Raw genomic sequence first — 57671 nt, 5'->3', positions numbered from 1 at the left:
GTTTTCGTAACTGTCACCCTATTGCTTGCTTTCCAACGGGGAAAATTGGTTGATTACATCGGCAAAGTAATGACACCACTATTGGTGCTATTGCTGGCAGTCCTCGCCGTCTCGGCCTTTGTCTCGCCAATAAGCCCGATGACCGTGCCGAACGCTGACTACCAACATCAGGCTGTAACCCAGGGCCTTATCCAGGGTTACATGACCATGGATGCTATCGCTGCCGTTGGTTTTGGATGGGTGATCATCAAGACTATTCAAGACAAGGGGGTCACCTCAACTAACGGCTTATTTGCCAGCACGGTGAAGGTTACGCTGATCTATGCAGCACTGATGTCAGCTTGCTACCTGGCAATGGCTTATGTCGGTGCCACTTCATCTGCCGTTGCCAGCGACGCTACCAACGGTGGTGAGATCCTTACTCGCTATGTGGCAAACCTATTCGGTCTACAGGGCCAGCTCCTACTCGCGATCATCATTGTGATGGCATGCTTGACCACTACCGTAGGCCTGACAAATGCTTGTGCTGAGTATTACCAGCAAACATTCAATACTCCTTTTACTACCACTGCAACTATCGTGTGCGTACTGACAGGCTTGCTTGCCAACTTCGGCCTTGATCAAATCCTAACGATCAGCCTGCCAGTCATCTTGGTACTTTGCCCAGTGGCGATAGCGCTAGTTATCACTGCTTTAATGGTGAAAAAATCGCCATACCAGCGTTATATCTTCGTCGCGACAGTGTCTGTCACATTGGCCTTCGGCACCATAGATACCTTGCATATCCTCGGTTTGATCCCTGCTAAGTGGGAAGCTATGCTGGTTGAATACATGCCGCTCTACACTGCCCATGCAAGCTGGTTCCTACCTTGTTTGACGACACTACTTTTCAGCATCTTGGCGAATGCATCGCTTTCACAGCGAAGAAAAGAAACGGTTTCAATGTCTGCGAAATAGTGGCGATAATCGTTAAATAAGAGCCTAAAATAACAAAACCGCCTCTTTAACTTTGAGGGGCGGTTTTAATCAATCGGCCATTTCCGCTTCGATTAAAAAAGGCTCAAATTGACGAAACGAAAACCCAACAGCAAACAAAAACATTAGGTATAAGCCCTCCAATCAGAATAAATAGAAACCGATCAGCATTACACCCAGTCGTATATACACCCACTGACCAGTGTTGTGACTTTTTTTACTTTTACTGTTTACAGCTCAAAAAAATGCTTATATGTTGTATACCCAAGTAACATCACGTTGCTACGACCAATTTTTGTTTTTGCACTAGGAGAGCTCAATGCTCAATCTAATCCATCACAACGCTGCTCAAAACGTTCTGGCTAATGCCAAGCGTGCGGTTGTGCGTGCAACACAATCTGTCGTCTCTGTCGTCGTCCTAGTCATCGTTATCTAGGCTGGCGGCTATTTCCGTCAGCCAGGCTGACGGAGAATCGACATATCTTTATATCTATCTTCCCAGCCCCTGACGGTCCCAAGAATTAAAAGCAAACACAGGGTTCGTCCAATGAAAACTAACGATACACTTGCCATCGGACTGATGACCTTCGCCATGTTTCTCGGCGCGGGTAACATTATTTTTCCGCCTTTTCTCGGCTTGGAAGCCGGTACCCACTTACTGCCTGCCATGGCAGGATTTCTGATCACAGCCGTCGGCCTACCCGCTTTAACCCTGATAGTTTTCGGACGCTTGAGCGATAGCAAACAACTAACCAACCCATTACCCAACTGGCTGGCTACCTTGATTTGGGTCGCCCTATTAACAGCTGTTGGTCCAGCATTCAGCATGCCGCGCGCCGTCACCGTTGCTTATGAGATGGGTATTAATCCTTTTGTCGATAGCGACCAGCTACCACTTTTTTCTCTTATCTTTTGTAGCTTAACTCTGCTTCTGGCTTTTCATCCGGGGAAACTGGTTGATTACATAGGAAAAGTAATGACGCCCTTGCTAATCATCATGCTTTGCACGCTGGCTGTTACCGCTATTATCAATCCCTTATCTGCGCCACTTGCACCTCAAGGTGAGTATATCAACTTCGCCTTCACACAAGGCTTGGTACAAGGCTATATGACTATGGATGCCATTGCGGCAGTCGGCTTTGGCTGGGTGATCATCAAAGCGATTAACAGCAAGGGAGTAACCGGCAAAAAAGCGGTAGGTAAAGCGACATTCAAAGTGGCTCTGATTTATATTGTTCTGATGGGCGCGTGCTATTTGGCTATGGGTTATGTTGGTGCGACATCCAGTCCAATTGCCCACGCGGCAACCAATGGCGGTGAACTACTGAGCCTGTATGTCGCCCACCATTTTGGTGATTACGGGCAACTACTATTGGCAGCAATTATTATCATGGCCTGCCTGACAACCACAGTCGGCTTAACCAACGCTTGCACCGAGTATTACCAACAAACCTTCGGCGTACCTTTCCGTCGTACAGCCTCGATTGTTGTTGTGCTAACCGGCTTTATCGCCAATGTGGGCCTCGACCAAATTTTAGCCCTGAGCCTTCCTGCTATCTTGGTACTCTGCCCAGTCGCTATCGCCTTGATCCTCTGTGCATTGTTCTACCCAGGGCAGCAAAAGTACCGCAACACCTACATTGCCGCCATCACAATTGCTTTATTCTTCGGTTCAATAGATGCTGCAAGTATCCTTGATGCCGTACCAGCGGCACTCGATGAGAGTTTTAAGCAGTGGCTGCCGCTATACTCTGCGAACGCCAGTTGGCTGTTGCCTTGTGCGCTGGTTTTGCTCTCAAGAAGAGTCCTGCTTTTTAATACACCACAACAACCAGAAAGTAGTAAGGCATAAATAAAAAAGGGAAAATACAGCCATGTATTTTCCCTTTCTATTACCCGTGCCAAATTTGCCCGAGTTACTCTCTCATACGCTGCTGTCGCCGGATCGTTACCCAGATAATCGAACCAAATAATGCCAGCAGCAAAAAAGGCCCACCCCACAATAAGTAGGTTTGAGGGTTCAAGCGGGGCTTATACAACACAAAATCACCAAAGCGCGACGTCATGTATTCAATGATGACTTCATTACTTTGCCCGGCATTGACCATCTGATAGACCTTGAGGCGTAGATCTTTCGCTACCGGTGAGTTAGATTCGATCAGGTTCTGGTTCTGGCATTGTGGGCAACGCAACTGGCGTGACAACTGAATCGCGCGACGTTGCTCAGCTAAAGAGCGAAATTGAAACGTCTCAACCGATTCAACCAATTCAGTATCTGCAGCAACAAAAATCTGTTCGCTTTGTGCCATAGCAGGTACACCAGCAGCAAACACACAAATAATGGCAGCCAGCATAAACTGTTTATACCAATTAAATACACTCCTACCCATTTGCTTGATCTTCCTGTTGCAGCATCTTGATCACTGGCACGAATTCCCGTTGCCAGACATTTTCATCCAAGGCCCCTAAATAGCGATAGCGGATAGTACCCGTGCTGTCGATTAAATAACTTTCCGGCGTGCCATATACACCGAGATCCAAGGCAAACGCCCCCTTGGGATCATACAGCACGGCTTGGTAGGGATTACCACTTTGGTTCAGTTCCCGCATTGCCGCTTGGCGATTGTCACGGTAATTGAGCCCGACGATAGAAACCTCATGTTGCTGAGCCAGTTGCAACAAGAAGGCATGTTCGCTTTTGCACACGGCGCACCAGGAGGCCCAGACATTAAGCAGCTGCAACTTACCCGTGAATAGGCTTTCATCCGCAGCGCCCGATGTATCTAACCGCTGCAGGCTGAATGTTGGCAGCGGTTTGTTCTCAAGCTTTGGAGCATGACCGTCTTGGGTGAACACCATCGACAAACTGATGATTGCCAGAATCACAACAACGACACCTAACGGAAGATAACGGCTATTTTTTCTCATCTTTTTACACTATTTCTCTCTAACCACTATTTCCAAAGCACAATAGTTTCTATCTTCTTGGGTTGCTGCAGCTTGTGCGACACCCGTTTGCTCGCCAAACTAACCACAGCAATTACTCCGCCAATCATCATCAAGATACTTCCCAGCCATAACCAGCGGACATAGGGCTTATACTGGATCCTCACGGCATAATCTGTACTGTTCAGTTTTTCCCCTAAGGTGATATAAATATCACCATGCCAGAACCATGCAATCCCCGGCTCACTCATATTCATAGTGCGAACCGTATAATGACGGCGTTCGGGGCGGATAGTGGCAATAAAGGCATCATCTTTGGTTACCGTGATTTGTGCTTGTTCAGCAGTATAATTCGGGCCGACCAACAAATCAGTCTGCTGATAAGTAAAGTGATATTCACCAAGGGAAACGGCATCTCCCGGCCCCATCTTGCTGCTGATCTCTTCATCATAAAAGCTCACCAAGGTCGCCCCGATGATGGTTGCAGATACACCAATGTGGGCAATCACCATGGCCGCTTGCTTCCATACAATGCCACTCATCCCTTTCGCCCTGCGGGCAAGGATACGCATGTACATTGCTTGCAAGGCACAAAGCGCTATCCAGATTGCGGTGATAAAGGCTAGGCAAACGGTAATGTTTACCCCACGCTCGAACATTACAGACAGCGCCACACCCAACACAATAGAAACCGACATTGGCGCCAGAGAGCGGGTTATTACATCTTCTAGGCCAACCTTGTGCCAGCGGATCACCACACCCAACCCCATAAATAGGAACAAGACAAAGCTCATCGGTACAAACATGGCGTTGAAATACGGCGCGCCAACCGAGATATTACCCAAGCCCAGCGCTTGGAACACCAATGGGTAGAAGGTGCCGAGTAGTACCGTTAGCATGGATACTACAAATAAACTGTTCCCCACCATGAACATGGCTTCTTTCGATAGGAAGCCAAACTTAGCGGCAACAAAATAACGGCCAGAGCGGACAGCAAACAGTGACAAGGCAACAATAAGGATCAAGGCCAGCATCGCCAGCAGCGTCACTCCCCGGGTCGGGTCAACCGCAAAGGCGTGAACAGATGTCAGTACACCAGAGCGTACAATAAAGGTGCCCAGCAAACTCAGGGAAAAAGTGAAGATCGCCAGCAACAAACTCCAGCCCGATAACGCCTTGCGATATTCGGTGATCATCAAAGAGTGGATCAGCGCGGTTCCCGTCAGCCATGGCATCAGCGAAGCGTTCTCCACTGGGTCCCAGAACCACCAGCCCCCCCAACCAAGCTCGTAATATGCCCACCAAGACCCCAGAGCAATTCCACCGGTTAGGAATACCCAAGCAGCCAGCGTCCAAGGACGACTCCATTTCGCCCATTCCCCTTTGCCATGTTCGCCAGTTAAAGCAGCGATGGCAAATGCAAAACTCACGGCAAAACCAACATAGCCCAAGTACAGCATTGGTGGATGGAAAATCAGCCCGACATCCTGCAGCATCGGGTTTAAGTCTCGACCTTCCAGTGGGGTTGGGAACAGGCGTTCAAACGGGTTCGATGTCAGCAACACAAACAAGCTGAACAACAGAACTAACCCTGACAGGGTAATAAGTACCCTTGCGATAAACGCCTCATCGAGCTTGCGGCACACCCACGCTACAAGTGCAGTCCACAGGGTTAAGGAGAACAACCAAAATAAAAAGGAGCCTTCATGCCCGCCCCATACTGCAGCGAGCTTGAAGAAAATGGGTAATTGGGTATTGGAATGATGGGCAACATAGGCAACCGAAAAATCATCCAGTGCGAAACACGCCCCGAGCAAAATAATCGAGATACCGATAAAACTAAAGGCGCCATAACTTAATGGCCAAGCATAGCGAGTAAGGTATGAATCCTTTTTGACCAATCCGACAACCGGGACAGTAGCACCGAGCAAGGCGAATACCATACCGAGGATTAACGAAAAATGTCCGACTTCAGGGAGCATCTATATTCCTTGTTACTAAATCGCCACAGCGCAAACTGTGGCGATTCCATCTTTGTTACATCGACCTATAAGGTCGTCATTTGACCAGCATACAGCACAAACGTACGCAACATTAGTACACCGATCAAACTTAGGGTCGTCACCAGCATAATAAAGGCTTTGTTGTGTTTAACGCCTGAAGGACTCACGGCATTGAGGCCCAATGGCACCAACATCCCCATGCCAATCACCCCATACCAGAACCAACTGGCCCAGAAACCACCGCCGACTGCCGCAACAGCTGCGACCTGGCTTTGGCCGCCACCGAAGTACAAACCGGTAAAGAAAGCGAAAATCACAAACAACTCGAACATCACTACCGGACGTTCGAACTTGTGCACCCAGCTGACACTGGCACTTTTCGCTGATTCTTTGAAGAACACCACACCGAACAGCAAGCAGGCTGCTGCACCTGACGACAAGCTGGAGAACAGGAACAGGATCGGTAATACCGGGTTATTCAGCATTGGGTAGGTTTGCAACGCCGACAGTAGGAAACCGGTATAGGCAGCCAGTACCAAAGCCAGGAAGCCAAGGAACAATTCGATACTGTTTTCGAAGCGGTCCAATACCTTCAACACCTTGCCGACAATTGGCAGTTTTCCACCCAGTAATTCCAGCAGTTCGTTCTTGTAGATAATGGCAATCCAAGCAAACAGAACCACCATATAAACCTGGAACAACACAACACCCATCGACATCACCGAAGTCGGGTTGTAGAAGATCATGATTTTCCAGAATGACCACGGTTTGGTCAGGTGGAAGACCAGAATCAACAGCCCCACGATAATCCCGAACGGCGCCAGAATCGCCGTCGCTTTAATAATACCGTTGCTGGCCGGGTAGCCTTCGATCACTTTACGCTTGAGGTAGATGGCAATCATTACCGCACCGGCTGACATCCCAGCGAGGAACAAGTAGACCGCAATGATCCAGTCCCAGACCAGTGAGTCAAAATAAAAGGCATCTGCAAATGTCGTACTCATCCTTTTATCTCCCCTTTTCCATGTGGCACCTTGTACATCTTAGGTGCGGTGCCGAGTTCGACTTTTTGGCGGTAAACCGGCTTTTGGGTGATCAACTGGCTGATTTCACTATTTGGATCATTCAAATCACCAAATGTAAGTGCCTTGGTTGGACATGACTCAACACAAGCAGGTTGTTTGCCTTCCTTGAGGTTGGTTTCACGGCAGAAGTCGCACTTATCCGCAGACTTAGTTTCAGGATGGAAGAAACGCACCTGGTAAGGACAAGCCGCTAGGCAGTATCCACAGCCCACACACTTGAAGTTGTCGACGGCCACAATACCGGTTTCATCGTCCTTGAAGGCCGCCCCAGTCGGGCAGACATGGACACAAGGTGCGTTATCACAATGCTGACAAGAGATACGGGTAAATTGATAGTCAACATCTGGGTACTCACCCTGTGGTTCACTGCGGACGATTTCCAGCCGTGATACCCCTTCAGGCACATTATTGACTTCGCGGCAGGCATCGGTACAGGCGGTACAGCCGATACACAGTGTTTCGTCATGGACCATGCCATAGCGCTTCACACCATCTTCCATGGTCGCTGCCAAGGTCTTGCGACCACCGACGAGGTTAGAGGCTGCCACCCCTGTAGTGAAGATAACTGCCCCGGCACCGGCCAGGAAGTTACGTCTTGAACACGTCATAAACTCTCCCCTACTTTTTTGCTTTTGTCTGATCTGAATGGCAGTCGACGCAAAGCTTGATTCTTGGCTTTCTCTCGATACCTTTCATCGGATCAGATGTTGGGTGGATGTTATGGCAAGAAGCACATGAGAGATCCAAAGCGTGGACATCGTGGGTCCAGTTCGCTTCACGTAAATTCTCAGGCTCATGACAGTTCACACAAGTTTCGTTCTGCTGGGTTATCCAGGCAACATCAGCCGCAGGCTTTTCAGTGCCGGCAACAGACTGGGCTGGAGCAAACTTGGTCACCTCTTTTGCGCCATTGCGATGGTCTTTGCCTACATTACTGTGGCAATCCACGCAGGTCACATCGCGGTTAGTATGCGGATTAATGGCGGCACTATGTGCGCCCTTGAGAACGTCTTTTTCATCCTTGTGGCACTGGGTACAGGCGTAATCCCGGTCACGGATGAATTCAACGACATGTCTGCCGGACTCCGAAGTGGTTACAGAAGGATTGGCTGCTGTGGCTTCTGTGCTTTGGGAGTCTGCGGCAACATTGATTGAGAAACCCCAAATACACATAGCGACAAACAATGTCAGCATGCTATTCAGGGCTACTTTATGATTGCCCATTTTTCACCTTTTCATCTTCCACAATTACTTTTTTATTAAAATCAAAAAGTAACCGGTGCTGATAATACAAATCAGGCACAAAAGTGCCCCTTGATTTCTGCAATTAATAATCCATTGCACTTGAAATCAATTCTTATTTGCATCATTTTTAAGCCACAACGCTCAACAAGCTTATTAAACTATATTTCAAGATGTGAAAATATGCGACAAATAACAAATAACGTATAAGTGGTATTGAACATGAACTTTTACTGATTTAGATCAATCCCAAAACATACCATAACGTGTTGTTTTAAAATGATATTACAGCGTAAAACCAACACCATCCCAAAGGGTTATGTAAATACCCACAAAGGGGTATATAGGTAAATTATTAATCTACCTCGCGTTATTCACTTTTGCCTTTTGATCCAAGACAAAAAAGAAAACGCTTTTATCTCGGTTTTTCTCCTTTCTGATATTCTTATTTAGAACTCTAATTCTGTTTGCATCGAAAAGCCGCATTCACAACGCTTGGCTCTATTTACAACAAGAATTATGGAGTGCACATCGTGAGTAATAAATGGACGAGAAATACTGCCGCTGTTGCAGCATTACTGTCTGCAATATTTCTTTCTGGCAATGCGTTGGCAAACGAAGAGCAACCTGCTGAAAAAGAAAGAATTGAGGCGCGAAACGAAGCTTTTGCAGCGGCCCATGCAGACCAGTACAAATCGTGGGAAGCAACCAAAGAAAGCGATCATATCGAAGATGCCCTAGAAGGTGACCCGAACATGGTTATCCTTTGGGCAGGCTATGGCTTTGCCAAAGACTACAACAAAGCCCGTGGTCACTACTACGCCCTAACCGATGTACGTGAAACCCTACGTACTGGTGGTCCACAGGATGCCAACTCGGGTCCAATGCCGATGGCATGTTGGAGCTGTAAGAGCCCTGACGTTGCCCGTGTCATTGACGAGCGCGGCGAAGATGGTTATTTCGAAGGCAAGTGGGCACGCTTGGGTTCTGAAATCAGCAACACCATCGGTTGTGCCGACTGCCACAACACCAACAGCGAAGACTTCAAACAAGGCAAGCCAGCCTTGGCTTTGTCGCGCCCATACGCAGCCCGTGCGATGGAAGCCATCGACAAGAAATTTGAGGATGGTTCTCGCCTAGACCAGCAAGCGCAAGTTTGTGGTCAGTGCCACGTTGAATACTACTTCCAGAAGCAAAGCCACAACTCAGTTAAGTTCCCATGGGATATGGGAACTGGCGTTGATGAGATGGAAGTGTACTTCGACAATATCGGCTTCAGTGATTGGACCCACGGTCTGTCTAAAGCACCGATGATCAAAGCGCAGCATCCAGAGTACGAAACATGGCGCGATGGTATCCACGGCAAGAACAACGTGACCTGTATTGACTGTCACATGCCGAAAGTACAGAACGAAGACGGTGTTGTCTTTACTGATCACAAGATCGGTAACCCATTCGACCGCTTCGAAGACACTTGTGCTAACTGCCACACCCAAGATAAAGAAACACTACAGGGCATTGTTTCTACCCGTAAAGCTCAGGTGCTAGAGATGAAACTTCGTGCCGAGAAGCAAATCGTTGCTGCTCACTTCGAAGCGAAAGCCGCTTGGGATGCTGGCGCGACTGAAGAAGAGATGAAGCCAATCCTGACCGATATCCGCCACGCACAATGGCGTTGGGACTACGCCATTGCTTCTCACGGTGTTCACATGCACGCCCCAGAAGTTGCCCTACGTGTACTAGGTACCGCGCTTGATAAAGCGGCTGATGCCCGTGCTAAAGTGGTTCGCCTACTCGCGACCAAAGGCATTACTGACCCAGTTGAAATTCCTGATATCTCAACCAAGCTGAAAGCCCAGCAAGCTCTTGGCATGGATATGGATGCAATGAACCAGGAAAAAGAAGACTTCCTAAATACTGTTGTACCTAAGTGGGAAGAAGAAGCCAAAGTTCGTGAAGCGAGCTACGACGAGAAATAACTAACCTGCGTTAGTTATCCCATTGAACAATGCCCCGGTGAATATCGGGGCGTTTTTTTACTTATCTGCTAAAAGTTCAAACCGCTCTATCAGGAAATCCAAGAACAGGCGGATCCGCTTAGGCTGATATTGCCTGCTCATATAAATGACATTCAAATCTGCACCAGCAGAGGATGTGGATGCATTGAAATTCTTCATGTAACCATTGAGCAGCGTAACAAGTCGGCGCTGGTTAATATCTTCCTGTACATCCAAGATAGATTTAAGTGCAATGCCTGCTCCCTCCAATGCCCATTGACGGATTACCTCGCCATCATCGGAACAACGCTTGGGCAGCACAGTAATAACATTATGCTTCTCGCTATCCTGGAAATGCCACGTTTTTAGCTCTTCGTTGCTGCGCACCATGGCTAGACAATCATGATTAGCCAAATCTTGCGGGCTGATGGGGGTTCCTTTTTTTGCCAAGTACTCAGGAGATGCACACAACACACGCCGACTGGCAGCCAATTTACGCGATATAAGGTTGCTGTCAGCCAACTCACCGTAGCGGATCACAATATCCAACCCGGACTCAGCTAAGTTCGACAAGTTATCGTTCAAGTAAAGGTATGGAGTGACATCGGGGTATTGCTCAGCAAACGCTGACACAATAGGTGAAATATACTGTTTACCAATGTCACGTGGTGCGGAAATTTTCAATGTGCCACGCACTTCCGTCAAACCTGTTTGAAGCAAGTTTTCCGTTTCTTTCACGCTATCGAGGATCTCCAAACATGCCTGATGGTACATCGCACCCGAGTCGGTCAGAGAGAGGTGGCGAGTGCTTCGGTTCAGTAGCTTGACACCATAACGCTCCTCTAGGGATTGCAGCCTTGCAGTCACTGTTGCCGGTGACAAGCCCAACTCCCTACCCGCTGCTGCCAACCCTTGGTTTTTGACAATACTGACAAACAGCATCATGTCGGAAAATTTATCCACGCTTTCTTTCCTAAGTCTTATCCAACCGCAATTATTCAGCTCATACGAATAATGAATTCGAATTATAGCCAATTATCAACTTTCACCAAATCAATATACTGGCTTCATCAAAACAATATTGGGACAGCCACTATGAAAACAGACAAAACCGTATATGTGATTATCGGCGGAGCATCGGGCATCGGTGCTGAACTTGCCAAGCAACTTGAACAGGAAAATGCTGTCATCCACGTCGCCAGTCGCAGAACAGGACTCGATATCAGTGATGAAAAATCCGTCTATCGGTATTTCGAATCTATCGGTGCTATTGACCACCTTGTTGTCACCGCAGGCTCCTTTGCCCCAGCGGGAAAAGCCATAGACGTCGACGCCGCAGAGGCCAAGGCGGCCTTCGACACTAAATTCTGGGGAAGCATTTTGGCGGTCAAACATGCTGCCCGTTACATCAAGCAAGGCGGATCGATAACCCTTACCTCGGGCATGCTGTCACGAAAAGTCGTAGCCAATACCTACGTCAAAACTGCTATCAATGCTGCATTGGAAGCTGTCACGAAGGTATTAGCCAAGGAGTTAGCGCCAATTAGAGTCAATACCGTCAGCCCGGGCCTAACCCAGACAGAAGCCTATAGCGGGATGCGTGACGAGGACAGGGCTGCCATGTACCAACGCAGCCAAGCTAGCCTGCCAGTGGGTAAAGTCGGCCAAGCCAGAGACATAGCCATGACTTATAAACTATTGATAAATAACACTTATATGACAGGTACTGTTGTCGATGTCGACGGCGGGGCGCTGCTAGGCTAGCGTCCAGGGGAAACCGCCCTATCCCATTGCTACTTTTGGTGCCTAGGCTGCAAAGTTCCACAAAAAACAAACACAAGAGCACCTTGAGTTCACTTATACCCACGAAATTTAAGAGCAACCAACTATGAATAAAGAAAAAATGCCGCTGCAGGTATGGATTTTGACGCTTGCAGCATTCGCTATCGGAACCGCTGAATTTGTTATCGCAGGAATACTTCCACAGGTCGCCAACTCGTTATCAATCAGCGAAGGGCAGGCCGGTTACCTGATCAGCGCCTATGCCTTAGCTATTGTATTCGGGGGGCCGATTCTAACCATTTATCTCGCCCGCTTTAACAAGAAGACCGTGCTGGCTGGGCTAATGGTGCTGTTCATAGCCGGTAACCTACTGTCTGCTTTTGCTCCCAACTATCTGGTACTCATGGTCAGCCGGGTCATCACCGGCTTGGTCCAAGGTCCTTTCTACGGTATCGGCGCCGTTGTCGCGACTAACTTGGTTTCAGAGAAAATGGCAGGCAGGGCTGTTGGTCAGATGTTCGCGGGCCTTACTCTCGCCAACGTACTCGGTGTACCCGGCGGTACCTGGATTGGCCTGCAATTTGGCTGGCACAGCACTTTTCTGACCGTCTCGGCCTTTGGCCTAGTTGCCCTTCTTTTCATCGCAACTTTCATTCAGGCTTCGGGACACGGAGAAGCGAAAGATGTAAAAGCCCAGTTGATGGCATTCAAAAACCCTATGTTGCTCATCAGTCTTGCCATCACGGTCTTTGCTTGGTCTGGTTTTATGACGCTATACGGCTACTTGGCCCCTATCGCGATGCACATCACCGGCTTTCCTGAAAACTCTGTCACTTGGATTCTCGTCATCGTCGGTATTGGCTTGATTATTGGCAATACCCTTGGCGGCCGTTCTTCAGATAAAAACTTACAGAAAGCCTCCATGTTCTGGGCACTGGCAATGATTGCCTCGCTAATCTTGGTTGGTCTGGCTATCGAGAGCAAAGTGATGTTCATCGCCGCCGCTTTTGTTTTCGGTATCACTTCTTTTGCCAACGTACCTGCGATGCAATTGAGGGTGATGAACCATGGCGGCGAAGGCCAAGAACTCGCTGCCACCGCAAATATCTCGGCATTCAACCTTGCCAATGCCTTTGGCGGCTTCCTTGGGGGCATGGTACTCGATAGCCAGTTGGGCGCTGCGATGATCCCCTACACAGCTATCGTAATCCCGCTGCTCGGATTGCTGTTCATTGCAGGAGCCAACCGCAGGGAAAACCAGCGGGCCTCTTTGACACCGAACTTGGGTCGCTAGCAAAACCCTTTCACCAATGAATTAAAAACCAATACTCCAGAATACATCAGTTGATATGCAGTCAGGCTCGATCTCGCCGAACTCTGGCTGCAATAACGAGGACACCACAATGAAACTATATATCTATGAACATTGCCCTTTTAGCGCCCGAGTTCGCTACGTCGCTGGCATGCTAAACATCCCACTAGATATCATCATCTTGGATTATGACGATGATAAAACCCCAACCGACATCATTGGCAGCAAGCAGGTCCCTATTTTAGTTAAAGACAATGGTTATACCCTGTCTGAAAGCCTCGATATTATTCACCATTTCCTAGAACTTGCTGACTCAACCGAGACACATCTGCCATCTGAACAAATTCTGAACTGGCAACGCCTAGCTTTCTTGCCACTGCAAAAAGTCGGCTATCCACGCTGGTCGAACATGGGCCTTATTGAATTCGTAAACGAATCAGCCCAAAAGGCCTGGCGTGCAAAAAAAGAAACAGAAGCACTTAACTTCGACACCTTGATTGCCGACACCCCGTCGATTGCAAAAGAAGTCGAATCACTGATTCTACAAGCGGGAAAGGTACTCAACCTGCCTTCCGATAATCAAATCAATTTGGTTGATCAAGCCATCATGTTTTCCATTCTCAGGGGCTTCTTTAGTACAGAAGAGATCCAGTGGGATGAGACTGTCAAAGAATGGATGGAATCTGCCAGCCAGAAAACTAACGTCATGCTACTGAAATAAGGGGCCACTAATGAGCAAGCTATTCGAACAAGCACAACTGAAACAACTGGCCCTTCAAAACCGTGTAGTCATGGCCCCCATGACCCGCGCACGCTCCAGCCAGCCGGGAAATGTCCCCAATCAAATGATGGCAACCTACTACCAACAGCGGGCAAGTGCCGGGTTGATCATTTCAGAGGCAACACAAATTTCTGATGACGCACAAGGTTACTCTTTCACTCCAGGCGTTTATGCTGACAAGCAGGTAGATGGCTGGAAAACCGTGACCCATGCCGTTAAATCACAAGGGGCAGCTATGTTTTGCCAACTTTGGCATGTAGGCCGTGTTTCCCATCCGGTCTTTCAAAATGGTGACAAGCCTATGGCTCCATCGGCCCTAGCCCCAGTCGACACTCAGGTCTGGATCGCCGATGAGCAAGGTAATGGCAACATGGTTGACTGTATTGAACCTCGCGCCATGACCCAAGCTGATATTGACAGAGTAATTCATGATTTCGCCTACTCGGCCAAACGAGCTGTAGAGGCTGGCTTCGATGGCGTTGAGATCCACGGCGGCAACGGATACCTCATCGATCAGTTCCTGCGCACAAACTCCAACCACCGTACCGACAACTATGGCGGCTCGCGTGAAAACCGGCTTCGTTTTTTACTGGAAGTAGTTGATGCAGTCAGCGCACAGATAGGTGCAGATAAAGTTGGTGTACGACTTGCCCCGTTCATTACCTTCAAAGACATGAACTGCCCTGACATTGTGCCCACTATCCTTGAGGCTTCAAAGCAATTTCAAGCCCGGGATATTGCTTACTTGCATTTATCAGAGGCAGATTGGGACGACGCCCCTGTCATCCCGGAGAGCTTCCGCAAAGAACTTCGTCAGTATTTTACCAATACGATTATCGTCGCCGGCAGGTATACCCAAGAGCGTGCCGATGAGATTTTGGATAAAGGTTTTGCTGATCTCATTGCTTTTGGCAGGCCATTTGTCGCCAATCCGGATTTGGTATCACGCATGGAAAACCAACAGCAGCTTTCAGAACTTGATGGCACAACCTTATTTGGTGGTGGTGCCCACGGTTACACAGACTACGCACCGTTGAATAAGTAATAATACCTACCACAACGCCCTGCTCATAAAGCGGGGCGTTGTGGTTCAAGCGGCAAAAAGTCTGGTTCCAGCCTTACTTACTGTTAGCAGTCACTTCGAAGTGAGGCCCGAACCGGTCATCAAACGAAACCTTTATTATCCTGCCGTTGCGGTAAGGTATCATTACTGTATTGTCTGTGTCATTGTGACTCTCAACCTCAATGTTATCGACCAATACTGGGATATCGTTGCCATTGAGCAAGGGAATGACCAGTGATATCACGGTAAAAGTCTCCCCTGCCTGAAGTGGCTGATAAGCACTGAACCACTCCCTGTTCTCCGGGTCAAAGGCGTTGTTCACCAGAGAAATCTCACTGCCTTGCGGGGTAGATGCAAAAACAACTAATGTATCACTGCCCTCTTTTTCGCCCAGCGGAAGTGCGTATGGTAGCATCCGCTGCTGACCGCGTAACAAGACCCAGTTATCGCCTGAGGCCGTCTTGAACTGCGGCAGCACCTGATAAATCACCCCGCCTTTGTGGTTCCCCCAGTAACTCGCTGTAGTAGAGATTGTATCTGACACCACCGCAATCCCATTATTTAATAGTATTACCTGACGCTTAGCTCCCACGCCATTGTACTGATATTGCTGGTAGTCAACGTATCCGTAGGCAGCATCTTGGGCTATACCCATCGCGTCGAAGCTATCGATGACATAACCATGGGAAGGCTGGTAACCCATCACTTCGACAAAGCGATCATTATTACCCGGTGCAGAAACTTCTTTGGACGGGTATGGCGCGCTCGGGTACGGGTAAGCGCCGGGATTGATGTAAATCCCGTTATTCTTATTCGCTTCCGACCAGCGTTTTAGCCTAGTTACGGTGTGGGCACCGTTAAAGATATATGTATCAAGGCCGGAGCGGTGGTCAACAGCCGCCTTATGTTGGGTGTAGCTTAAATCCATCAATAGATAAGGTGCACGGGGATGGTGTCCCGTCGATATCACCAGCTTATCTTGTACGTCAACAAAATCAGTATCTCCCCGTCCCAATAGCAACCCGTCGTATTCGCAACAAGAGGTGATTCTCTGTGTGGCACGGGAGGTAATATCAATATCAGCAGGCTTGGCCAGTAACACATCCAATGCATCTACCCCCAACGGCCACAAATCAGCTTCAAACGATTTGGCGGCTATCGCACCGTGCTGTTGCAGGTAAAAGGCTTCATATTTTCTGGCGACATATAGATAGAACGGGTTTTGCCATAGGCGATAGCCCATCTTGAGATCCCAAGGGAGGCTTCCCCCTGCCGACACACGGATTTGCTCGCTGGCGGTGGTCTCCATTGACTTTCCCCATTTCGCCGACTGCCCGCTGCTCATCACCGTACGGGCCATGCGATCCATCATTCTCAACAGGTGTTCTGAATTAACAACATCACTTTCCAGGCCATGGCGCAGGGCAATATTCAAAATAATATGGAAACCGGTATTGGCATCATAATGGGGTGAATTGTCACCATCGTAGGACATCTGGGTAACGTTCTCCCAAAAGGCCTCGAAGGCTTGTTTTACCTTGGGAAAGCGAGGGCTATCTTGATAGAGCAGGCTGATCGTTGATGCCACATCCATGGCAAAAATCTCTTTGTTATACCCCGTCGTGTAATAGGCATTGTCGTAGTAAGGAGCAGTCCCTTCAATATACGCAGAAATAAATGCCTGAAGGTTTTGCCTGAAAAGGTTTGCTTGCGGTGTATCAGCATCAAAGGCATCAAGCGCATACAGTCCCCACGCATAGTCCATATAATACCTGATGGGTGTAACCTGCTTTAAATCATTGATTTTATATTCGCTGTCAATGATTACCTGCTCGGCATGCAACCTCGCCTTCTCCCCCTCTTGCTGAAACCGCCTGACGACCTCATCTCGCCACTCTGGGAAGTAAACCTCTTCGGTCGATAACATTACCAATGTGCGCAAAGCACTTTTCGCATCGCCTTGTGCATTAATTTTGGTAATAAACTCCTCAATGAGCATTTGGCTATTACCCGCCGCATTTTGCTGTTCCAGATTGGCAAAATAATCGTCGTATACAGCCTGTAACTCTCTTTCCCTAGCAGTAATTTCATTATCGCTTTCAAGATGGGGTACATAGTCCAGAGGATAAACATGGCTTCCCAACGACAGTGAACCCTGACTTGAGTTCGCCAGCAGATCCAAGTCATTGCCATCACCATCCTTGCCGACTTCCTGATCGTCAAGTTTGTGGTTCAAGCTGAATACAAAACGATCAAGGGCAAAACCTTTCTCCCGATCTCGTATTTTAAAGCTAAGCGCCTTTCCTACATCCTCTTGGGTAACGACAAAGTGATTATTGATGCCGTACCAGAAGAACTTCCCTTCTGATGGGTTCGTCACAGGGTGTGACTCGAACTCACTGTCCTGCGGCATACGCGTCCCCAACATTTTATCTGGCTCCGCATCAAAGGCAGCGGCAGCATAAAAAGAATCTTCACCGCCGTAAGAGTCTGGTCCGCCACGTTCAAACAGCGAACTGCGGAAATACATTTTGTAAGTACCGGGAGTATTGAATATCAACTTATATTCAACTGTCGAACGCTGTTCTTTGGTGTCAAACCGCATATCAGCCAATAACGCCTGATCACCCGATGCCGGGAATTCACTCTCTTGCGGGAGGATATTGGTGCCAAATTCAGAAATGAATGCATTAATGTTGATGACGTTAAGCCCATCATTGTCGCCATAGTGACGTGTAATGCCTTGATAGCCTTCGGCCTCAAAAGCGATAAAGTCCTCATCAATACCTTGTACGTATGCATCGCCCGCATTGGCTAATGCCTGCGGAACAAATACCAGCCATAAAATATTTGAAAGGACAGGCGCTAGACGATGGAAAGCAGTCATTCTTCACTCAAATTAAACATGCACAAAAATGCCATTAAATAAAATGCTAACCATCTGTTCAATATGCTTAAATTGCCTGCCTCTCAATAATAGTGGTGAAAACCAGTGCTGCCCGAGGAAAGATGAATTATAAAAAATATATTTTTCATCTTTCCTACCTTTCTGCGGCAGATCTTTGCAGATAAATAGATCAAACAGGTTATCCAAATGACCGTGTAACTCAATACACATCCAGATCCTGTGCCATAACATATTTACCTTGGTAATATTGACTGAATTCATTGTCTACCGAAGTCGAACTGGTACCGAAATACAGGACATGGTTAAGTACCATCAACTGCGGTTTAATAATGTCACCAATGGTTGCCAATTGCTTAGTCGATGTATGTGCGGCTTGGTGGTATTTCTGCCAATCCGGTGTTCGCTTGGCGAGTCCTTTCATGCTATACACTTCGTGGATCAGAATATCGGCCCCCTTGTAATTCTCGATAACTTTCTCGTCATAGGTGGTATCGCCCGACACGACGATCACCCGATCAGGCGTGGTAAAACGGTAGCCGAGGGCGTATCCATCAGGCCAGTCACCATGGCGGGCATTAAAGGCTTCAACGGTTACATTGTCGTCTTTATACACCACACCCGGCTCACGAATAATCGTGGTGTTCACTTTATAGCCATCAGGGTTTGCCGGTTGGGCACCATTCATTCGGTGAGCAATATCTTTGTCAAAAGCTTTCAAGGTGTTGTTTACCAAAAAATTGGTGTTCGGTGGACCATACAGGTTTAAAGGCTCTTTGCGACCTAATACCCAAGGCGTTAGGATAATATCTGCGATACCCATTGTATGATCCGAGTCCAAATGGGTAAGAAAAGCGGTTTTAATAAATGTCGGGCGTAACGTATTCCCCGGAAAACCATCAAAGCCTTTTTGCCTAGCCGCATCGATTTGACGGGCAACACCAGGACCAAAATCAACCAAGTACACCTCACCATTGACAACAATCGCTACCGACTGGCCGGAGTGTTGTGCGTCGTTAAATGGCGTGCCGGTTCCCAGCATTACAACCTGAGTCACCTTTGACGGGGATATAGCCTGCGCAGACACCCCCAGACTCAAGCAAAAAGCCACCACCATGAAGCAAAAACGAAAAAGCATAGATTGTCTCATTTGTTTGAACACCTTTCAGTTAACATATTAAACAAATTATTAACAACTGGCATTCAAGATGTCCAATCTGCTGCTTGCACGTAAGAAACAGGTATGACGCTCAATTTGAGACATCTGGTACTTTTGGTATTGGAGTATTGAGAGCAGTATCAAAAAAAGATGGGAGAAATAAGTGCTACTTGAACTATTGTCGCGCCGATTCGATAAACAAAATTAAAATACCACCTCAATAGTAAAAAAAGATAACTACTCCAAACAATTTTCTAATAACAATAATCCACCCTTTATTATTCAAGTAATGTAGATATTTATATTGATTTTTAATCCGATTAATTTGAAGTGTAAATACGAATAGAAAAAGGAGGCCAAATACCTCCTTTGAGTTATTCGAGTTAAAATCACAAGAGATGCCTACAGAAAACTCTTTGCCCGATTAATGGCATTGATCACTTCGACCCTGTCCAAATCAGTCCGTTCGGTATCCAGCACTTGCTGCCAGGTATCAATGGCTTTTTGGTAACGGGCACTCAGGAAGTAATCTGACGCAAGCAGCATCAAGGCTGAAATATTGTCTTGGTCCAATTCCAACGCTCGGTCCAGCCAGGCTTTGCTTTGCGCGGTGAAGTGCTGCTTTTCTTGGTAGTAACTGGCTGTAGCCATCGCCGAATAAATATTGGACTGGGGCTCTGGAGCCAATCTCTGTGCGTAAAGGAATGCAGTACCTGCATTTTCAAACTCGCTGCTGTACATGTATGCATTGCCAAGCGCATACCACAACTCGCCGTTTTGGGTATCTTCGCGAAGTTTATCTTGGATCTCTTCAATACGCTTTTGGTTCAGCTCAGAAGCGCTCATCAACATATCGTCTGGCAGTGGTTGCTGGGCTTCTGGTCGCTTAACGGTATTTTTCGGCTCATGCCCCAAGAAGGCGTAGCTAGTGACGGAAACGACGGCGAGCACACCAACAAGCATCAACGAGAAAGGTGTTACCTTGCGATTGTGGCGGTAAGAGTGAACAATAATCAGTGCGGAAGCCATGACTAACAACAGCAGGAAAAACAATCCTTGGTAATTCAGCATTCCAGAAATCCATATAACGTAGTTGAAATACCAGTTTACCAGAGCCTGTTATTAGCGCCTGAAATTAATGCAGGATATTTAGCCTAGATCAAACCAAAAAGGCAACGCCAATGCGCTGCCTTTGCTATCTCATTAAGCGATATAAAAGAGAGTATCTCTTTGAGCTTACAGCTCAAAATCACCAAATGCGTCGTTTTCTACCTGACGTGCAAGGAAAGCAACCAAATCATCGTGACCGCCAATGTACTGACCATCCAAGATGATTTGTGGAACAGTGCGTACAACATTACCTGTTTGCTGCTCGATAAAATCAACCATTGTGGTTTTTGGAAGATCTGTTCCCAGTACCAAAGTGGTGTACTCGGTGCCGCGCTCGTCCAAAATCGCTTTGGCTCTTACGCAAAACGGGCAGTTCGGCTGGGTGATCACTAGGTTTTGGTAGCTAGCAAGCTGCTCCATCGTCATATCAGACATGATTACTTTCTCATTCAGGTGTTTTATTTAATGAGTAAGATATCGAATTGCTACTACCGCTGACAAGCCCAGATCCAAGCTAAAGCCACGATAGCCAATCATCCGCTGGCAATTTGCACAGGGATGCGCCGCCGACCAAAGGCTTTTTCAATCGGTTTAAACCGGCCAGCTAGTTGGTAGCCGCAATAATGACACTGCCCCTTACTGGTCAAGTGGCAATCGCCCAACTTATACCAATTACGTGAAAGGACGTTTTTACCACACCCTGGGCAATAAGTACTGTCACCTTCCTCATCAAAGATATTACCGACATAGGCATAATGCAGGCCATTGGCAATAGCAATATCCCGTGCCCTTTTCACCGTCTCTGGCGGAGTGCGCTCTTTGTCGAGCATTTTGAAATCAGGGTGGAAGGCACTGAAATGAATGGGAACATCCGGCCCTAAGTTATCATATACCCAACGGGTGAGTGCCTCTATTTCTTGCGGGCTGTCATTTTCATCAGGGATCAATAAGGTAGTAATTTCAAACCACACATTGGTTTCATGTTTTAGGTACAGCAAGGTGTCGAGCACCGGCGCGAGATGACCGCTGCAAATTTTGTGGTAGAAGCGTTCAGTAAATGCCTTGAGATCGATATTGGCTGCATCCATGTAGCGATAAAACTCAATCCTCGGTTTATCACTGATATACCCTGCACTGACTGCCACACTGTTAATCCCCAACTCACGGCAGGCTTGCGCGGCATCGACTGCATACTCCATAAAGATCACCGGATCGTTATAGGTAAAGGCAATGCTATCGCACCCATAACGCTTGGCAGCCTGCGCCAGTTGCTCTGGCATCGCTGATGAGCCGAGAGTGTCTATCTGGCGGGACTTACTGATATTCCAGTTCTGGCAAAATTTACACCCTAGATTGCAACCTGCTGTACCGAAAGAGAGTACCGAGCTGCCAGGGTAAAAATGATTGAGTGGTTTTTTTTCTATAGGATCAATACAAAAGCCACTGGAGCGCCCATAACTGGTTAAAACAATTTCTCCCTCGTGGGCCTGCCTAACAAAACATGCTCCTCGCTTGCCATCCCGAAGCCGACATTGGCGCGGACAGAGATCACACACAACCCGGCCATCATCGAGTCGATGCCAATATTTTGTGGGATAAAATTCAGGAGGTTGGCGCATGATAGTCCCTTAATGGTTATCTTTTTGAACTGAACATATTGATGTTGCTCTGATTTCTGCCATCTGGAGATCAATAAGGTATTTTTGTTCCTATACTTAAGATTAGTCCAGATTTTAAGACTCTATCGGTAGGTATCTTATGAATACGCGTCCACCAGCTGTCGCTGGCCGGTTCTATTCTCACTCAGCCCAATACCTAAAAAGCCAAATGGATGAATGGCTTAAGCCCACACAGCACCATACGCCAATTCGCGCTTTGATTGTCCCTCATGCAGGGTATGTCTTTTCAGGCAGTGTCGCCGCTGATGCTTACCGTTATCTACTTCCTGAGGCCGATCGCATCCACCGGGTAATACTTATCGGCCCCAGTCACCGCCACTATTTCCAAGGCTGTGCCATCCCCGCTGCAGACTATTTCGAGACCCCGTTAGGTAAAATCAAAATTGACACACAATTTGTTGAAAAGCTAAAGGAAATAGATGATATTGAAGTATCGGATCAGGTTCATGCCCTAGAGCACTGCCTCGAAGTGCAATTGCCTTTCCTGCAGTCATGTTTAGATGACTTCACCCTGTTACCGCTCTTGACCAGTAATGTAAATCCGGCGCATGTCGCCAAGCTCCTTGATGCCCTGTGGCAAGGTGAAGACTGTCTACTTGTTATCAGTAGCGATCTAAGCCACTTCCATACCTATTCGGAAGCCCAGCGCATTGATAGCCAAACCTGCAACATGATTGAAAACTACGAGCCAACTTTGGTTCCAGAACAAGCTTGTGGATCAACCGGCATCAATACATTGCTACTGCTAGCCAAACAAAGGGGATACACACTTACACGTAGGACATTAATAAATTCCGGCGACACTGACGTCGGAGATAAGGAGAGAGTCGTAGGATATGTCAGCTATCTCATTTCAGAACCTCAATAAAGGTGAGCTAACCCAACTTTTGGATGTGGCTCGCGATGCCATTCGCGGCCATTTCGCAGATGATCTTCCCCAGCCTCCCCGACTTGATTTATACGGCAAGAAACTACTCCAACCTGGAGCTTGCTTTGTTACCCTAACGGTTGATGGCGAACTGCAGGGTTGCCTAGGGACAACCGTGGCCCACTCCCCACTGGTTATGGAGGTCCATAATAAGGCCCGTGCTAGCGCTTATCAGGATCGCCGTTTCATGCCGCTAGTCGAAGAACAACTCGATGGTTTAGTGGTCGAAGTGTCGGTTCTGACCCAACCGGAAGATCTCGATGTCGACTCCGAGCAAGCCCTCATCGACTACCTAAAAAACAACAAAGTGGGTCTCATCCTCTCGGACAACCACCAGCAGGCACTCTTCCTACCGCAAGTGTGGGAAAAGTTGCCTAAGCCAGAAGACTTTATCCGCCAGCTAAAACTCAAAGCCGGTTGGAACGCTGTGTACTGGTCACCGTCGATGAAAGTTCAAACCTTTGATGTAAATAGCATCAGTGGTAAGTATCATTATTAGATGCGGGGTCCTAGGTTCTAGGTTCTAGGTTCTAGGTTCTAGGTTCTAGGTTCATCAAGATTTGAGCTTCAGACCTAAATGCAAGCGCCCCTGTAAAAAGGGGCGCTGCTCTGAACTATTTATCTGCCTTTAGGTTTTACTTCGTCATTAAGCCATAGGGCTTGCCGGTGAATATTTCCGGCTGCTTCTGAATGGTTGGCACTGCATGGGCACCTTGCCAGTCCAGCAGCATGATAGCGAGGACATTGCGGTGCTCGCCATCTAGCAGATCGGTGCTGCCATTAACTGCCGGTATAATGCCCGCCTGACGATTAAGGGAGCGCTGGATAGCCTTGCGGGTCTTCTCAACCACTGGATCATTCTCCAAACCTGCCAGCAAGAAGTTGATCCCCACTTCCGCAATCACATCTTCCTTAGAACGATCGATAATGGTATCGATATTGTCGCGGTAGTAGTCGTAGATCCATTGGTGATCCGACTCTTTGACTGGGTGCTGGTAGTAGCCAGTATCGGCAAAGATGATGTGGGTCAGACCATACACCTTGTTCATGAACTGCTGATCGGTCAACTGATCATCTTGGCTGTCTGGGTATGTCGCTTTGAATGCCGTAGTAAACTCCTCGACGACATCCTGTTCGCCTAACTGACGTAGCCAATAAACCTGGTTGGCCAATTGAGCCGCCCACGCCCTGATCATTTCAGGATCGGTCGCATACTTTTCGAAGTCATACCGGCGGATCACTTCTCGCAATTTCGCATCTTCGCGGTGCTTCAGGCCATACTCGTTGGCACGTGCCATCGAACCTAACAGGTCAACACCAAGGTAGTAATACTCCGGCTGGTCTTTGGTCGCTTCGTAACGCAAATCACTACGTACATCATCTTTTATCTCGTAGCGAGCGAGACGCTGTGCAGAATACTCGGCAATTTGTTCAGGCGTATTAACTTCGGTGGCAAAGTAATTCAAACGGCTGGCAACACGGGCCATGTCTGACCATATTGCTGCTTGGTATTTAGGATCTTGGGTTTGGCGGTACATTCGCAGGCCATAGTGGCCCATTTTGAAAGCAGGAAGGGTAAAAAGCTGGCTTTCATAAGTCTGGCGGATACGCTCAGCGTCTTGCTCAAAACTGGCTTGCTCTGCAGCTGACGTTGGACCGGAATTCAGGGTCAGGCCTTGCTCGGCCGCTGACTGGACATCAGCCCAAGCCACCGACGAGGAAACCATTGCCCCGACCACCAGCGAAGGCAATATTCTCCGATGAAATACCTTCTGTAATTTACTGCTTCCCCGTCCCATTGAAGACTCCCTGCTCATTCCGCTAAACATTTAGCCAAGACGCTAGCAAAGCCTTACATCTATTACGTCAGAAAACTGTAAATTTATGCTCGCAGATGTGATCGAGATAACAATAGCAAAAAAGACCTCCCGTTAGGGGAATTAGAGTATCTAAGACATCAATGCCTCCCGCTCATTCTATAATTTCACGAAAGGTCAGGTTAATACGCGGCGTGTCAACTCGCTGGGTTTTAGGTACCGCATGTTGCCAATAGGTTTGCAGATCCCCTGCCATCACCAAGAGTGAACCATGATTAAGCTGGTACTCTTGTTTTTCCTTGCTTTGTTTATGCCGCAATACAAACCGCCGCGTAGCGCCAAGGCTGACTGAGGCGATAACGGGCTGCTCGCCCAGTTCGGGTTCGTTATCTTGGTGCCAGCCCATTGAATCTTTGCCGTTACGGTAAAGGTTTGCCAATACAGAATTGAAATTCACCCCCAATAGCTCATTCAGCTGCTGGCGAATAACCTGCAGGGTCGGCGTCCACGGGTCTGGCTGCATGGTCAACCCTGAGTAGGTGTATACCGCCTCGCCACACCACGCCTGCAACCTTGGTTGCCACACTTCTTTGCCGAAGATAACGATCTTTTTCTGTTGCCAATTGAGTTCATCTTCAAGCCGCTGGTAACACTTATCAGCCAATGAAGATTCGAGGAAGTGCGGGTGCCAATACACCCGCCCTTGAGGCAAGCTTTGCCAATAACCATGGTTGGCTGCACTTGAACTAATGACGCTCATCGATAGGGATCCATTCTTGATGCTCTGGGCCAATATAGTCTGCGCTAGGCCGGATGATGCGATTGTGATCGCGTTGCTCAAACACATGGGCGGCCCACCCCGTGACCCGACTCATCACAAAAATCGGGGTAAACAGTTTGGTCGGTATTCCCATAAAGTGATAAGCCGAGGCGTGGAAGAAATCTGCATTGCAGAACAAGTTCTTCTCGCGTTTCATCACAGCTTCCACCCTGACAGAAATATCATAAAGTACAGGATCGCTGGCATCTTTCGCGAGTTTTTCAGACCAGACTTTAATCAAGGCATTACGGGGATCAGATTCGCGGTAGATAGCATGGCCAAAGCCCATGATTTTTTCTTTATCCTCAAGCATCTTCATAATGCCCGATTCTGCCTCATCCGCTGACTGCCATTGCTCAATCATATCCATGGCCGCTTCATTCGCACCGCCATGCAATGGCCCTCTCAAAGTACCAATCGCCGCACAGACACAGGAATAGATATCAGACAGGGTCGACGCACACACCCTAGCGGCAAATGTCGAAGCATTAAATTCATGCTCGGCATATAAAATAAGCGAGCAATGCATGACTTGCTTATGCATATCAGGTGGCGTTTCACCGGTTAGCATTTTCAAAAAATACCCGGCAATACTGTCTTGGTCGCAATAGGTCTCTATCCTTACCCCATGATGACTATAGCGGTACCAGTAACAAATAATGGCGGGCAGCAGAGCCAGTAGCCGGTCTGCTTTGTCGTACTCTTCGCTAAAACCATGCTCTTGTTCGAGGTTACCTAACATCGAGCACCCTGTACGCATCACATCCATCGGATGTGCATCGGCCGGGATCTGCTCCAACACCAACTTAAGTGCAAGAGGGAGGCCCCGGTAGGAAATCAACTTGGTTTTGTAGGCGGCTAGTTCAGCTCGAGTCGGTAGTTTGCCTTTGAGCAGCAGATAAGCCACCTCTTCAAACTCAGCATGCTGCGCCAAATCGGAAATGTCGTAACCACGATAGGTTAAGCCAGTACCGGTTTTTCCCACCGTACACAGTGCCGTGCTGCCGGCAGTTTGTCCGCGTAAACCTTCTCCGCCAAGCGGCTTGAGCGAATCTGGCATGGTGCCCCTCCCTGTAAAATCAAGGTTAATACCCAAATAAACTAGCTTTGTTATATTCAAAAGCCTAGGTCAGGAAACACCATAAAACCACTCGTAGCGTGCTTATAAAGCTCTTTATTTCAGCGCGATATCTACCCATACCAAACGATGATCAGAGCCCGCTTGAGGTCGCTCCCTCCCGCGTTCATCCGTGATCAAATGCCGAAGTGGATCTTTCTTGTCAGGCCAAAACACCCCGCTTTGCAGGATGTCCAAGTTGGCTGACGGCAGAACATAATCAAGCCGCAATCCCGATATGTGCGTCCATTCACTTGGCCGTCCCCGGCGTTGCTGCCACGGCCTAAGGAAGCGCCCTCCCAAACTCTTGGGAGTCATTCGCCCCGAAGACGCCGTACGATGAACTTTCGGATGCAACAGCAGATCACGGATCGCTGTTTTGATGCCATCGCCATCAGCCATATCGGCATTGAGATCACCCAATACGACAAAGCGGCTATCAGGCTTGAGTCCACCCGCTTCGCCCTTATCATCAACAAGATAGTCGGCATCCTCAAGGATGTTTTTCAGCAAGACCAATTCATCATGGTTGCGGCGGGCATTGCGCTTTTCATGCCCATCAAACACGGGGGGCGTTGGGTGGCAACACACCAAATGAAGGTGCTGGCCATCAACCTCTACCGGAACAACGACATGGTTTTTCGAAGACAAACGAAGCTCAGCACTTGCCTGTTCGGAGTAATAACCTTCCGGCATCTGATGGCCCGGCAAATCTCTCCATAACAAAGATTGCCAACTTTTTATCTCTTTATCGACAATAGGGAAACGTGACAAGATGACAAAACTAAAATGGCCATGATGCTCGCCAAACCCTTGGGCATCATTGGGCAAGGTGATCTTTCCGTCGCCATCAAGGTCATTGACCATTGCCATCCCGGTATTCGAAGGCGGGCAATAGCGGTATGGGTAAGACACCGCATTTTGACCATGCTGAGGAACAGCCAAGTATTGCTGGCAAAATTGCTCTAATGCACCATCATCCCCTCCCTCTCCGGGGTGGTCGAATTCACACAACATCAACACATCAGGGGCGACATGCTGGATAATAGCGGCAAGTTTAGTGAAACGCTCATGATTAGGCTGCTTCAGCTGCCTTAATATTTCCCCTTGAACCGGGTCAGACATGGAGATATTAAACATGGCAACACGGGCACTTGTTGGCAAGGTACCCGAAGAGGGTTGGTGGAATGAAGAGGTATGCAAGGGAGATCACTCACGACTGTTTTAGAAACATCAGTATACCCACTTCTGATAACTCACTCATCAGAAATGGGATACTAAGTTAATGAAATTACTACTCTGTCAACTGAGTGATAGCCATTCTTATCTGTTTGGCATCGGATTCGGCTCGATGTTGCACTGGACCAAGTTCAGCCATGATCTGCTGGAAATGTGCCCTATCAATGCCATTTTCCTGTAATAGCCATAAACCAACTTCGGTCAGGGTAAACGATGGCCTCATATGGGCAGCGTGATACAAACGGCCCAACCAGAATAAATCCCACTGGCTATCACAGAAAACAAGTTCGTATTTTCCTAACACGGCATTAAGGTGCTGGCACACATCAACCACCTGAAGCCCTTCTTCATGCAACTTCTGGCGCGAGATTTGATGAATTTCCAACTCCGCATGATCATCCCAGTGTTGCCAGGGATCACCAGCCGTTAACGGGTTGATGAGTAGACTGTTCGCAGAACCATCTGGTAGCGAGTATCCCACCTCAATCGGGTAGGATTGTCCGGAAAGACCGGATGCTTCAAAATCCAATGTTGCCCACATTGCACTCTCCCTGATGCGATTATGAGTACTTACCACCAATACCACGACTTCCTGTCAAAAAACTGTATGGTAAGCGATTAAGGCATTTTTATTACCTTACTTAATGGTAATAGCAGATGCCTGTGATGTACTCAATAAATGTAGTAGGAAACATGAGGTTGATGGGGAAAAAACTCAATTTCCTCAATTTTGATACAGTGTTTGAAACGCTAGCCGCCTTATTTCGGCATGCCCTAAACAAATGGTTTTAAAGCGCAAACGGGTTTGTTCAGGCCAACACATTGAATTACACTCAAGGTATTATTTTTAACCATTTCAAAATCAAAATGGCACCAGTTATTGGCTTTGCGGGTTACAGTGGCTCTGGCAAAACAACCCTCCTTGAACACCTCATTCCATTATTAAAATCAAACGGATTACGAATTGGCTTGGTCAAACACAGCCACCACGATATCGACCCAGACAAACCCGGCAAAGACAGCTACCGACTCCGTCATGCCGGGTGTAGCCAAACGCTGCTAGCCACCAAAGCCCGGCACATGCTCTACTTTGAATACCCAGCACCTGAACGTGATGAACCTCAGCTCGATGAGTGCCTGTCGCAACTCGACCATAGTAAATTAGACTTAATTCTGGTTGAAGGTTTCCGTGATGAGCCGATTGCCAAAATCGAAGTTCACCGACCAAGTTACGGCAAGCCGCTATTTTATCCTCAAGATAAAAACATTATTGCCTTTGCCAGCGATGAACCCGCGCCTGAGGGATGCCTACTTCCCTATCTAGATTTGAATAGCCCACAAACTGTAGCGGATTTCATTGTGCAGTGGCTTCAGGAAGGCTAAACGTTTATTGAACATTCAGATCTTCACAACTATCTTCATTACGATAAAGGGAACAGTGAGCATTTCGAATATTGGGAGCCGGTAATGAAAAACAAGCTATTCGTTTTAATACTTTCTTTAGGTTTAGGGATAAGTTTTCCAACGTTCGCGGATAGTGGCCTCATTACCGTGCAGAGCCCCCATTCTGTCCAAGAAACCGTTGAAAAACTGAAGCAGGTGTTGGATGAAAAAGGCATGACGCAGTTTGCCCATGTCAAGCACAGCCAGTCAGCCAGCGAAGTCGGTGTTACCCTTCGTCCCACTGAGCTACTCATTTTCGGCAACCCCAAAGTCGGCTCTATACTCATGGAGTGCCAACAGACAACAGCAATTGACCTGCCGCAAAAAGCCTTGGTGATGCAAAATAGCGATGACGAGGTTTGGGTTTTATACAACGACCCGGCCTATATCGCCGACCGCCACCACATTGAAGGAAAAGTCGCTAAGTGCGATTCAACCATTGATAAAGTGGGCAAAGCACTAGCAAATATTATGAAGGCTGTAACCGAGCCCCAATAGGTATTTCCTTTAATACAAAGCTCCCCCTCAAATACAAAAACGCCCCATCAAGAACATGAGGGGCGTTTTGTTTATTAACCAAATTGTGGTGCTTACATTGAGGGGAGTTTAAATCGCCCAACCACCGGCGTAGAAGGCTATCAGCACAATAGCGATGATTACAGTACCGACATTTAGGCGTTTTGCTTCACCAGAAATTACACGACCAATAACGAGAGAACCAAAGCCAAGCATAATACCGGTAACGATGTTACCTGTTAGTACGATAAATACCGCACAGACAAGACCAGATAGCGCATCAACAGAGTCAGCCATATCCAACTTGCTAACATTGCTCATCATTAGCAGACCAACGTACATAAGCGCTGGCGCTGTAGCATAAGCTGGCACTAGGTAACTGATAGGTGATAGGAACAATAGCAGCAAGAACAAGCCACCGACTACCGTTGCAGTCAGGCCAGTTTTACCGCCTGCTGCAGTACCCGCTGCAGATTCAATATATACCGCCGCTGGTGCACCACCGACGAAGCCTGCAAAAATACTACTGACCGAGTCAGAAGTCAGAGCTTTACCGCCATCAATGATCTGGCCATCTTTATCAAGCAGGTTAGCTTGGCCTGCAACTGCGCGGATTGTACCGGTTGCATCGAAGATCGCAGTCATGACCAATGCCAATACACTTGGGATCACGATTGGGTTCAATGCCCCCATGATATCCATGGTGCCTAGTAGCGATTCACCCTCAGCGCCAAACGATGGCATCGCAAATAAGCCCTGGTAAGTCACGTTCGGGTCGAAAATCAAACCGAAGATTGAAATAGCGATAATGACCAATAAGATACCGCCTGGTACGCGGCGCTTTTCAAGGCCGAAGATAGCCGCCAAACCGACGATAGACATGATAACAGGCAGTGATGTGAACTCGCCCAGCGCAACAGGTAGGCCTTCATGCGGGTTCTGAACGACCAAGCCAACACCGTTAGCGGCGATCAACAGCAAGAACAGACCGATACCGATACCCGTACCATGAGCAATACCGAATGGAAGATTGGTAAGTATCCACTGCCGTACACCAGTAACGGTAATACCCGTAAACACGACACCCATCAGGAATACCGCACCCAGAGCAACCGGAATGCTGATCCCCTGCCCTAATACCAAACTAAAGGCAGTAAAGGCGGTCAGTGAAATTGCACAGCCAATCGCCATCGGCAGGTTGGCCCATAGGCCCATCAATAGTGAACCGAAAGCGGCTACCAAACAGGTCGCGATAAACACCGCACCTTGGTTAAAACCAGCGGCACCCAGCATACTCGGTACAACGATAACGGAGTAAACCATTGCCAAAAAGGTCGTCAGACCGGCAACGACTTCCTGTTTGACACTACTACCGCGCTGGGAGATTTTAAAATACCCATCCAACCCGCCTTTACGGGGTGTGTCTTCTGCTACAACTGTAGATTCATGATGAATCGAACTATTTTCAGACATGATGTGATTCCTTGTAAAATTTAGCGTCAGGCTCGCAGCCTGATCACCTTGAAAAACGTTGAGCTTCCTCTCAACCCGCCCCGTCGCAATCGATTGCTTTTTTGGGGCTGTGACTTGTCTGTCACGTTAAAAATGTTGCTGACTTTTATCGACACAACCCCAGTAATCAGAACCCATCAATTTCCTAAAATGGAATATCCCTAGAGTGAAAACCGGGGCTGGGCAAGGTAAATTGGCGGCGATTATACGCTTTGCTCACCCTGCATTGTCAAAAACTTATTTTCCGGCGAAACCGTTTGCGCAAAATTTAACCTCGCTCGTACACTAAGCGACCGTCTACGTAAGTTCGGTAGATGCTTCGGTCGTCACCTAATGTCATTAGCATGAACAGTTTCTCGGCCAAATCTTTCGAGCTGTCATAGCGAAGTTGCTGCAATGGCGTCGAGCATGGGTCGATGATGACAAAATCGGCCTCTTTGCCTACTTCGAAGTTACCGATCAGGTGATCCAACGACAGTGACTTCGCGCCACCCAGCGTTGCGAGGTAAAACGCCTCGAAGGCCGACAAGCGGTGCTGCTGCAATTGCATCACTTTGTAGGCTTCGTTGAGGGTTTGCATCATATTGAAAGTGGTGCCTGCGCCAATATCGGTCCCCATCCCCACTTTTACCTTGCGCTTCCAGGCTTCCTGCAGCTTAAACAAGCCACTACCTAGGTAAAGGTTCGAAGTTGGGCAGAACGCAACGGCAGAGTCGGTTTCTTGTAGGCAATCCCACTCTTCGTCTTCAAGGTGGATACAATGGGCAAAAACACTCTTCGAACCTGTCAATCCATGGTGGTGGTACACATCAAGGTAGCCATCCTGCTCAGGGTAAAGCTCCTTCACCCAAGCGATTTCATTCTTGTTTTCACATAGGTGGGTGTGCACATAGGCATCTGGATACTCTTCCTTGAGCTTTCCTGCCATCGCTAGTTGCTCTGGCGACGAGGTTGGAGCAAAACGCGGGGTGATGGCATAGAGCAAACGTCCACGCTTGTGCCAACGCTCAATCAATTCTTTGGTTTGGTTGTAACCAATTTCTGGGGTATCGAGCAGGTATTCTGGCGCATTGCGGTCCATCATCACCTTACCGGCAATCATCCGCATGTTTATTTTCTCGGCTTCCTCAAACAGCGCATCTACCGATTCAGGGTGAACCGTACCGAATACCAAGGCAGTGGTAGTACCGTTGCGCAGTAGCTGCTTGATAAAGAAGGTCGACATTTCGCGGGAATAGTCTTTGTCTTTGTACCTGGCTTCCGTCGGGAAGGTGTAGTTATTCAACCATTCCAGCAGTTGCTCACCGTAAGCACCGACCATTTCGGCTTGTGGATAGTGGATATGGGTATCAACAAAGCCTGGCATCACAATCTTGCCGGGATAACTACGGATCCTCACTGTCGGCGGGATTTGATCTTTTCCATCTTCCCATTCGCCAACCCATTCAATACGGCCGTTGTCGACTAGCATCAAGCCGTCTTCGATAAAGCGAATGTTCTGCTCTATGTCCTCAGGCTTGTCGACAACCTTGGCAATATCCAATATCGACGCTCTAATTGCTTTCACTGATTGGGTATATTCCATGATTACCTCTTATCTTTTCTGGCTGGACAGTGGTAGGGTCACCGTTAATTCCAGCACTGTCATTTTTCAAATTCTTTCTGTTATGTGTTTAAGCCTGTTGCTCGCGTGATTGCATTGCCTCTTCCTCGGCCAATGCCTTTTCACACGCTTCACATTCTTTAATTTGCTCTTTCAGTGCTTCTCGTTTTTCTTTTGCACTTTCCGCTTCATCGGCACGGTTGATACCCAGCACTATGTTCAGCCCCAGTGCGACCAGTGAACCGGTTGTGATACCCGAACCAAGGATGACGCGCATTGAATCTGGCATATACGTCAAGATCTCCGGACGTACAGTCACTGCCATACCGGAAGCAACGCCGACAGCGATGATTAGCATATTGCGTTTGGTAAAATTAATTCGTGACAGGATGCCAATCCCTGCAGAGATGATCATTGCGAACATCACAAGTCCTGCACCGCCAAGTACCGGAGAAGGAATAGTGACCACAATGCCGCCCAGTTTCGGGAACATGCCGGCAATGAGCATGATCACACCGGTAACAGCGACGACATGGCGGCTAGCCACACCGGTTATAGATACAATACCGACATTCTGGCTGAATGATGAGAATGGGGTTGCGCCAAATACCGACGCCAGCGCACTGCCGACACCGTCACACAAAATCCCTTTCGACAGTTTTTTCCCTGTTAATTTGGTATGAGTCGCATCACTAAGAGCAAGGAAATCTCCGGTAGATTCCATGATGGTCACCAAATAGGCTATGGACATACCAATGACACCACTGACAGTAAAACTTAAGCCGAAAGGTAGTAACTCTGGTAAGGAAAAGAACTTGGCATCTTGTACAGGAGTAAAGTCAACTACCCCCATAAATATAGCCACGATATAGCCGACCATCATACCGATCACGATTGCCGCTGCAGAAATTAGCCCCTTACCTAGTTGCGACAAGACAATAACTACCACCAGCACCAATAAGCCAAGCATCAGGTTATTGATTTGGCCGTAGTGCTCCTGCCCAACAAAGCCACCGGCAAACCAGTCAACGGAAACAGGTAAAATAGTCAGGCCAATTAGCACCACGACGGTACCAGAAACTACTGGCGGGAACAGTTTGCGGATTTGCGGCATGAAACGGCTACCGATGATCATCACCAATGAGCCGATTAAGGACGCACCGAACACGCCAGAGATCCCTGAGTCCAAGCCGATTGAAATAGAGATGGCGACAAAGGTAAAACTGGTCCCCATTACCACAGGAAGGCGGATCCCAACTGGGCCTACCCCCTTACACTGGATGATGGTTACCACCCCCGAGACCATCAGGGCGGCGTTGACCAAGATCACCATTTGGTCGGTTGGCAGTCCGATTGCACTACCAACCACCAAGGGCACAGCTATTATCGCCCCCATGGCGGCAAGCATGTGTTGAAGAGCTAAAAGAATAGAGGCGCCCACAGGGGGCTTGTCTTCCACGTTGTACAGTAGTTTCATTTCTGTTCCATCCGAAATCTTAATCGATAACCTAGCCAGAAACTCCAGGGCCCTTTACACCAAGCTCAATAGAGCCTGTGCCTGCCTACCCGCTTACTATCTTGACTACCCAGAAATAGATTCAGTTACTGGGACAATCGATACCAGCCAAGTCATGACGGCGTAATTGCCAAAACACCAGCCCGGAAAACCGGAGCCGAAAAACAAAACGGCCATTTCCCATCCCCTGGAAATGACCGCTTGCGTATTAGTTACAGCTTATTGAGACCTTGCAAAATCTTCTCTGGAGTGAAGTGCCAGTCACGTAACCAGACACCACATGCATCATGAATTGCATTGGCGATAGCAGGTGCCGCACCGTTAACCCCAATTTCAGATATCGATTTCGCTCCGTAAGGGCCAACCGGATCATCACTCGGTACCAATACCGCTTTGAAGTCGCGAGGAATATCACCGATCTTCGGTGCGCCATAGCTTTTCAGGTCGCGGGTCACAGGCACGCCGTTATCATCGTAAATCAGCTCTTCATACAAGCTGTGGCCGATAGCACGCATGCTGGCACCATAAATCTGACCAAGCGCCAAATCAGGGTTAACTGGCGTACCGCAATCAAGCAAGGCATGGAATTTATCCAGACGGATTTCACCGGTACGGGTGTTAACCGCTACTTCGGCGAAGTTGGCACCATAAGGGAAGGCAAACTCAGGTGTAATGAAGCAACCTGAAGCCAGTAACTGCCCCCAACCTGTTCCGCTTTCCGCTTTGTGGGCAATATCGAAATAGCTCACCTCGCCTTTCTTACCTTTTACCAAGCCAGGTGAAACAATCTCGACATCCTCGACTGACTCTCCGATCATTTCGGCACCGCATTTGAGGATCTTGTCGCGCATCGCTTCGGCAGCACGCTTGGCGGCATTACCAGAGAAGCAAGTACCAGACGACGCGTAAGCCCCTTTATCAAACGGTGCATGGTCGGTGTCACCGGAGTGGACAGTAATTTCATCCATCGGGCAGCACAATACTTCTGCGGTCAACTTGCTGATCACGGTATCCAAGCCGGTACCGATATCGGCACCACCAGAGTGGACAATGAAAGTACCATCAGATGCCATCTTGATACGGCAGTTGGCTTGGTCGATATCCGGAATACCGGATTTCTGCTGGATAATCGCCACACCACGGCCAACTTTCCACTCGCCGTCAGCCTGTTTCGGGCTATCCCACTCAATCAGCTTGCGGCCTTCGCGTAGGATTGGCTCCAATGCACAGCTGTGTACTTTCGGTGCGCTGGTCGGCATCTTACCTTCACCGATAGCCGCCAGGATCTTAAGCTCCTGACCTTCAACAACGCGGTTTTTCTCAACCATATCCAGATGGTCGATACCCAACTCTTCTGCCATTTCGGCCATTGCCATCGTCAGGGCAAAGTTGCCCTTCGGCGCGCCGTAGCCTTGGTAAGCCCCGGTAGGACATATATTGGAGTAGTAAGTCGTTACCCTGAAATCGACGTTGTCACATGGGTACAGTGGCAATGACAGAGCAGGACCATTTGAAGGGACGGTCAGTGCGTGGTTACCGTAAGGGCCGGTATTGGCACGGAAGTCCATATCAATCGCAGTCAGCGTACCGTCCTTCTTGGCACCGAGTTTCACCGTCACTTTGGCAACGTGGCGGGTTGAATTACAGATAAACTCTTCTTCACGGGTATGGTGGAAGTAAACCGGACGGCCTGTGGTCCAGGTTGCCCAGGCACACACATCCTCAAGCAAAATATCTTGTTTTGAACCGTATCCCCCACCCACTCGCTCTTTGACGATATGGACTTTGTTCTGTTTGACCCCCAAGATCTTGGCAACCTGACGGCGCACGTGCCAAGGCACCTGAGTCGAATCGTGCATCACGATACGATCGCCATCCATGTAGCTGTAACAGATATGGGTTTCAACCGGCAGTTGCTGTACCTGCTTAGACTCGTAGGTACGTTCGATAATCACATCAGCTTCGGCAAAACCTTTGTTCAGGTCACCGATATGGCCACGGACGCTGGCGGCAATATTCTTGCGAGGGAAGCAGCCAATCGGGAAATTAACAATCAGCTTGCCTTCTCGTGGGTCGGCATCGCGGTTCTGCTCTTCCAAGTCATCCGGTGCACCGACACCGTATTCGATAGGCTCGTTGTGAATAATCGGTGCGTTGGCAGCCATTGCCTCGTCAATGCTCATCACAGGCTCAAGTACGTCGTACTCAACGTCAATAAGCTTCAACGCCTGCTCGGCAACCTCTACTGACTCGGCGACAACCGCTGCAACACGGTCGCCAACATGGCGCATTTTCTGGCCGAACATACGGCGGTCAAGCGGTGATGGCTCAGGAGCACTCTGGCCACCTGGTGTGTAAGGAATATCAGGGCAGTTTTCATGCGTGATCACCGAAACTATGCCCGGTAACGCTTCGGCTTTAGACACATCAAGATGTTTAATCCACGCATGGGCATGCGGGCTTCGGAGCACCTTGATTACGCAAGCGTTGGCAGGAATGCGGTCTTCAACATAACACGGCTTGGCCTGAACCATTTTTGCCGAATCAATCTTCGGACAGTTCTTACCGACTACGGCAAGATCATCACGGAACTCTGGCGCAAACTGTTGGGTATAGTCAGGATCGCCCAAGCGTTTCACCGCCAATTCCACGACTTCGTAGAACTGCTGGTAACCCGCATCACGGCTGAACAAACCTGATAGCGCGTCATCAATTTCTTCACGGTTTGGCTGAGGGATACGCTCAAGCAACTCGGTCAAGATCAGCGCCAATGCCGGATCGTTATAACCTGATTGCACCACACCTACATCGATCATCGCCTGCTGAACCAGGCTCAACTGGTTCCATTCACCGAGGGCTTCGGCGGTTTTTACTTCCGCGCCTTCAAGTTGGGCGGCAATCAATAATGAAGCATTGATCAGTTCACCATTGAATAGGATCACATCTGATCCGGCAAAGCCCCAGCCATCATCACTGTTGCGCACCGAGTGATAGCCCAAAGAGTGCAGCAATGTCTGTACATTTTCACCAAGACGACATTCTAAAGATTGAGGGCGGCCATTTAAGGTAAATTGAATCGTCATGATTATGCTTCCTCTACCAAGTGCTGACATTCAGCCATCAAATCCGTGATTACTACGCCCGCGATATATCGCTTGTATTCCACACTGCCGCGAATATCGGCTTCCGGATAGATCGCATCCGCCACCGCTTGTTCCAAAAGCTCCCCTTTTAGATCCTGTGCTTCTACATCACGCAGGCGAACCGGACGGGCACTGCCGTTATGCAATGGGGAAACACCATCAAGGGCTATCACCTTGTTGCCTTGTTTATCGATAGATACCGCCGCAGTCACAATCGCAAGCCCCGCTGCTGAGCGGGCAATGTTGTAACCGATACAAGTAAGGTTCCTGTCTGGGATAATGATGGTAGCGATAAGCTCACGCTCTTCGCTGTTGATGTAGTCTTCTACATCCACTTCCAAGCCGTTTGCCAGTTTCAATTTTGCCCTTAACGCAATCAAGCTAGGCACAAGCAAAGCTTCTGGTTGGCGTGCAGCAATTTCACCGCCCAATGTAGCCTGGTTGCGGACGTGACGGGAATAGATAAAGGCCGCAGATTGTTTCAACGCCACTGGCACCAGTTCGTGGTCAATCAGTTGCTGGATACGACACATCGCACCAATGTGTAGGCTGTCACCTTGCTGCTCAACTTTAGAAAGGTTCAGCTTGCCCAGAGAGATAGCAACTGTTTTATCCGTTTTAGTTGGCGCTGCATTGATTTTGGATCCACCTGCAAACCAGATGGCATCGCTGCCATGCTGCTGCTTGAATTCAAGTGCCTGAGCAGGGGTATCAGGCGTTAGATATTGTTCAATCATGTTAATTGCCTTTTCGCATTCTCATTGTTATTCCTGCATCATGCGTTCGGCCTAGTGGCTTTTACGGAACGTTATTGATGTCTTGAATATCTAAAAGGCAACAAACACGCCAAACTGCTGAAACTGGTCTGCTGAGGCAAAGATTCGTGAGCATAGTCCTAAATTTCAGTAAAAATGAGATCACTGTCGGGACACATGTCACTTTTTCTACACCGGATAAATCCCTAAGTTATCAGGTAGATAATAACGGTTATCACTAAGCGGATAGGTGATATCAAAATAATATCAGGGGGCTATCAAAATGATATGGATGGGAGTGATAGTGCATAGGCACATCGTTAGACTGAAACTTATATCGAACATTCTAGGTAGCAAACTATAATTGTACTACATATCAAACTGTCTATAGTTTGGGGCTGTTATGTTGTTTGAAACTAGTCGTATTCAATCAGTCTTATTAAGTTGTATTCTATCTTTGTTATTGTTTGGGTGCAGTTCGTCGAATGAAGACGAAAGCGTTGACGCTGCTGCCAACGAGCCTGTCAATGAAGAAGGGCCAGAAATTACTGCAGTGGCAACAACACAGAGCCTTCTTCCGCCCAAAGGTAAACCAGGCTCTCTTTCTTACCCTATATTTTTATTGGAAAATTTAGACTTCTTTCGAGAAGGCCTTGATTACGAAAACCCGGCTCAGTTCACAATGTTTTATAACGGGGGTTGGGAGTTTTACGCCGATCGCATTGCTAACTATCGCAACACAAGCGCGGATGAAGGCGTGACATGGGTATTATGGTTGAGGGCTTCATTTCACGGTGAACGCGATTGCAGCGGGCCGATATTGTACGCAGAAAACTACCGCTTATATTCTATTGGCTATAACGAAGATGAAAGAAACATCAAAGTGACAGGTCATGATATCAAATTCCCTCAAAAAGCATCTGAAATACGCTGTATAAGGTATTATCAGGAGTGGACTCGTTAGAGTTAAGGTTATTTCTGTGAATGAAACAAAGCAGTTATAGAAATAAGAATATTATAAATATATGGGCAGATAAATTATCTGCCCTTTTGTCAGCTAACAAAATTATGCTAGTTGTTTAGAAAAGAACTCAAGTGTACGGCTCCAGGCTAACTCTGCCTCTTTTTCAGCATACCGGCCTGTCGAATCGTTATGGAAGCCATGATTAACACCTTCATAGATATGAGCAGTGTATTCTGCACCAATTTCTTTAAGCTCCTTTTCATACTCCGGCCAAGTTGCATTTACACGTTTATCGATTCCGGCAAAGTGTATTAGCAACGGACCTTTGACATTTTTTCTTAAATCTTGAGCTGCAGGGGTACCGTAAAACGGGACACCCGCATCTAACTGATCAGGGATAACAGCAGCCAACATATTGACAATATAGCCACCAAAGCAAAAACCTACAGCGCCTAATTTCCCATTGCTTTTTTCATGCGATTTAACGAAGTTCGCTGCCGCGATAAAGTCTTCTTCGATAAGCTCTCTCGACAGAGATTTCTGCATCTCACGACCTTCATCATCATTACCAGGGTAACCACCTAACGAAAATAGTGCATCCGGTGCAAAAGCAATATAACCTGCGGCCGCAAGTCTTCTTGCTACATCTTTAATGTATGGGTTTAGCCCTCTATTTTCATGGACAACCAATACAACAGGTGCCGTACCTTTCAATTCTCTTGGCACGACGAGGTAACCTTGTCCCTCTCCGTGCCCTTTGGGGGAAGGAAACTTCTCATAGGTTGCCTTGATTGACGGGTCATTGAAAGATACCTGCTCCGCGAGCGCATAATTCGGAATTAACGCAGAAGTTAATGTCGTCATGGTAAACCCAAGCACAGCCAGTCCTGAGAGCCTTGATAAAAACTCCCTTCGATCAATTAAACCGTGGGCATACTCGTCATACCAATCAAACGCTTCTTGTGGAATAGGTCTTGTTGATGTTGATACAGACTCGGTATTTTGTTTCATAACTTTTCCTTGTTCTCATCAATTTTCAGTCTTCACTTATCCAATGATCATGCTGTACAGCCTTAATATCAGCGGCCCATAATTTGACTTAATAACTATAGTCGAGATTTCAATTATTTTGAACGATCACTCAAAATAACTTTGAATAAAATCTCCAAGTAATAAAGTGCTATGGCGATAAGGCTTCAACTAACTACTCCTCAATTCTATATAGCTTTATTGACAATACCATTTTTCCATTTCTGTTTATTAAGCGATCTTTATACCAAATAAAACCATTCCCAAAACAAAGCCATTGATATAAAACCATTCACAGGCAAAATACCGCCTTCAAAATATTCCAAGAATCACCTATTAATCATACAGTTAATAGCGTCTATTTAATTAATAAGAAGAAAAATTCAATGAATAAATTACTACTTACTCTATTATTACCTTTCGTGGCATACGCTTCAGAGGCTATCGCTATAGAAACAGCAACTACAGAACCGCTTACTCCCGAGTCCATTACTTCATATCAGGTCAGCAGTGTTCAGGCAAACCAAACATATACCTATGTTCGCTGCTGGTACCGCCCACATTATAATCATGACGACCCGGCAACTACCTGGGAGTGGGCATTGGATGAAAACGGCGACTACTTCACTCTAGACGGATATTGGTGGTCATCGGTGTCATATAAAAATATGTTCTATACCGATGCTAGCCAAGAGAAAATTATCGAGCACTGTAAGGCAACACTTGGCGTTGAACATGAAACAGCTGATATAAGCTACTATGCCGCAGATAACCGGCTGTCTTTCAACCATTCTATTTGGTTTAATGATCCTGTTATCCAGCCAGGTACCATCAATAAAATGGTTGCCTTTGGTGATAGCCTGTCTGATACCGGCAATATTTTTAACGCCTCACAATGGCTATTTCCCAACCCTAACTCTTGGTTTTTAGGTCGCTTCTCCAACGGATTAGTATGGACAGAATACCTAGCCCGTGACAAAAATATCCCGCTTTATAACTGGGCAGTCGGTGGTGCAGCAGGCACCAATCAGTACATAGCGCTGACCGGTGTATATGATCAGGTCACCTCTTATCTGACCTATATGAAAATGGCGCAAAACTATCAGCCTAAACGTACCCTGTTTACCTTGGAGTTCGGCCTCAACGACTTCATGAACTACAACCGTGAAGTGTCTGAAGTCAAAGCAGACTTCAGTAGCGCGCTTATTCGCCTGACAGACGCTGGCGCGCAAAATATTATGTTGTTTACCCTGCCGGATGTCACCAAGGCTCCGCAGTTTAAATACTCGACCCAAGATAAAATTGAAAAAATCCGGGCTAAAATCCAGCTATTCAATGTCTATATCCGCGAACAGGCTCAGTTCTATCAAGACAAAGGGATCAATATCGCGCTGGTCGATGCCGCGCAGATGTTTGATGACCTAACTTCTGAGCCAACAGCCCACGGATTTGAAAACGCAAGAGATGCTTGCCTAAACATCAACCGTAGCAGCGCAATGGATTACCTCTACAGCCACAGTTTAACTAATGACTGCGCTTATCACGGCTCAGATAAGTATGTGTTCTGGGGGGTCACCCATCCAACCACGGCAACGCACAAATACATCGCTGACAAGATCCTAGCTGGGGTTATCAATCAGTATGATTTTTAACTTCGGTTTTCAATACGAATGTAAACTAGAAGTTAGCTATCTAAATGACAAATTAAAAACCACCTTCTAGTGAAGGTGGTTTTGCATTAGCCCTAACTTTTCTGCTTTTCACGTACTTCTATTTGGCAGCGATAAACTCTTTTGCCTGCTTCAACCGCATCCTATCGGCATCCCCTTCTCCGGCGACATCAATCAGCATTTGATAATATTGCCCAGCCTTATCTTTATCTCCAGCCATCTCCGCTGAACGGGCTGCGCCATAAAGACTGTTAAATCGATTCTTGCTTCGGATCAAGGCTATGACATATTCATCCAATGCTTGTTGATACATTTCCATTTCCCAAAGCATATCGGCCAGCAACTCTCTCGCCGGGATGATTTCGCCTGGTGTCACAGGATGCTTTTCAGTAGTCGCCTCTAGGTCGGCAGCACTTTGCATGGTCTGCAATGCCTGTTCACGCTCGCCTTGGTGGAACTGATGCCAGGCCAATGCAGACAGGCGCTGAATTTCTACCTGTTTGGCCCAATAGGCCGAACTTTCTTCGGCTTGAGCCTTAAGTTCACTCAGCCTTTTCAGCGATTTCTCTGCACCTTGCTTATCACCGGTTCGGGCAGCCCCAAGTGCATTCGCAAAATGAGTAATCGCCTCCATAGCCGGATAGTTATCCCATGGATAACTGCTGGGTGTTTTAGGCACTATTTCTGCTGCAGCGGACCATTGCTGTCTTTCCAGTGCATATCGAGCTGGCACAGCGGCCAACGTGTAGGCCGAAGCGACATGCGGCTGAATCGGTGCGTCGAGTCCTTGAATTGTTTCTACCACTTCCAGTGCTTTCGCATCCTGTGCCTGTTGCAGGTATGAATATGCCAAATAATCAAAAGCATGGAGGTAATGAAGAGAGAGCATATCGCCAGCAGGATGGTTCTTGGCAGCTTCGGCAGAACGAATATTCATGGTGATTGACTCTGGCCATAAGCCAAGCCGGGTAAAAATATGCGTTGGCATATGCAAAGCATGAGGAATAGATGGGGCAATATCTCCGTAACTGCGAGCCACATCCAGTGCTTTGGGGGCCAGCTCGGGATAATCATAGGCATGGATTATATAGTGATGCCCTCCCGGATGTTCAGGGATCTTTTCCAAAACGGTGGCTGCGGTCTCACCCGCCTTCTTCTGTATTACATAGCTTTTATCGTCCGGTGAAGCCGTTGCCAAATGGGCCAACGCATAGAAAGCGGTCGCTTCAGGATCATCCGGAAACGACTCCATCACTTTTTTCCAGCCTTGCTCGAAAGCAGTGAGGTTAGCGGCTTCTTTGGTATTACGGCCCTGAGCATAGTAACTTTCAACCGCCGCAATATAGGCAAGCTCCCGCGGCGTTTTCTCTCCTTTACTTGCAGCTAATTCAAGCATTGCTTGGCCTTTGGCAAATTCATCTTCATCGGGCGGATCAGACCAAAGTGGGTGTATCATTGACATTGCCACTCCCCAGTAGGCCATGGCGCAATCAGGATCACTTTTGATGACTTCTTCGAACGTTGCCTGCGCACCGACGTAGGTCATGTGATGCAACAAAGCGAGCCCTTTTTCTAACTTAGGCTGGCTGTCTGAATTGCAAGAGGTAGGAAATTGAACGGTGCCAAGTTTGTCCTTGTCACCGGAGTGGTTTGCCGCATAAGCACTCTGGCCAAGGAATGCTGAGCTGATAAATATGGCCGCCATCAATCGCAGGCCATGCCGACTATTCATACTCATATTCTTACTCCAGAACATAGGTAGCTAGGTGTACCTAAAGTTGATTGAAGAAAGTATAGGTAAAAACCTGCCCTGCGATGCCCTAAAGGACAGGGTTAGAATTAACGGGCTTAACAAGTTACACGTAAAAGCAATCTTAGGTATAACAAGCTCAGTGCCAGTTGCAATGACTAGTCTGCCCAACATTCAAAGCCGTGTTCTGTCTTTGTCGGTCACTTGGTGTTTTAACGAGTCGGGTATGTCTGGGCTTTTTGGGTAGATCACCCATCTTCTGTGACACGTTTTTGGACAAAACTGAGTTATATAGATTGCTAATTTAGAAAAGTATGGATTATGTGGGGTACGTCTAAACGACTGAAAATGCCATATCTATCCAGTCAACTGATGACAATCTGGATGGCAACAAAAGTAGCACGTTGGTTGTGATAAATTAGGTAGCCTAACCGCAAGTAAGTTTTGGGATGGGCTACCTGATGGTTAAATATGGGAGGTCCAGCGCTTACAGCCTGTTTGAGATATCTTCCACATCCTGTTTCTTTTCTATGTCCATTTGGATTTTTTTGATACCTCCAACTGTATCGCTGAAATCGATAGCATCAAAATTTAGAGTGCGAACGCGTCGGTTATACTGGGTGTGGTAGGAAAGTGTTTTGTTTTCCAAATCCCATGCTGAAGTCCATAAAGTCGCACTTCGCATACCATCCTCAAGTGCTCTGGCAACGGTACCGGTTCCTTCAGCACTGCCAAGCGGAACGTTATAGTTATCGAGGATCCTAAATAGCTCATAGGTAGCATCTTCAGTCGATTCCATATCACGAGCTGTTTGTGTCCAAGCCGCAAGACGAACGAATCGGGACACTGGCGTTTGATCACCTGGTAAACCAAGCATACCACTACCACCACCCAGAGCTGAGAATTCAAGCCCTTCGGCCTTCTTTGCAGGGTGAGCATTTCCTGACACCTGAATGTAATTCCGCAGGTTAGTCATATGCCAGTCAAAGTTAGGAGCATTAGTAATGATCCCCAGTGGGTTTTCAAAGATACGCACCTCACCATCGAGGATTTCTATTGCAATCGCTTTTCCGGAAGGCTCGGTCACCATCCAGTGAGCCGGCACTGGGATCCCTAGTTCTGGTTGGACGACAGCAACGATTTGAAGCTCTTCCATCGCAGCTTTGACTTCATCAACAGTTTCGAACTGTGAAAGTAAATAAGGGATAAGGTCGGTAGCTGTAATGGTACCTGCTGCTTGCTCAGGCTGGTAGTCCATATATTTTGCGAAGTCCGGGTGGTAATAAAGGCCAACGGCCAACCCCTTCTCATTCATGCCGTCAACGTAAATGTCCTTTTCCAATGTGTCGAGGGATACATAACCGTATTTTCCCTGCCACTGTTTGCCATTCAGGCCTTCAGGGGTGGTACCTGTGAACTGATGGCCACGAGGCGTGATCGAAACTCGTGATTTGAGATCGAATGAATCCCACTCTAGTGTTCGACCGTAAACAACTGCACCATCATCAGCGATAAGACGAGCACCAGTACAAGCGTTTGCCACACTACCAATGGTTAACGATAGTGCACCAGCAATAAGTGCAGGAAGGTATTTCTTCATTCCTGGAAACTTCTTCATAATATTTCCTATGTTATCTGCATGAAATACCAGTTTCATTACAAAATAAGTGAAACCAGTTAACGGTATAAATAATTTTTCCGACTAGAAGCCTTACTAATATTAATAAAGGGTAATTTCACAAATTAATTAATAAAGTTCACTCACCCAGATATTTCTCGCATAGATTAGGCTCAAATTCGTTAATTAATTGCATAGTCAAAATTTCACAAATAGTTAAAAGGCCGCCCAAAGATGAAATCGTCGGCATGCTTTGAACGGCAAAAATGTATCTGCTTGATTTAAACATGTAAAATATCAAGCAATTTCGACAATATAAATTGATTATCTAGCTTGTTGTTTTAATTAGAAAAACCACTTAACGCCAACTTCTAGCGTTAATTCACCATCAGCCTTAAAACCATTCATATCAATACTGTTATACTCAAGCTTAGTCATTAACCACTGGGTTCTGTCTTGTTTCAATGGTGCATTTAGCATTAAGTTGTAAGTCATAGAGTTCAGATTCACATTATCACCTGAGACACTAAAATATTCAGGCCATGCTTGAATAAAAGCTCCAGAATCTGAAACTGGAATGGTCGCGAATAAATTCAACATTACACCATCTACTTGTTCTCCTGAAATATCACCAACTGCATAGGCAACATTGGGGAACAACATAAATTTCCCGTTTGTATAGGTTGGGTTTAATACACCGATTGTTCCGACAGATAACAGGTGAGCATCTTTAGCATTTGGCACTTTTTGATGAATATAATCAAAGCTCAACCCCACTCTTGGAAATATACCTTTCTGGTCACCCATAGCATGAACTTGAAAATATTGCGTTCGACTACTTTTGTAATCCAATGAAAATTTATCTGCTTTATCTGAGTTTAACTCTCCCCAATTAGCTTCGATAAAACCAGCAAACTGAATATTTTCACTCCAGGCACCAGTCATCATTCCAGCCGTTCTGATATCTGCATCTGAGTTAACAAATACAGCGGCTTGTGTATAAACTTTGGTTAAATCAGAAGGATCGATAACCTCTTCGGCATAGGCGTTAGTGCATAGGAAAGCCCCTAATACACAAATTTTTCTTACCATATTATTTATTCTATATTTTAACTTTCTAATGATGGCTGGGTGCACTTGCCCAGCCTTATGAATTACTTGATATAGTTCGCAACCGCTTCGAAGGCAGCCATACGTGGGCGATTGGTTTCACGTGCAGCATTAGACGCACTCGGTGTTGAGGAGAAGGTGGCAATTACCAGGTTCTTCTCTTGGTTGATGTACAAGTTCTGACCGAATACACCGCGGAAGCTACCAATACCTTTTTCGCTGTCGTGTACCCATAAGTAATTCTTGTAACCTTCCAACCATTGATCGTACACCGGGCTATTTTCATCAACTCGATAATCGCTGCGAGCAGTGTGCAGTTTCTCCTCTTCGGTCAAGGCAAAGGTGTCTTTAACCCAATCCTCAGAAAATACTTGTTCACCGTTATACTTACCGTTGTTGGCCATAGCCATACCCACACGTGCAAAGTCGCGCAGTGTCGTATTCATACCGCCAGTTGCGACAGCGACAAAGGTCATATCTGCCATCATAAAGGCATCATGCTCAGCACCCAGCTTGCTCCAAATGTTCTCAGCAATAAAAGTCTGCAGCGGCTGACCGGAAACTCGGCTGATGATCCAACCGATTACGTCCACGTTCGGAGAGTGGTACTCATACTTGTAAGATGGCTGCAGATCTGGGTTTTGAGTAAAGAATGGAGCGAACTCCAGTAAGCCACGAGGAGTGTCATCTTTAGTCGGGTCGATGGCTTCCAAATCAAAGGCCGCAACGAAGCCCAGACGACGGAAGTACTCGGTGCTGAAATCACCCGGCTCCATGTTCACATAATCTTCGCTGTAGTTCAGAGCCGTTACCATGTTCAGCACTTCTCGGACAGTGCGCTGACCGAAATGAGTGCCTTTTAGCTCCTCGATGTAAGTGTCAACCTTGGCGTTGACGTCTACTTTTCCCTGCTCAACGAGAAGGCCCAAGGCCTGACCGGTTAGGGATTTTGTGCTTGAAGCCCACATATGGTGGTCTTTTTCCGTGAACTCGCCAAAGTACTCTTCGTGCAAAACCTTACCGTTGTGAACGATGATATAGCCGTCAGTGTGATCCCCAATCATGGCGTCACGTACAGTGTAAGTTTTACCTTGGTAGTCAAATTCGAGCTCGGCAAGCTTCGGATCCAGCGCTTCCGGGATAGCAACGATATCGCCGTCGCGGGGTACCATCACGCTCGGGTGTAGACCCATATTACGGAATGTCCACTTATTGTAAGGCGCCTGAGTCCAAGTTCCTTTGGTCGCCTGCTTTTCAGGCGAAGCAGGAATGGTGTCCATGACAGCCATTGCAGCTCCAGAGAAGAGGCTCAAGCCGATTAGGCTGCTTATCATTGCTTTTTTCATTTCATAGCCTTTATTGGTGATAGTGTGTTCACGAAATGCAGTTTAGGGTGGCTCATTTTTTATATCCATCGCATAATGATGGGGATATACGTTCATCTTGTGTTTTGGGAGAGATCATGATCACGTTCGAACAAGTCAATTGCTTTCGCGCAGTGTATGAGGAAGGAAGTTACAGTGCAGCCGCTCGAGCCATAGACAAAGATCGCACCACGGTAAGAGAGCATGTATTGGCTCTGGAAGATGTCTTGGGTGAGGCCCTATTTTCAATCCAGGGTAAAAAAGCACAGCCTACCCACTTTGCAAGCCACCTCTATCCACGGGCTCGCCATTTGGTTAAACAGGCACAAGATTTTGAATCGGTGGCTTTTTCTATCCAGCAAGTTGCTCTGACTCAATTGACGCTTTGCTATGACATCCAAGTGCCAAGTCAATTGTTAGCCGATGTCGACCAACGAATCAGTGAAGTGTTTCCTCATCTCACCCTAAGGTGGCTGCAGCGTGATAGAGAACATGCATCAACATTGTTGGAAAAAGGGCTTGCTCATTTTGCTATGATGCCAACATTACGCGACGTCTCACCTCCAGAGAAAATAGGGGCTTTCAGGATGGGCAGTTGCGGTTACGGTGTTTACGTACACCCAACTTCCTCTTTGAATGGTAGTGAACAAGTATCTATCCAGGATTTATCTGAACACCCGCAACTTGTCAGCAGTAATGTGTTTATTACTGGAGAAAGAACCATGCAGGTCTCAAATCAATATCATGAAGTCAATAGTGTGGACTTGACGGTAAGATTACTAGGCAATCGAGGCTGGGCGGTAATTAATCATTTAGATGCAAAAATCTATGAGCAGCAGGGGCTTATTAGTCGAATAAAGGTCTCCGATTTGGTACACGATTACCAAACTAGTCTCGCCCTATTATATTCATTTGCCTTTGAGTCTAACCCGACGATAAAAAAATGTATGCAGTTGATCAGAGAGAGTTGCCGTGAGCTCTTGACTTAATAGTGTGCAATGGCATTTTGTAGAGGCAATCGTATTGATTACAAAAATAAATCATCGCAAACCTTACTCCCTGCTAATGACAAATCTAATTAAAACACAACGGGGCACTTCTGACTTAGGGTGTATCAAATGTGAAGGCTCTGGACAGAAGTTAGCTAGTGTATTTAATCCAACTTTTCACAACCTCATTAGCACAAATAAAATTGAGCGAACTAACACAGTGCTTTGCGGGCAAAGAAAATGGACACAAAAAAATATTCAATGTCCATATCTTTAGTTAAATTAGCACTTACTTGATTTGGTATTCAATATCAAGTTCAGTCTCATTAAAACAAGCGTCATCGAACTTTGGCTCTTCACCTGACTCGTAATAATGGCAAAAATCAACTTGCCCAGATTCATCAAAGTATTTACGTTTTAAAATATCACCAACTTCGTTGTACCAATAAAGACCTTTTTGCTGGTATTGTCCATTCACTCCATAGCCGTAATTGATAATGTCAGGGCCTGCATCACGTCCATATACCCAGTCACCTTGTACATTAGTCTTCATCCAAGACTGGTACTGAATATCACCATTAATGAAGTACTTAATCACTGATGGTTGGTCATCTACGATAACGTAAAGCTCATCTTCTATTTTGGATTCCATTTTAAGTAATGGCTCACCATTGCTATCTAGACGGTCATAATAAGCGAATGAAGTATAGCCATCAGGGTTAGTGTTCAAGCCTTGGCGGAATGTCCAAGCATGTTCAGGATTGCCTGAATCATAAAATCGAGTCATTGCTGGTTTACATTGGTTGTGATAGATGTATTGTTCATCCTTGTAATAACCAGTAGTCACATATCCAGAACTGCTAATCTGCGACTGAATAGGGTAAACAGCACCATCTATATCGATAAAATGAGTGCATTCGTTGATAGGCTCAATGATAGGTTCGTCATTTGTATCAATACCATATTGTCTATCTAATTCCGCCTCATTTTTAATTACTTGGCCAAACTGGTCAGTGAGTTGGCAATCATTGTAATGCATTTCTGCATTGGTTAACGGGTCAATATATTTACACCACTGAACGGTACCATCATCATTAAAAACTGACTGTTTTTCACGATTTTGTTCAGCATCATGCCATATTAAACTGCTATAGAATGACTCAGGTGTATCCGAGTAGGTGATAGAATCTGGACCAAAATTTCGTGCAGAGACGTAATCTGCTCCAGCTTTCCAAGCTTTTACTCGAATTCTACCACTAGGATAGTACTGATATACTGAAGGTTGATCATCTAAGATTACATAATTCCCATGCTGATCATGTCTGTACTCCAAGCTCTTGATTGGATCGCCTAATTCATTAACAGCATCAAGATAATGGCTAGATGAAATCTCGCCATTATTATGATTTACGCCATGTAAATAGTAATATTCACTTTCCAGATTTCCTGATGGGTAGTATTCAATATACGCGGGTTGACAGTCGTGGTGGCGAGTAAATTGTCCACCTTTTGTGTAGCCCCAAACATGAAGCATCATGCCATCACTGTTGATACTTTCTCTTTGTATTATCGGATAAATATTGCCTTTATCATCTATATAGTTTTCACAGCGGTCGATTGGTACTGTAACAATGTTTTCAGGCTCTACAGCTTGTTGCTGTATAGTAAGAGGTTGTGTTTCCCCCTCAGCCAAAATAAGCTCTCGAGATTGCTGGTAGATTTCTTGACCTGCGAAATCTAAGCTATGCGTCGTTAAGTTAATTGGTGTGTCGGCGGGCATTTGTTGCAGTGTGCCTTTCCAAATACCATCAACTTTTCTTAACTCCGCATTACGTTCTTCATCACCAAAAATAGCCCTCGCATATGTAGTAAAGCTTGTGTCCTTATCTTCACTCATTGTTGGCACATTGTAGTAAGAGCCTGTGTTAGTCTCATTAGTTACTTCAACAGGAATATCAAGATACACGGTCGTATCTTCAGCATCGCCAATAACCAGAGAAATCTCATCACTTAATGTTGGTAGTAAACCTAGCGCGGCCTGCGTGACCTTAATGGTTACTTGACCTGGGCTTAAGGGTGTAAGTAACCCATCAGTGTCAATTGTTGCAATCTCGCTGTCTGAACTACTAAAGTGCAGGGCACTGTCGTTACCTCCTGATATCATTATCTGAACTTGATCACCAAGTGCGGTTATTGGCATATCGATTGGAGTGATGGTAAGAGGTGAATAAACAGCAATCTTAGTCGTCTCAGAGCGTTCACTATGTTCAGAGGTTAGTTCTAAGTGAAAGACTAGTTCTTGTGCCTCGACAATATTGACAGGCACTACGAAATTGACCTCTTGTAAATCAGGGGCTTGAATTGATACTGGCATACCTGAAACTTGAGTCCACAAGTAGGAAATGGAGTATACATCCTCTTCACCATAACTAACCTTCAACGCTACTGGTGAATTAGCCGCATAGGCCTTGTCTGCGCCAATAATGGTAAAGTCTGGAATTGTAGGTAAGTTTGGGTTGGTAAACCCATCATCTTCTAGACAACTACCATCTGGACAACTTGTTGTTGGCGGTATAGTTGGCGGTTCAACCGGAACCATAGGCAAACTAGGGTTAGTAAACCCATCATCTTCTAAACAACTACCATCTGGACAACTTGTTGTTGGCGGTATAGTTGGCGGTTCAACCGGAACCATAGGCAAACTAGGGTTAGTAAACCCATCATCTTCTAAACAACTACCATCTGGACAATTTGTTGTTGGCGGTATAGTTGGCGGTTCAACCGGAACCATAGGCAAACTAGGATTGGTAAACTCATCATCTTCTAGACAACTACCGTCTGGACAACTTGTTGTGGGCGGAATTGACGGCCGTTGCGGTGAACTATCGGAGTCACCACCGCCACAACCTGAAAGTAGAATCGACAGAGTTGCAACTAGACAAGAACGTTGAAAAATCATTTGTTGTTTAATCTGCTTTTAATAAAGTCGAGATTATAGATGTGCAACTATTCTGTACGACATCAAATTATTTTTATCGATACGATAGTATTGATTACATAACCAATGCCTATCTCCGCAGTATCATTCATCTTAATATGAAAGTCAGCACTCGAACTAAAGTTCAAAATCATATTTCATAGTAGGTAAAATTACGACACAGTTTGTAAATACCATTTTAATATGACCTAAATAACATGAGTTGAGAATCACACTTCATTTCGGGGTAAAGGCATGTGACGCCTTTAGTTGAAACACTTCCCTGAACATCTTTGTGTTAGTGATTTTACTAAATTAAGTAAGAACGAATTAGCACAGTGAATAGCCACTAACTCAGTAGACACTAGTTAGCCTTTTGGGGGACTGCTAGCATTATGAAATGTAGGTCAAAGGAAGTTATAGTTACGTGTTCAATTGGGAAGCTGAAACACACTTTGGGGCAAAGATGTGTTACGCAAACCTTTTCTATGGCTGTATTTGAAGGAGTCGCTTGGTTTGTTAACCTCAAAGCTCTGTAAAGCTCAAACTTTATATATTTCCGTTATCGTTTTTTTGAATTCAACGATAACACCTTTCATTAAACTCCAACCAGCAGCCTTTAGGGCTTTACTTACTGTTGCGTTCGAAATGTGTAAATCTTCTGCCAGTTGTGAATATGAGAGTCTTCCAAAGCGTTTAATCAATGGAAGAATTATTTCGCATTGTCGAGGAGTTAATCCCACTATCTGACTGTCTAAGTATCTGATTAGTAGTAACATACGTTCTTCATGATAGGCTGAATCACTTCTATAAACTAATCTTTCGCCTCTCATACCACCTAGTGCTCGGCCAGAAATCGTAAATGCCTCGCCCATTGATTGACCGACCGACTCCCTTAATTCCGCCCCTCTTGCCACAGCAAAACTCACTCTGCAGTCAAATTGTTTACCAAGTGCCTTGATAGCGAGCCTGTACATAATGACGTAAAGCAGCGTTTGCTCGTAGTTAAAAATCACAGATTGGAACTCATCACCACGATGTAATGCATGTGAGTTATCGGAAAACTCGGCATTGATAAATTTTTGGATGCTGCTAATTGTTTCCATTACTTGCTCGAAATCTTTCGGTTCCAGCTGAGTGGAGTTGACTATATCTCCAACTATTACCCCTAGAGGGTTGTTGTACTGTTGAGCCATCTTAGCTACCTAATCAAATAATGCCTGAGCCAATTTAGCCATAGTTAGCTAAATATTCAAATTTAGCCATTTGAGGCTAATTTTAGTTGCCCCCCCATTTTTGGGTCTCGTATCTGATATGAACAAAACTAAATCATACGGTAAATAGTCAGAGTGCGAACTCGACTTGTGCAAATTCAGAATGGGGCAAAGGTGATTTAGACAACCGAGAAGGATTTCTTTCTAGTTGCCAGCACGGAAAGGGGCAAAAACAAGTTAGCAGCCCCGACAAAAGGAGAAATCAAAATTACAAGTGAGAGCATTGAATCATTAGTTCCTTAATAACTGCTCGATCCATCTTGTTAATAAATTAAGCCAAACTTGGCCAGTATTTCCCCTTTCCACCCCCACCCTCTTTTCCAGTCTTTCTTCCCCTGATCTTCGAGATCATTTCAAAAGTGTCGTTTAGATCTCACTTACCGGTTTGACTTTTACCCATATGATCGTCGAACATAATTAGTAAACCGATTTACCAAACCGATTTACTAAAGCGTTCACCAAGTGGCGCTTCCCCGATTTACGGAGAGCAATGATGAAAATTGAAGACATTAAAGTGTATGTAACCAACCCTGGCCGCAACTTTGTTACGGTTAAAGTGATCACTGACGAGGGGGTCTATGGTCTCGGGGACGCTACGGTAAATGGCCGTGAAATGGCAGTGGCCAGCTATCTAGAGGAGCATGTAAGACCTTGTTTAATCGGGCGTGACCCTCACCAGATTGAAGACATCTGGCAGTACCTCTACATGGGCGTGTACTGGCGTCGAGGTCCAATTACCATGGCTGCCATCGCAGCGATTGATATGGCTCTTTGGGACATTAAAGGTAAGGTTGCGAACCTTCCGGTATACCAACTTCTCGGCGGCAAATGCCGAACTGGTGTTACGCTTTATGCCCACGCAAACGGCGAAACCATTGAAGATACGCTCGATATTGCAGAGAAGTATATTGAACAGGGCTTTAAGGCGATCCGACTACAGACAGCGATCCCTGGCCTTAGCGAGACCTACGGTGTGCTGGGTGATCGTAAAGATTACTTTGAGCTACAAGGAAACCGCCCACTGCCACCAGAGCAGGAATGGTCAACCCCTAAGTACTTTGAACTGGTGCCAGAGCTATTTGCCAAAGCGAAAGAGCGTTTCGGTAACCGCGCCCAGTTCTGCCACGATGTTCACAGCCGCTTAACGCCGATTGAGTCAGCGAAACTGGGTAAAATGCTGGAACCCTACAACCTGTTGTTCCTAGAAGATGCCTCAATTGCTGAGAACCAGGATAACTACAAGTTGATTCGCCACCATACAACGACGCCTCTAGCACTCGGTGAGACCTACAATACCATCTGGGATTGCAAAGACTTGATTCAAAATCAACTGATCGACTACATCCGCGCAGCTGCCACTCATGCAGGCGGGATCACAGGTATGAAAAAAATCGCTGACTTTGCTGCTATCTACAATGTTCGCACTGCTCCGCACGGTGCACCTGACTTGTCGCCTATCTGTTTTGCGGCACATATGCATCTCAATATTTCAACGCACAACTACGGCGTCCAAGAGTTTGTTGGCTTTGGTAACGAGGCTTCACAGAAGATCTTCAAGCACGAGATGAAGCTCGAAAACGGCATGATCATGGTCAGCGACGCGCCAGGACTTGGGGTTGAGTTCGATGAAGAAGAAGCTGCTAAGCATGAATACAAACGTTCATACCTACCGGTGAGTCGTCTGGAAGATGGCACTCTGTGGCACTGGTGATACCAGCATTTATCTAAGTGAAACAACTGACTTGTTAATTGATCTGCCTGCCGGAGAGCAGGCAGAAAATTAGCCCTGACTGTACCCCATTAGGAAAGTTAGACAGATGATATATGAATACCTTGTGATCCTCGGCTATTTTGCCCTGATTGTTGGCATTGGCTTTGCGTTTAAACGACTCGCTAACCGTTCTACCAGTGACTACTTCCGAGGCGGCGGTAAAATGCTGTGGTGGATGGTAGGCTCAACCGCCTTTATGACCCAGTTTTCGGCCTGGACCTTTACCGGTGCTGCAGGTAAGGCGTTCAATGATGGTTTTACCGTTACTATGGTCTTCCTTGCCAACGCCATCGCCTATTTTGTCGGCTACCTCTACTTCTCGCACCGTTTCCGCCAGATGCGGGTCGATACTCCGACTGAAGGTGTACGCCGTCGCTTCGGCACCCACAACGAGAAGTTCTTCTCTTGGACCCTGATTATCTTCAGTTTTATTAATGCTGGGGTATCACTAAATGCCCTCGGTGTTTTTGCCAGCGCAGTTTTTAACTCAGACCTCTATACCACTATTGTAGTGACGGGACTGGCAGTGCTATTAGTCTCGGTGATTTCCGGGGCTTGGGGTGTCGTTGCCTCAGACTTTATCCAAACTTTGGTAGTTGCGATTGTCTCTGTCGCTTGTGCAATTGTGGCACTGATTGCTGTGGGTGGTCCTTCGACTATAGTGACCGAGTTCCCGACTAGCTTTGTGATGGGGCCAGAGATGAACTACCCATTGCTACTGGTGTGTGCGTTCTTTTTCTTTGTGGTCAAACAGCTGCAAAGCATCAACAACATGCAGGATTCCTATCGCTTCCTAAACGCCAAGGATTCCTCTCATGCACGTAAAGCCGCGCTACTGGCAACAGTACTAATGGGCCTTGGTAGTATCATCTGGTTTATTCCGCCATGGGCTGCAGCAATCCTCTACCCTGACGCCACTGCTGAGTATCCGCAACTGGGTGCAAAAGCTGCAGATGCGGTCTACCTCGTTATGGCGAAGAATACCATGCCTGTCGGTACTGTCGGTCTGCTGTTAGCCGGTCTGTTTGCTGCCACGATGTCGACGATGGACTCAGCGCTAAACCGTAACTCTGGTATTTTTGTCCGCAGCCTCTACCAACCATATTTTGGTAAAGGTAAGCAGATGAGCGATACCCACCTATTGCATGTCGGTAAGGTGATGAGTATGGCGAGCGGCATTCTTGTTATCTTCGTAGCGCTGTTCTTTAGCTCTCTGAAAGATATGAGTTTGTTCGAGCTGATGATGTCGGTTTCTACTATGTTGCAGGTACCGCTGCTGATCCCGCTCTTCTTCGGTATGCTAATCAAGCGTACGCCTAGCTGGGCACCATGGGCGACTGTCTTGGTAGGTATGGTTGTCTCCTGGATGATGAGCAACGTTATCAGCGCTGATATGATTGCCGGTTGGTTCGGCATTGAGGAACTAACCCGCCGTGAAGCAAGCGAGATCCGAATTGCCGCAACAATTGCAGCACACCTGTTGATCACCTCAAGCTTCTTTATCGGTTCTTCACTGTTCTACCGCGAAGAGAAAGATGTGATAAAGCAAGAAACCGAAAACTTCTTTACGGATATCGAGACACCAATCGTTTCAGAAGAAGGCTATGACCAAGTGGATGCTGAACAGCGTCATAAGTTGGGCTCGATGGTGATGACGATGGGGATTGGACTGTTGGCGATGATGCTGATCCCTAACCCACTCTGGGGACGGTTAGTATTCTTACTTTGTGCCTTGGCTGTGTTTGCTATTGGCTGGATGTTAAAACGCAAATCATTGCAGCAAACTGACAGGGCGACTGTAACGCAGAGTTAAATCAAACTTGGTATTACACACGCTAAAATTAAGGTCACCTAGGAATAGGTGACCTTTTTTGATTTTGTCGAAGTTACTATTGTTACGTTATCCGCAGCTCATATCGCGCAAGTTGACTGTCGCTCGATAAACTCACAGTCCACGACCGTATGCTTGGGGCTGTCTAACTGACCTTTTATTGCCTGAATGGCAAGCTTGGCCGTCTCATGCCCTATTTGGTAGGAATCCTGCTTGATGACCGAAACGGGTACTTTGAATAGTTCAACCATAGGGATCTCATCAAAACCGATGATCGAAACCTGCTCTGGTATAGCAATATCAGCGTTGTGGTAAGCCTTCAACAAGTCAGTCGTAATAGCCAAATGCTGACTGAATATCGCTGTCGGCGGGTTATCTGTTTTTAGTAACTCTACCGGGTCTTTAGCAAAGCTGCTCTCGCGTTGCCAAAAATGCAGTAGTGCGTCGTCGGCTTCGATTCCATGCTTATTAAGCGCATCAAGATACCCTTGGTATCGCTCGCGACGTGAATAACTATTGGTAAACTCCTGCGCCATAAAACAGATACGCTTATGACCGAGTTTGATCAAATGCTCGGTCGCCTGAAATGCAGCGTTTTGGTAATCCGAGGTAACGATATGGCTTCGGCAGTTAGGGTACTCGAGTTGAAACTGAACCACAGGCATTCCTGCCCCCATCAGTTCATTGATCAGTTCGGAGTTGTGGCCTGAAGATGTAATGATTATACCGTCAACGCAAAGTTGCTTTAGAGACTGAAGCGCCCCCTTTTCTGCAGCAGCATCGAAATCACTGTTGTAGATCAAGACGTTGTAATTATGCTTCTTGCAGTAATCATCGATCCCTCTCAATACCCGACTGGTGTTGTAACCTGTGATA

46 protein-coding genes (2 of these 46 cut by a window edge) are annotated in these 57671 nt (G+C 46.9%); 16 read left to right on the top strand and 30 right to left on the bottom strand.

Annotated elements, in window-relative coordinates; translation table 11 throughout:
- Positions 1-957: the 3' portion of a branched-chain amino acid transport system II carrier protein gene (gene brnQ, locus C9J01_RS19700; RefSeq protein WP_107299845.1), read on the top strand. Its footprint begins 360 nt before the window's first position; the window shows 957 of its 1317 coding nt (coding positions 361-1317); its start codon lies off the left edge, out of view; its stop codon occupies positions 955-957.
- 565 nt (positions 958-1522) lie between these two features.
- The gene (brnQ, locus tag C9J01_RS19695) at positions 1523-2827 is read left to right on the top strand and encodes a branched-chain amino acid transport system II carrier protein (RefSeq protein ID WP_107299844.1); all 1305 of its coding nucleotides are present in this window, start codon (positions 1523-1525) and stop codon (positions 2825-2827) included.
- Positions 2828-2891: 64 nt separating this feature from the next.
- Here the strand turns inward: brnQ (C9J01_RS19695) and nrfF are convergent, their stop codons facing one another.
- From nrfF to nrfB, 6 genes are all read right to left on the bottom strand, one after another.
- On the bottom strand, positions 2892-3365 hold the full coding sequence (gene nrfF, locus C9J01_RS19690) for a heme lyase NrfEFG subunit NrfF (RefSeq protein ID WP_107299843.1): 474 nt from the start codon (positions 3363-3365) through the stop codon (positions 2892-2894).
- The gene (locus tag C9J01_RS19685) at positions 3358-3903 is read right to left on the bottom strand and encodes a DsbE family thiol:disulfide interchange protein (protein WP_107299842.1); all 546 of its coding nucleotides are present in this window, start codon (positions 3901-3903) and stop codon (positions 3358-3360) included. Before C9J01_RS19685 ends, nrfF begins: the two co-directional genes overlap by 8 nt.
- Before the next feature lie 26 nt (positions 3904-3929).
- Positions 3930-5903: a heme lyase CcmF/NrfE family subunit gene (locus C9J01_RS19680; RefSeq protein ID WP_107299841.1), complete on the bottom strand. Its 1974-nt coding sequence runs from the start codon at positions 5901-5903 to the stop codon at positions 3930-3932.
- A 65-nt stretch (positions 5904-5968) separates the two neighbouring features.
- A complete protein-coding gene (nrfD, locus tag C9J01_RS19675; RefSeq protein WP_107299840.1) occupies positions 5969-6928 on the bottom strand; it encodes a cytochrome c nitrite reductase subunit NrfD in 960 nt (319 codons plus the stop codon).
- Positions 6925-7617 carry a cytochrome c nitrite reductase Fe-S protein gene (gene nrfC, locus C9J01_RS19670; protein ID WP_107299839.1) on the bottom strand — a complete coding sequence of 231 codons (693 nt, stop codon included), beginning with the start codon at positions 7615-7617 and terminating at the stop codon, positions 6925-6927. The genes nrfD and nrfC overlap by 4 nt, the downstream gene beginning before the upstream one ends.
- Before the next feature lie 10 nt (positions 7618-7627).
- The gene (gene nrfB, locus C9J01_RS19665; RefSeq protein ID WP_107299838.1) at positions 7628-8233 is read right to left on the bottom strand and encodes a cytochrome c nitrite reductase pentaheme subunit; all 606 of its coding nucleotides are present in this window, start codon (positions 8231-8233) and stop codon (positions 7628-7630) included.
- Between the two features lie 551 nt (positions 8234-8784).
- Here nrfB and nrfA point away from each other — a divergent pair.
- Positions 8785-10230 carry an ammonia-forming nitrite reductase cytochrome c552 subunit gene (gene nrfA / locus C9J01_RS19660; RefSeq protein WP_107299837.1) on the top strand — a complete coding sequence of 482 codons (1446 nt, stop codon included), beginning with the start codon at positions 8785-8787 and terminating at the stop codon, positions 10228-10230.
- Between the two features lie 57 nt (positions 10231-10287).
- Here the strand turns inward: nrfA and C9J01_RS19655 are convergent, their stop codons facing one another.
- Positions 10288-11211 (bottom strand): LysR family transcriptional regulator, encoded by a 924-nt coding sequence (locus tag C9J01_RS19655; RefSeq protein WP_107299836.1) that lies wholly within the window; start codon positions 11209-11211, stop codon positions 10288-10290.
- Between the two features lie 132 nt (positions 11212-11343).
- Between C9J01_RS19655 and C9J01_RS19650 the strand changes: the two genes are divergently transcribed.
- The 4 genes from C9J01_RS19650 to C9J01_RS19635 all read left to right on the top strand — a co-directional run bounded on the left by C9J01_RS19650 (position 11344) and on the right by C9J01_RS19635 (position 15168).
- Entirely contained in the window at positions 11344-12012 is a 669-nt protein-coding gene (locus tag C9J01_RS19650) for an SDR family oxidoreductase (protein WP_107299835.1), read from the top strand.
- Between the two features lie 124 nt (positions 12013-12136).
- The gene (locus tag C9J01_RS19645; protein ID WP_107299834.1) at positions 12137-13324 is read left to right on the top strand and encodes an MFS transporter; all 1188 of its coding nucleotides are present in this window, start codon (positions 12137-12139) and stop codon (positions 13322-13324) included.
- 109 nt (positions 13325-13433) lie between these two features.
- Positions 13434-14063 carry a GrxB family glutaredoxin gene (locus tag C9J01_RS19640; protein ID WP_107299866.1) on the top strand — a complete coding sequence of 210 codons (630 nt, stop codon included), beginning with the start codon at positions 13434-13436 and terminating at the stop codon, positions 14061-14063.
- Positions 14064-14073: 10 nt separating this feature from the next.
- Positions 14074-15168, top strand: a complete 1095-nt coding sequence (locus C9J01_RS19635) for an alkene reductase (protein WP_107299833.1) — start codon at positions 14074-14076, stop codon at positions 15166-15168.
- A gap of 73 nt (positions 15169-15241) precedes the next feature.
- On the opposite strand, the gene C9J01_RS19630 is transcribed toward C9J01_RS19635, so the two are convergent.
- From C9J01_RS19630 to amrS, 5 genes are all read right to left on the bottom strand, one after another.
- Entirely contained in the window at positions 15242-18073 is a 2832-nt protein-coding gene (locus C9J01_RS19630; RefSeq protein ID WP_107299832.1) for a hypothetical protein, read from the bottom strand.
- A 220-nt stretch (positions 18074-18293) separates the two neighbouring features.
- Positions 18294-19241 carry an MBL fold metallo-hydrolase gene (locus tag C9J01_RS19620; protein WP_107299830.1) on the bottom strand — a complete coding sequence of 316 codons (948 nt, stop codon included), beginning with the start codon at positions 19239-19241 and terminating at the stop codon, positions 18294-18296.
- 411 nt (positions 19242-19652) lie between these two features.
- Positions 19653-20321, bottom strand: coding sequence for a TPR domain-containing protein (locus C9J01_RS19615; RefSeq protein ID WP_201797847.1), 669 nt, complete (start codon positions 20319-20321; stop codon positions 19653-19655).
- A gap of 165 nt (positions 20322-20486) precedes the next feature.
- Entirely contained in the window at positions 20487-20795 is a 309-nt protein-coding gene (locus C9J01_RS19610; protein ID WP_107299829.1) for a glutaredoxin domain-containing protein, read from the bottom strand.
- 98 nt (positions 20796-20893) lie between these two features.
- The gene (amrS, locus tag C9J01_RS19605; RefSeq protein ID WP_107299828.1) at positions 20894-21979 is read right to left on the bottom strand and encodes an AmmeMemoRadiSam system radical SAM enzyme; all 1086 of its coding nucleotides are present in this window, start codon (positions 21977-21979) and stop codon (positions 20894-20896) included.
- Between the two features lie 139 nt (positions 21980-22118).
- Here amrS and amrB point away from each other — a divergent pair, with 139 nt between their 5' ends.
- Together amrB and amrA are read left to right on the top strand one after the other, a co-directional pair.
- Positions 22119-22907 carry an AmmeMemoRadiSam system protein B gene (gene amrB, locus C9J01_RS19600; protein WP_107299827.1) on the top strand — a complete coding sequence of 263 codons (789 nt, stop codon included), beginning with the start codon at positions 22119-22121 and terminating at the stop codon, positions 22905-22907.
- Positions 22876-23466 (top strand): AmmeMemoRadiSam system protein A, encoded by a 591-nt coding sequence (amrA, locus tag C9J01_RS19595; RefSeq protein ID WP_107299826.1) that lies wholly within the window; start codon positions 22876-22878, stop codon positions 23464-23466. Before amrB ends, amrA begins: the two co-directional genes overlap by 32 nt.
- Positions 23467-23602: 136 nt before the next feature.
- Here the strand turns inward: amrA and C9J01_RS19590 are convergent, their stop codons facing one another.
- The 5 genes from C9J01_RS19590 to C9J01_RS19570 form a co-directional block, all read right to left on the bottom strand.
- On the bottom strand, positions 23603-24694 hold the full coding sequence (locus tag C9J01_RS19590) for a DUF3541 domain-containing protein (RefSeq protein ID WP_107299825.1): 1092 nt from the start codon (positions 24692-24694) through the stop codon (positions 23603-23605).
- 244 nt (positions 24695-24938) lie between these two features.
- Positions 24939-25544, bottom strand: a complete 606-nt coding sequence (locus tag C9J01_RS19585; RefSeq protein WP_107299824.1) for an alpha-ketoglutarate-dependent dioxygenase AlkB family protein — start codon at positions 25542-25544, stop codon at positions 24939-24941.
- Positions 25531-26664: a bifunctional 2-methylcitrate synthase/citrate synthase gene (gene prpC, locus C9J01_RS19580; protein WP_107299823.1), complete on the bottom strand. Its 1134-nt coding sequence runs from the start codon at positions 26662-26664 to the stop codon at positions 25531-25533. The genes C9J01_RS19585 and prpC overlap by 14 nt, the downstream gene beginning before the upstream one ends.
- A gap of 114 nt (positions 26665-26778) precedes the next feature.
- A complete protein-coding gene (locus C9J01_RS19575; RefSeq protein ID WP_336596080.1) occupies positions 26779-27924 on the bottom strand; it encodes an endonuclease/exonuclease/phosphatase family protein in 1146 nt (381 codons plus the stop codon).
- A 91-nt stretch (positions 27925-28015) separates the two neighbouring features.
- Positions 28016-28501, bottom strand: a complete 486-nt coding sequence (locus tag C9J01_RS19570; protein WP_107299822.1) for a hypothetical protein — start codon at positions 28499-28501, stop codon at positions 28016-28018.
- Positions 28502-28827: 326 nt separating this feature from the next.
- Between C9J01_RS19570 and mobB the strand changes: the two genes are divergently transcribed.
- Positions 28828-29343 (top strand): molybdopterin-guanine dinucleotide biosynthesis protein B, encoded by a 516-nt coding sequence (gene mobB, locus C9J01_RS19565; protein ID WP_107299821.1) that lies wholly within the window; start codon positions 28828-28830, stop codon positions 29341-29343.
- A gap of 84 nt (positions 29344-29427) precedes the next feature.
- Complete coding sequence (locus tag C9J01_RS19560) at positions 29428-29901, top strand: DUF302 domain-containing protein (RefSeq protein WP_107299820.1); 474 nt, start codon at positions 29428-29430, stop codon at positions 29899-29901.
- 108 nt (positions 29902-30009) lie between these two features.
- On the opposite strand, the gene C9J01_RS19555 is transcribed toward C9J01_RS19560, so the two are convergent.
- The 5 genes from C9J01_RS19555 to ygfM all read right to left on the bottom strand — a co-directional run bounded on the left by C9J01_RS19555 (position 30010) and on the right by ygfM (position 38430).
- A complete protein-coding gene (locus C9J01_RS19555; protein WP_187462451.1) occupies positions 30010-31392 on the bottom strand; it encodes an NCS2 family permease in 1383 nt (460 codons plus the stop codon).
- A gap of 307 nt (positions 31393-31699) precedes the next feature.
- Complete coding sequence (gene guaD, locus C9J01_RS19550; RefSeq protein ID WP_107299819.1) at positions 31700-33016, bottom strand: guanine deaminase; 1317 nt, start codon at positions 33014-33016, stop codon at positions 31700-31702.
- 88 nt (positions 33017-33104) lie between these two features.
- Positions 33105-34511: a nucleobase:cation symporter-2 family protein gene (locus C9J01_RS19545; RefSeq protein ID WP_107299818.1), complete on the bottom strand. Its 1407-nt coding sequence runs from the start codon at positions 34509-34511 to the stop codon at positions 33105-33107.
- Positions 34512-34762: 251 nt separating this feature from the next.
- Entirely contained in the window at positions 34763-37633 is a 2871-nt protein-coding gene (locus C9J01_RS19540; RefSeq protein ID WP_107299817.1) for a molybdopterin-dependent oxidoreductase Mo/Fe-S-binding subunit, read from the bottom strand.
- 2 nt (positions 37634-37635) lie between these two features.
- On the bottom strand, positions 37636-38430 hold the full coding sequence (gene ygfM, locus C9J01_RS19535) for a molybdopterin-dependent oxidoreductase FAD-binding subunit (protein WP_107299816.1): 795 nt from the start codon (positions 38428-38430) through the stop codon (positions 37636-37638).
- 421 nt (positions 38431-38851) lie between these two features.
- Between ygfM and C9J01_RS19530 the strand changes: the two genes are divergently transcribed.
- Entirely contained in the window at positions 38852-39412 is a 561-nt protein-coding gene (locus C9J01_RS19530) for a hypothetical protein (protein WP_107299815.1), read from the top strand.
- Between the two features lie 102 nt (positions 39413-39514).
- Here the strand turns inward: C9J01_RS19530 and C9J01_RS19525 are convergent, their stop codons facing one another.
- Entirely contained in the window at positions 39515-40423 is a 909-nt protein-coding gene (locus C9J01_RS19525) for a dienelactone hydrolase family protein (protein WP_107299814.1), read from the bottom strand.
- A gap of 404 nt (positions 40424-40827) precedes the next feature.
- Here C9J01_RS19525 and C9J01_RS19520 point away from each other — a divergent pair, with 404 nt between their 5' ends.
- Positions 40828-42093, top strand: coding sequence for an SGNH/GDSL hydrolase family protein (locus C9J01_RS19520; protein ID WP_107299813.1), 1266 nt, complete (start codon positions 40828-40830; stop codon positions 42091-42093).
- Positions 42094-42211: 118 nt separating this feature from the next.
- Here the strand turns inward: C9J01_RS19520 and C9J01_RS19515 are convergent, their stop codons facing one another.
- From C9J01_RS19515 to C9J01_RS19500, 4 genes are all read right to left on the bottom strand, one after another.
- The gene (locus tag C9J01_RS19515; protein ID WP_201797846.1) at positions 42212-43849 is read right to left on the bottom strand and encodes a tetratricopeptide repeat protein; all 1638 of its coding nucleotides are present in this window, start codon (positions 43847-43849) and stop codon (positions 42212-42214) included.
- Between the two features lie 499 nt (positions 43850-44348).
- Positions 44349-45479: a linear amide C-N hydrolase gene (locus tag C9J01_RS19510; RefSeq protein ID WP_237157016.1), complete on the bottom strand. Its 1131-nt coding sequence runs from the start codon at positions 45477-45479 to the stop codon at positions 44349-44351.
- Between the two features lie 345 nt (positions 45480-45824).
- Positions 45825-46571, bottom strand: coding sequence for a hypothetical protein (locus C9J01_RS19505; RefSeq protein WP_107299812.1), 747 nt, complete (start codon positions 46569-46571; stop codon positions 45825-45827).
- 62 nt (positions 46572-46633) lie between these two features.
- On the bottom strand, positions 46634-47935 hold the full coding sequence (locus C9J01_RS19500) for a serine hydrolase domain-containing protein (RefSeq protein ID WP_107299811.1): 1302 nt from the start codon (positions 47933-47935) through the stop codon (positions 46634-46636).
- 116 nt (positions 47936-48051) lie between these two features.
- Here C9J01_RS19500 and C9J01_RS19495 point away from each other — a divergent pair, with 116 nt between their 5' ends.
- A complete protein-coding gene (locus C9J01_RS19495) occupies positions 48052-48942 on the top strand; it encodes a LysR family transcriptional regulator (RefSeq protein ID WP_158264573.1) in 891 nt (296 codons plus the stop codon).
- A gap of 289 nt (positions 48943-49231) precedes the next feature.
- On the opposite strand, the gene C9J01_RS19490 is transcribed toward C9J01_RS19495, so the two are convergent.
- Together C9J01_RS19490 and C9J01_RS19485 are read right to left on the bottom strand one after the other, a co-directional pair.
- Entirely contained in the window at positions 49232-51901 is a 2670-nt protein-coding gene (locus C9J01_RS19490) for an Ig-like domain-containing protein (protein ID WP_107299809.1), read from the bottom strand.
- A 560-nt stretch (positions 51902-52461) separates the two neighbouring features.
- On the bottom strand, positions 52462-53115 hold the full coding sequence (locus tag C9J01_RS19485; RefSeq protein ID WP_107299808.1) for a helix-turn-helix domain-containing protein: 654 nt from the start codon (positions 53113-53115) through the stop codon (positions 52462-52464).
- A 568-nt stretch (positions 53116-53683) separates the two neighbouring features.
- Here C9J01_RS19485 and manD point away from each other — a divergent pair.
- Both manD and C9J01_RS19475 read left to right on the top strand, forming a co-directional pair.
- The gene (manD, locus tag C9J01_RS19480; RefSeq protein ID WP_272898731.1) at positions 53684-54904 is read left to right on the top strand and encodes a D-mannonate dehydratase ManD; all 1221 of its coding nucleotides are present in this window, start codon (positions 53684-53686) and stop codon (positions 54902-54904) included.
- A 106-nt stretch (positions 54905-55010) separates the two neighbouring features.
- Positions 55011-56777: a sodium:solute symporter family protein gene (locus C9J01_RS19475; protein ID WP_107299806.1), complete on the top strand. Its 1767-nt coding sequence runs from the start codon at positions 55011-55013 to the stop codon at positions 56775-56777.
- Positions 56778-56875: 98 nt separating this feature from the next.
- Here C9J01_RS19475 and C9J01_RS19470 read toward each other — a convergent pair whose 3' ends face one another.
- Positions 56876-57671, bottom strand: the 3' portion of a protein-coding gene (locus C9J01_RS19470) for a LacI family DNA-binding transcriptional regulator (protein ID WP_107299805.1). It continues 212 nt past the right edge of the window; the window shows 796 of its 1008 coding nt (coding positions 213-1008); the start codon falls outside the window, past its right edge; the stop codon is at positions 56876-56878.

Origin of the sequence: Photobacterium rosenbergii (genome assembly GCF_003026455.1) — a bacterium.
Taxonomy (GTDB): Bacteria; Pseudomonadota; Gammaproteobacteria; order Enterobacterales; family Vibrionaceae; genus Photobacterium; species Photobacterium rosenbergii.
This window is presented reverse-complemented; position numbering and strand designations above follow the sequence as displayed.

Bases quoted from the DNA above. Each gene is read 5' to 3' on its own strand.
- brnQ (WP_107299844.1), top strand. From the start codon at position 1,523: ATGAAAACTAACGATACACTTGCCATCGGACTGATGACCTTCGCCATG.
- nrfF (WP_107299843.1), bottom strand. From the start codon at position 3,365: ATGGGTAGGAGTGTATTTAATTGGTATAAACAGTTTATGCTGGCTGCC.
- C9J01_RS19685 (WP_107299842.1), bottom strand. From the start codon at position 3,903: ATGAGAAAAAATAGCCGTTATCTTCCGTTAGGTGTCGTTGTTGTGATT.
- C9J01_RS19680 (WP_107299841.1), bottom strand. From the start codon at position 5,903: ATGCTCCCTGAAGTCGGACATTTTTCGTTAATCCTCGGTATGGTATTC.
- nrfD (WP_107299840.1), bottom strand. From the start codon at position 6,928: ATGAGTACGACATTTGCAGATGCCTTTTATTTTGACTCACTGGTCTGG.
- nrfC (WP_107299839.1), bottom strand. From the start codon at position 7,617: ATGACGTGTTCAAGACGTAACTTCCTGGCCGGTGCCGGGGCAGTTATC.
- nrfB (WP_107299838.1), bottom strand. From the start codon at position 8,233: ATGGGCAATCATAAAGTAGCCCTGAATAGCATGCTGACATTGTTTGTC.
- C9J01_RS19650 (WP_107299835.1), top strand. From the start codon at position 11,344: ATGAAAACAGACAAAACCGTATATGTGATTATCGGCGGAGCATCGGGC.
- C9J01_RS19645 (WP_107299834.1), top strand. From the start codon at position 12,137: ATGAATAAAGAAAAAATGCCGCTGCAGGTATGGATTTTGACGCTTGCA.
- C9J01_RS19640 (WP_107299866.1), top strand. From the start codon at position 13,434: ATGAAACTATATATCTATGAACATTGCCCTTTTAGCGCCCGAGTTCGC.
- C9J01_RS19635 (WP_107299833.1), top strand. From the start codon at position 14,074: ATGAGCAAGCTATTCGAACAAGCACAACTGAAACAACTGGCCCTTCAA.
- C9J01_RS19630 (WP_107299832.1), bottom strand. From the start codon at position 18,073: ATGACTGCTTTCCATCGTCTAGCGCCTGTCCTTTCAAATATTTTATGG.
- C9J01_RS19620 (WP_107299830.1), bottom strand. From the start codon at position 19,241: ATGAGACAATCTATGCTTTTTCGTTTTTGCTTCATGGTGGTGGCTTTT.
- C9J01_RS19615 (WP_201797847.1), bottom strand. From the start codon at position 20,321: ATGCTGAATTACCAAGGATTGTTTTTCCTGCTGTTGTTAGTCATGGCT.
- C9J01_RS19610 (WP_107299829.1), bottom strand. From the start codon at position 20,795: ATGTCTGATATGACGATGGAGCAGCTTGCTAGCTACCAAAACCTAGTG.
- amrS (WP_107299828.1), bottom strand. From the start codon at position 21,979: ATGCGCCAACCTCCTGAATTTTATCCCACAAAATATTGGCATCGACTC.
- amrB (WP_107299827.1), top strand. From the start codon at position 22,119: ATGAATACGCGTCCACCAGCTGTCGCTGGCCGGTTCTATTCTCACTCA.
- amrA (WP_107299826.1), top strand. From the start codon at position 22,876: ATGTCAGCTATCTCATTTCAGAACCTCAATAAAGGTGAGCTAACCCAA.
- C9J01_RS19590 (WP_107299825.1), bottom strand. From the start codon at position 24,694: ATGGTTTCCTCGTCGGTGGCTTGGGCTGATGTCCAGTCAGCGGCCGAG.
- C9J01_RS19585 (WP_107299824.1), bottom strand. From the start codon at position 25,544: ATGAGCGTCATTAGTTCAAGTGCAGCCAACCATGGTTATTGGCAAAGC.
- prpC (WP_107299823.1), bottom strand. From the start codon at position 26,664: ATGCCAGATTCGCTCAAGCCGCTTGGCGGAGAAGGTTTACGCGGACAA.
- C9J01_RS19570 (WP_107299822.1), bottom strand. From the start codon at position 28,501: ATGTGGGCAACATTGGATTTTGAAGCATCCGGTCTTTCCGGACAATCC.
- mobB (WP_107299821.1), top strand. From the start codon at position 28,828: ATGGCACCAGTTATTGGCTTTGCGGGTTACAGTGGCTCTGGCAAAACA.
- C9J01_RS19560 (WP_107299820.1), top strand. From the start codon at position 29,428: ATGAAAAACAAGCTATTCGTTTTAATACTTTCTTTAGGTTTAGGGATA.
- C9J01_RS19555 (WP_187462451.1), bottom strand. From the start codon at position 31,392: ATGTCTGAAAATAGTTCGATTCATCATGAATCTACAGTTGTAGCAGAA.
- guaD (WP_107299819.1), bottom strand. From the start codon at position 33,016: ATGGAATATACCCAATCAGTGAAAGCAATTAGAGCGTCGATATTGGAT.
- C9J01_RS19545 (WP_107299818.1), bottom strand. From the start codon at position 34,511: ATGAAACTACTGTACAACGTGGAAGACAAGCCCCCTGTGGGCGCCTCT.
- C9J01_RS19540 (WP_107299817.1), bottom strand. From the start codon at position 37,633: ATGACGATTCAATTTACCTTAAATGGCCGCCCTCAATCTTTAGAATGT.
- ygfM (WP_107299816.1), bottom strand. From the start codon at position 38,430: ATGATTGAACAATATCTAACGCCTGATACCCCTGCTCAGGCACTTGAA.
- C9J01_RS19530 (WP_107299815.1), top strand. From the start codon at position 38,852: ATGTTGTTTGAAACTAGTCGTATTCAATCAGTCTTATTAAGTTGTATT.
- C9J01_RS19525 (WP_107299814.1), bottom strand. From the start codon at position 40,423: ATGAAACAAAATACCGAGTCTGTATCAACATCAACAAGACCTATTCCA.
- C9J01_RS19520 (WP_107299813.1), top strand. From the start codon at position 40,828: ATGAATAAATTACTACTTACTCTATTATTACCTTTCGTGGCATACGCT.
- C9J01_RS19515 (WP_201797846.1), bottom strand. From the start codon at position 43,849: ATGAGTATGAATAGTCGGCATGGCCTGCGATTGATGGCGGCCATATTT.
- C9J01_RS19510 (WP_237157016.1), bottom strand. From the start codon at position 45,479: ATGAAGAAGTTTCCAGGAATGAAGAAATACCTTCCTGCACTTATTGCT.
- C9J01_RS19505 (WP_107299812.1), bottom strand. From the start codon at position 46,571: ATGGTAAGAAAAATTTGTGTATTAGGGGCTTTCCTATGCACTAACGCC.
- C9J01_RS19500 (WP_107299811.1), bottom strand. From the start codon at position 47,935: ATGAAAAAAGCAATGATAAGCAGCCTAATCGGCTTGAGCCTCTTCTCT.
- C9J01_RS19495 (WP_158264573.1), top strand. From the start codon at position 48,052: ATGATCACGTTCGAACAAGTCAATTGCTTTCGCGCAGTGTATGAGGAA.
- C9J01_RS19490 (WP_107299809.1), bottom strand. From the start codon at position 51,901: ATGATTTTTCAACGTTCTTGTCTAGTTGCAACTCTGTCGATTCTACTT.
- C9J01_RS19485 (WP_107299808.1), bottom strand. From the start codon at position 53,115: ATGGCTCAACAGTACAACAACCCTCTAGGGGTAATAGTTGGAGATATA.
- manD (WP_272898731.1), top strand. From the start codon at position 53,684: ATGATGAAAATTGAAGACATTAAAGTGTATGTAACCAACCCTGGCCGC.
- C9J01_RS19475 (WP_107299806.1), top strand. From the start codon at position 55,011: ATGATATATGAATACCTTGTGATCCTCGGCTATTTTGCCCTGATTGTT.